Source organism: Micromonospora sp. NPDC005254, from assembly GCF_042872525.1.
Lineage (GTDB): Bacteria > Actinomycetota > Actinomycetes > Mycobacteriales > Micromonosporaceae > Micromonospora.
In genome coordinates, this window is record NZ_JBIAKM010000001.1 from 1 (window position 1) to 56,297 (window position 56,297).

50 protein-coding genes, 2 tRNA genes, 1 rRNA gene and 1 other RNA gene (1 of these 54 running past the window's edge) are annotated in these 56,297 nt (G+C 72.0%); 31 read left to right on the forward strand and 23 right to left on the reverse strand.

Features of this window, described 5'->3' with window-relative positions; translation table 11 throughout:
* Positions 1-128: 128 nt before the first annotated feature.
* Positions 129-245, forward strand: a 5S ribosomal RNA gene (gene rrf / locus ACFYPR_RS00005).
* Positions 246-421: 176 nt separating this feature from the next.
* On the forward strand, positions 422-1,360 hold the full coding sequence (locus ACFYPR_RS00010) for a cyclase family protein (protein WP_387258087.1): 939 nt from the start codon (positions 422-424) through the stop codon (positions 1,358-1,360).
* Positions 1,361-1,387: 27 nt separating this feature from the next.
* On the opposite strand, the gene ACFYPR_RS00015 is transcribed toward ACFYPR_RS00010, so the two are convergent.
* Complete coding sequence (locus ACFYPR_RS00015; RefSeq protein ID WP_387258088.1) at positions 1,388-3,211, reverse strand: VanW family protein; 1,824 nt, start codon at positions 3,209-3,211, stop codon at positions 1,388-1,390.
* Positions 3,212-3,408: 197 nt separating this feature from the next.
* Between ACFYPR_RS00015 and nudC the strand changes: the two genes are divergently transcribed.
* The gene (gene nudC / locus ACFYPR_RS00020) at positions 3,409-4,329 is read left to right on the forward strand and encodes an NAD(+) diphosphatase (RefSeq protein WP_387258090.1); all 921 of its coding nucleotides are present in this window, start codon (positions 3,409-3,411) and stop codon (positions 4,327-4,329) included.
* Positions 4,330-4,348: 19 nt separating this feature from the next.
* Here nudC and ACFYPR_RS00025 read toward each other — a convergent pair whose 3' ends face one another.
* Positions 4,349-5,611 carry a polysaccharide biosynthesis protein gene (locus ACFYPR_RS00025; RefSeq protein WP_387179269.1) on the reverse strand — a complete coding sequence of 421 codons (1,263 nt, stop codon included), beginning with the start codon at positions 5,609-5,611 and terminating at the stop codon, positions 4,349-4,351.
* A gap of 20 nt (positions 5,612-5,631) precedes the next feature.
* The gene (locus ACFYPR_RS00030) at positions 5,632-7,854 is read right to left on the reverse strand and encodes a hypothetical protein (RefSeq protein ID WP_387258092.1); all 2,223 of its coding nucleotides are present in this window, start codon (positions 7,852-7,854) and stop codon (positions 5,632-5,634) included.
* A 137-nt stretch (positions 7,855-7,991) separates the two neighbouring features.
* On the opposite strand from ACFYPR_RS00030, the gene ACFYPR_RS00035 reads away from it, so the two are divergent.
* Complete coding sequence (locus ACFYPR_RS00035; protein ID WP_387258093.1) at positions 7,992-9,710, forward strand: hypothetical protein; 1,719 nt, start codon at positions 7,992-7,994, stop codon at positions 9,708-9,710.
* Entirely contained in the window at positions 9,707-9,874 is a 168-nt protein-coding gene (locus tag ACFYPR_RS00040; protein WP_158609830.1) for a hypothetical protein, read from the forward strand. Before ACFYPR_RS00035 ends, ACFYPR_RS00040 begins: the two co-directional genes overlap by 4 nt.
* 57 nt (positions 9,875-9,931) lie before the next feature.
* Here ACFYPR_RS00040 and ACFYPR_RS00045 read toward each other — a convergent pair whose 3' ends face one another.
* Positions 9,932-11,092, reverse strand: coding sequence for a glycosyltransferase family 4 protein (locus ACFYPR_RS00045; protein WP_354859328.1), 1,161 nt, complete (start codon positions 11,090-11,092; stop codon positions 9,932-9,934).
* A gap of 257 nt (positions 11,093-11,349) precedes the next feature.
* Here ACFYPR_RS00045 and ACFYPR_RS00050 point away from each other — a divergent pair, with 257 nt between their 5' ends.
* The 6 genes from ACFYPR_RS00050 (at position 11,350) to ACFYPR_RS00075 (ending at position 21,944) form a co-directional block, all read left to right on the forward strand.
* Positions 11,350-13,020, forward strand: a complete 1,671-nt coding sequence (locus ACFYPR_RS00050; RefSeq protein ID WP_355064818.1) for a substrate-binding domain-containing protein — start codon at positions 11,350-11,352, stop codon at positions 13,018-13,020.
* Entirely contained in the window at positions 13,017-17,291 is a 4,275-nt protein-coding gene (locus ACFYPR_RS00055) for an alpha-(1->3)-arabinofuranosyltransferase family protein (protein ID WP_387258094.1), read from the forward strand. The genes ACFYPR_RS00050 and ACFYPR_RS00055 overlap by 4 nt, the downstream gene beginning before the upstream one ends.
* Positions 17,288-18,085: a class I SAM-dependent methyltransferase gene (locus ACFYPR_RS00060; protein WP_354859333.1), complete on the forward strand. Its 798-nt coding sequence runs from the start codon at positions 17,288-17,290 to the stop codon at positions 18,083-18,085. Before ACFYPR_RS00055 ends, ACFYPR_RS00060 begins: the two co-directional genes overlap by 4 nt.
* Before the next feature lie 91 nt (positions 18,086-18,176).
* Positions 18,177-19,343 carry a DUF3068 domain-containing protein gene (locus ACFYPR_RS00065; RefSeq protein ID WP_363936527.1) on the forward strand — a complete coding sequence of 389 codons (1,167 nt, stop codon included), beginning with the start codon at positions 18,177-18,179 and terminating at the stop codon, positions 19,341-19,343.
* A gap of 383 nt (positions 19,344-19,726) precedes the next feature.
* The gene (locus ACFYPR_RS00070; protein ID WP_354859338.1) at positions 19,727-20,350 is read left to right on the forward strand and encodes a DUF6230 family protein; all 624 of its coding nucleotides are present in this window, start codon (positions 19,727-19,729) and stop codon (positions 20,348-20,350) included.
* 73 nt (positions 20,351-20,423) lie between these two features.
* A complete protein-coding gene (locus ACFYPR_RS00075; protein WP_387258095.1) occupies positions 20,424-21,944 on the forward strand; it encodes a DUF6114 domain-containing protein in 1,521 nt (506 codons plus the stop codon).
* Between the two features lie 87 nt (positions 21,945-22,031).
* Here ACFYPR_RS00075 and ACFYPR_RS00080 read toward each other — a convergent pair whose 3' ends face one another.
* Positions 22,032-23,702, reverse strand: coding sequence for a DUF885 domain-containing protein (locus ACFYPR_RS00080; RefSeq protein WP_387177770.1), 1,671 nt, complete (start codon positions 23,700-23,702; stop codon positions 22,032-22,034).
* Positions 23,703-23,822: 120 nt separating this feature from the next.
* Here ACFYPR_RS00080 and ACFYPR_RS00085 point away from each other — a divergent pair, with 120 nt between their 5' ends.
* Positions 23,823-24,803: a DMT family transporter gene (locus ACFYPR_RS00085; protein ID WP_387258097.1), complete on the forward strand. Its 981-nt coding sequence runs from the start codon at positions 23,823-23,825 to the stop codon at positions 24,801-24,803.
* An 18-nt stretch (positions 24,804-24,821) separates the two neighbouring features.
* Here ACFYPR_RS00085 and ACFYPR_RS00090 read toward each other — a convergent pair whose 3' ends face one another.
* Together ACFYPR_RS00090 and ACFYPR_RS00095 are read right to left on the reverse strand one after the other, a co-directional pair.
* Positions 24,822-25,892 carry a PHP domain-containing protein gene (locus ACFYPR_RS00090; RefSeq protein WP_387258098.1) on the reverse strand — a complete coding sequence of 357 codons (1,071 nt, stop codon included), beginning with the start codon at positions 25,890-25,892 and terminating at the stop codon, positions 24,822-24,824.
* A 29-nt stretch (positions 25,893-25,921) separates the two neighbouring features.
* On the reverse strand, positions 25,922-26,683 hold the full coding sequence (locus ACFYPR_RS00095) for a M23 family metallopeptidase (RefSeq protein ID WP_387258100.1): 762 nt from the start codon (positions 26,681-26,683) through the stop codon (positions 25,922-25,924).
* Positions 26,684-26,745: 62 nt separating this feature from the next.
* Here ACFYPR_RS00095 and ACFYPR_RS00100 point away from each other — a divergent pair, with 62 nt between their 5' ends.
* The 4 genes from ACFYPR_RS00100 (at position 26,746) to ACFYPR_RS00115 (ending at position 28,703) form a co-directional block, all read left to right on the forward strand.
* Positions 26,746-27,135 carry a hypothetical protein gene (locus tag ACFYPR_RS00100; protein WP_355064828.1) on the forward strand — a complete coding sequence of 130 codons (390 nt, stop codon included), beginning with the start codon at positions 26,746-26,748 and terminating at the stop codon, positions 27,133-27,135.
* A 112-nt stretch (positions 27,136-27,247) separates the two neighbouring features.
* Complete coding sequence (locus tag ACFYPR_RS00105; protein WP_167626078.1) at positions 27,248-27,415, forward strand: hypothetical protein; 168 nt, start codon at positions 27,248-27,250, stop codon at positions 27,413-27,415.
* Positions 27,416-27,532: 117 nt separating this feature from the next.
* The gene (locus ACFYPR_RS00110; RefSeq protein ID WP_354859356.1) at positions 27,533-28,060 is read left to right on the forward strand and encodes a tRNA adenosine deaminase-associated protein; all 528 of its coding nucleotides are present in this window, start codon (positions 27,533-27,535) and stop codon (positions 28,058-28,060) included.
* A gap of 196 nt (positions 28,061-28,256) precedes the next feature.
* Positions 28,257-28,703, forward strand: coding sequence for a nucleoside deaminase (locus tag ACFYPR_RS00115; RefSeq protein WP_355065025.1), 447 nt, complete (start codon positions 28,257-28,259; stop codon positions 28,701-28,703).
* Positions 28,704-28,854: 151 nt separating this feature from the next.
* Here ACFYPR_RS00115 and deoD read toward each other — a convergent pair whose 3' ends face one another.
* Positions 28,855-29,562: a purine-nucleoside phosphorylase gene (deoD, locus tag ACFYPR_RS00120; RefSeq protein WP_030328147.1), complete on the reverse strand. Its 708-nt coding sequence runs from the start codon at positions 29,560-29,562 to the stop codon at positions 28,855-28,857.
* Between the two features lie 75 nt (positions 29,563-29,637).
* On the opposite strand from deoD, the gene ACFYPR_RS00125 reads away from it, so the two are divergent.
* A tRNA-Ser gene (locus ACFYPR_RS00125) sits at positions 29,638-29,724 on the forward strand.
* Between the two features lie 57 nt (positions 29,725-29,781).
* Here the strand turns inward: ACFYPR_RS00125 and ACFYPR_RS00130 are convergent.
* Positions 29,782-30,321, reverse strand: coding sequence for an SDR family oxidoreductase (locus ACFYPR_RS00130; RefSeq protein ID WP_387258102.1), 540 nt, complete (start codon positions 30,319-30,321; stop codon positions 29,782-29,784).
* Between the two features lie 128 nt (positions 30,322-30,449).
* Between ACFYPR_RS00130 and ACFYPR_RS00135 the strand changes: the two genes are divergently transcribed.
* Positions 30,450-30,794 (forward strand): hypothetical protein, encoded by a 345-nt coding sequence (locus ACFYPR_RS00135; protein WP_355064832.1) that lies wholly within the window; start codon positions 30,450-30,452, stop codon positions 30,792-30,794.
* Positions 30,795-30,798: 4 nt separating this feature from the next.
* Here the strand turns inward: ACFYPR_RS00135 and ACFYPR_RS00140 are convergent, their stop codons facing one another.
* The 6 genes from ACFYPR_RS00140 to ACFYPR_RS00165 form a co-directional block, all read right to left on the reverse strand.
* A complete protein-coding gene (locus tag ACFYPR_RS00140) occupies positions 30,799-30,936 on the reverse strand; it encodes a hypothetical protein (RefSeq protein ID WP_355064834.1) in 138 nt (45 codons plus the stop codon).
* Complete coding sequence (locus ACFYPR_RS00145) at positions 30,933-33,362, reverse strand: hypothetical protein (protein ID WP_387258104.1); 2,430 nt, start codon at positions 33,360-33,362, stop codon at positions 30,933-30,935. The genes ACFYPR_RS00140 and ACFYPR_RS00145 overlap by 4 nt, the downstream gene beginning before the upstream one ends.
* A 158-nt stretch (positions 33,363-33,520) precedes the next feature.
* The gene (locus ACFYPR_RS00150) at positions 33,521-34,015 is read right to left on the reverse strand and encodes a hypothetical protein (RefSeq protein WP_387258677.1); all 495 of its coding nucleotides are present in this window, start codon (positions 34,013-34,015) and stop codon (positions 33,521-33,523) included.
* A gap of 92 nt (positions 34,016-34,107) precedes the next feature.
* A complete protein-coding gene (locus ACFYPR_RS00155) occupies positions 34,108-34,662 on the reverse strand; it encodes a hypothetical protein (protein WP_387258106.1) in 555 nt (184 codons plus the stop codon).
* Between the two features lie 214 nt (positions 34,663-34,876).
* The gene (locus tag ACFYPR_RS00160) at positions 34,877-35,068 is read right to left on the reverse strand and encodes a DUF397 domain-containing protein (RefSeq protein ID WP_355135872.1); all 192 of its coding nucleotides are present in this window, start codon (positions 35,066-35,068) and stop codon (positions 34,877-34,879) included.
* Positions 35,059-35,733: a DUF5753 domain-containing protein gene (locus ACFYPR_RS00165; protein ID WP_387258107.1), complete on the reverse strand. Its 675-nt coding sequence runs from the start codon at positions 35,731-35,733 to the stop codon at positions 35,059-35,061. Before ACFYPR_RS00165 ends, ACFYPR_RS00160 begins: the two co-directional genes overlap by 10 nt.
* Between ACFYPR_RS00165 and ACFYPR_RS00170 the strand changes: the two genes are divergently transcribed.
* Positions 35,716-35,958 carry a flavin reductase gene (locus tag ACFYPR_RS00170; protein WP_354856438.1) on the forward strand — a complete coding sequence of 81 codons (243 nt, stop codon included), beginning with the start codon at positions 35,716-35,718 and terminating at the stop codon, positions 35,956-35,958. The genes ACFYPR_RS00165 and ACFYPR_RS00170 overlap by 18 nt on opposite strands.
* A gap of 193 nt (positions 35,959-36,151) precedes the next feature.
* Here the strand turns inward: ACFYPR_RS00170 and ACFYPR_RS00175 are convergent, their stop codons facing one another.
* A complete protein-coding gene (locus ACFYPR_RS00175; RefSeq protein ID WP_387258108.1) occupies positions 36,152-36,991 on the reverse strand; it encodes a class I SAM-dependent methyltransferase in 840 nt (279 codons plus the stop codon).
* Between the two features lie 77 nt (positions 36,992-37,068).
* A tRNA-Ser gene (locus ACFYPR_RS00180) sits at positions 37,069-37,153 on the reverse strand.
* An 82-nt stretch (positions 37,154-37,235) separates the two neighbouring features.
* Between ACFYPR_RS00180 and ffs the strand changes: the two genes are divergently transcribed.
* Positions 37,236-37,325: signal recognition particle sRNA small type (ffs, locus tag ACFYPR_RS00185), an RNA gene on the forward strand.
* Between the two features lie 189 nt (positions 37,326-37,514).
* Positions 37,515-40,451: a DNA polymerase III subunit gamma and tau gene (locus tag ACFYPR_RS00190; RefSeq protein ID WP_387258110.1), complete on the forward strand. Its 2,937-nt coding sequence runs from the start codon at positions 37,515-37,517 to the stop codon at positions 40,449-40,451.
* 16 nt (positions 40,452-40,467) lie between these two features.
* Here the strand turns inward: ACFYPR_RS00190 and ACFYPR_RS00195 are convergent, their stop codons facing one another.
* Positions 40,468-41,160, reverse strand: coding sequence for a DUF998 domain-containing protein (locus ACFYPR_RS00195; protein WP_355064847.1), 693 nt, complete (start codon positions 41,158-41,160; stop codon positions 40,468-40,470).
* 274 nt (positions 41,161-41,434) lie between these two features.
* Here ACFYPR_RS00195 and ACFYPR_RS00200 point away from each other — a divergent pair, with 274 nt between their 5' ends.
* The 8 genes from ACFYPR_RS00200 (at position 41,435) to ACFYPR_RS00235 (ending at position 49,078) form a co-directional block, all read left to right on the forward strand.
* Positions 41,435-41,743 carry a YbaB/EbfC family nucleoid-associated protein gene (locus tag ACFYPR_RS00200; protein ID WP_220090758.1) on the forward strand — a complete coding sequence of 103 codons (309 nt, stop codon included), beginning with the start codon at positions 41,435-41,437 and terminating at the stop codon, positions 41,741-41,743.
* 8 nt (positions 41,744-41,751) lie between these two features.
* The gene (gene recR / locus ACFYPR_RS00205; protein ID WP_355064849.1) at positions 41,752-42,345 is read left to right on the forward strand and encodes a recombination mediator RecR; all 594 of its coding nucleotides are present in this window, start codon (positions 41,752-41,754) and stop codon (positions 42,343-42,345) included.
* A 103-nt stretch (positions 42,346-42,448) separates the two neighbouring features.
* A complete protein-coding gene (locus ACFYPR_RS00210; RefSeq protein WP_355064851.1) occupies positions 42,449-42,907 on the forward strand; it encodes a hypothetical protein in 459 nt (152 codons plus the stop codon).
* Positions 42,908-43,134: 227 nt separating this feature from the next.
* The gene (locus ACFYPR_RS00215) at positions 43,135-44,808 is read left to right on the forward strand and encodes an ABC transporter substrate-binding protein (RefSeq protein ID WP_363937569.1); all 1,674 of its coding nucleotides are present in this window, start codon (positions 43,135-43,137) and stop codon (positions 44,806-44,808) included.
* Positions 44,809-44,906: 98 nt separating this feature from the next.
* Entirely contained in the window at positions 44,907-45,914 is a 1,008-nt protein-coding gene (locus ACFYPR_RS00220) for an ABC transporter permease (RefSeq protein WP_354856450.1), read from the forward strand.
* A 65-nt stretch (positions 45,915-45,979) separates the two neighbouring features.
* Positions 45,980-46,939 (forward strand): ABC transporter permease, encoded by a 960-nt coding sequence (locus ACFYPR_RS00225; protein ID WP_354856549.1) that lies wholly within the window; start codon positions 45,980-45,982, stop codon positions 46,937-46,939.
* A 55-nt stretch (positions 46,940-46,994) separates the two neighbouring features.
* Complete coding sequence (locus tag ACFYPR_RS00230) at positions 46,995-47,981, forward strand: ABC transporter ATP-binding protein (RefSeq protein WP_354856452.1); 987 nt, start codon at positions 46,995-46,997, stop codon at positions 47,979-47,981.
* Positions 47,978-49,078: an oligopeptide/dipeptide ABC transporter ATP-binding protein gene (locus ACFYPR_RS00235; protein WP_354856455.1), complete on the forward strand. Its 1,101-nt coding sequence runs from the start codon at positions 47,978-47,980 to the stop codon at positions 49,076-49,078. The genes ACFYPR_RS00230 and ACFYPR_RS00235 overlap by 4 nt, the downstream gene beginning before the upstream one ends.
* Positions 49,079-49,206: 128 nt before the next feature.
* On the opposite strand, the gene ACFYPR_RS00240 is transcribed toward ACFYPR_RS00235, so the two are convergent.
* Positions 49,207-49,599 (reverse strand): hypothetical protein, encoded by a 393-nt coding sequence (locus ACFYPR_RS00240; RefSeq protein WP_355064857.1) that lies wholly within the window; start codon positions 49,597-49,599, stop codon positions 49,207-49,209.
* The gene (locus ACFYPR_RS00245) at positions 49,599-50,240 is read right to left on the reverse strand and encodes an HNH endonuclease family protein (protein WP_355064859.1); all 642 of its coding nucleotides are present in this window, start codon (positions 50,238-50,240) and stop codon (positions 49,599-49,601) included. The genes ACFYPR_RS00240 and ACFYPR_RS00245 overlap by 1 nt, the downstream gene beginning before the upstream one ends.
* Positions 50,241-50,347: 107 nt before the next feature.
* Here ACFYPR_RS00245 and ACFYPR_RS00250 point away from each other — a divergent pair, with 107 nt between their 5' ends.
* Positions 50,348-51,850, forward strand: a complete 1,503-nt coding sequence (locus tag ACFYPR_RS00250; RefSeq protein ID WP_387258112.1) for an MFS transporter — start codon at positions 50,348-50,350, stop codon at positions 51,848-51,850.
* A gap of 32 nt (positions 51,851-51,882) precedes the next feature.
* Here ACFYPR_RS00250 and leuA read toward each other — a convergent pair whose 3' ends face one another.
* Both leuA and ACFYPR_RS00260 read right to left on the reverse strand, forming a co-directional pair.
* The gene (gene leuA, locus ACFYPR_RS00255; protein ID WP_387177829.1) at positions 51,883-53,634 is read right to left on the reverse strand and encodes a 2-isopropylmalate synthase; all 1,752 of its coding nucleotides are present in this window, start codon (positions 53,632-53,634) and stop codon (positions 51,883-51,885) included.
* Positions 53,635-53,871: 237 nt separating this feature from the next.
* Positions 53,872-55,143 (reverse strand): MFS transporter, encoded by a 1,272-nt coding sequence (locus tag ACFYPR_RS00260; protein ID WP_387258113.1) that lies wholly within the window; start codon positions 55,141-55,143, stop codon positions 53,872-53,874.
* 79 nt (positions 55,144-55,222) lie between these two features.
* On the opposite strand from ACFYPR_RS00260, the gene ACFYPR_RS00265 reads away from it, so the two are divergent.
* On the forward strand, positions 55,223-56,221 hold the full coding sequence (locus tag ACFYPR_RS00265) for an ArsR family transcriptional regulator (protein WP_354856472.1): 999 nt from the start codon (positions 55,223-55,225) through the stop codon (positions 56,219-56,221).
* Here the strand turns inward: ACFYPR_RS00265 and ACFYPR_RS00270 are convergent, their stop codons facing one another.
* Positions 56,222-56,297, reverse strand: partial view of a nitroreductase family protein gene (locus ACFYPR_RS00270; RefSeq protein WP_354856475.1) — the end only. The gene runs 455 nt beyond the window's last position; only the last 76 of its 531 coding nucleotides appear in the window; the start codon falls outside the window, past its right edge; its stop codon occupies positions 56,222-56,224.

Below are 56,297 nucleotides of genomic sequence, written 5' to 3' on the forward strand. Positions count from 1 at the left end.
CGGGTTCAGTTGACCGGTACTAATAGGCCGAGGACTTGACTACTAAGCTGCTACGCGTCCACTGTGCAACTCTGAACAAGCGAACACCCGTGACGTTGTGCCGGGGTTGTTTGATATGTTCATAGAGTTACGGCGGTCATGGCGGAGGGGAAACGCCCGGTCACATTCCGAACCCGGAAGCTAAGCCCTCCAGCGCCGATGGTACTGCACTCGTGAGGGTGTGGGAGAGTAGGACACCGCCGGACAATCTTCCAGAAAAGGCCACCCCCAACGGGGGTGGCCTTTTCTGCGTTTCCGCGCTTGGCACCCGATGCCGGTGACCGATACCTGGGCCTAGGCTCGTTCCTGTGGATGACCTCCTGGCGAAGGATCAGACCGCGTGACCGGAGGAGTCGATGCGGGGATGCCCCCAGAGCGACCGATGCCCACTCAGGACGACGTGCTCGGATACTTCGACACGCTGTCGAACTCGGGACGGTGGGGTGACGACGACGAGCTCGGCACCCTGAACCACATCACCGACGACGTCCGGCTGGCGGCGGCGCGGGCCGTGCGCCACGGCCGGAGCGTGTCCTGCGCGTGGGAGGTCGCCGTACCGGAGGAGATGGAGCGGTCGACGATGTCGTGCCCGTGCGCCGCCGACATGCCGGGCGCGGAGCAAATGCCGGTGGCCGCCTTCCACGCTGATCGGCGATGGGGTTTCTCGTCCGAGCGGCTCGGCATGACCTTCCACGGCAACACCATCACCCACATCGACTCGCCGTGCCACCTCTTCTGGGACGGCACGATGTACAACGGCCGCTCGCACTCGTTGGTCGACGCCGCGACGGGATCGGCGTGGGCGGCCGTCACGGCCGCGGCGAACGGCATCGTCACCCGTGGTGTGCTGCTGGACGTCGCGGGGGCCCGCGGTGTGCCGTGGTTGGAGCCGGGACAGGGTGTCGTTCCCGAGGATCTGGAGAAGGCCGAGCGCCGCCAGGGTGTCCAGGTGCGACCCGGCGATGCGGTGCTTCTGCGCACCGGCTACGGCCGCTTCCGGCACGAATCCGGTGTGGCCAGCGGTTTCACGCAGGCCGGCTGGCACGCGTCCTGCCTGCCGTGGCTGCATGAACGCAAGGTCGCGCTGATCGGCGCCGACACTCCGCAGGACGTTCAGCCGTCGGGGTACGACGACGTGTTGATGCCGGTGCACGCCGTGAGCCTCGTCGCGATGGGTCTGTGGCTGCTCGACAACTGCGACCTGGAGGCGTGCGCGACAACGGCCGCCGAGCTGGGCCAGTGGGACTTCCAGCTCGCCGTCGCGCCGGTCCGCTTCGCCGGCGCGTCCGGCAGCCCGGTCAACCCGATCGCCACATTCTGACCACGGCGTGAGGACAGCCGTGGAGGCTCAGGAGGGCTTGGGGCCGCAGACGTAGCGGGGCTCCGCGTCGTAGCGCCAGGTGAACTTCTCCCGCTTGACGACCACGCCGCCCTTCTTGATGACCCGGAAGGCGTCCTGGGCGAAGCCGTTGATGCCGTTGCTCGGAATGCACGACGGGCCGGGTTCGAGGTGGATGACCTTCGGGGTGGTGATGTCGCGCCGAGGGCCGTACTCCGTCTTCACGCTGTCGTAGATCTTCGTGCTCCAGATCGAGACGGTCACCGAACTCGACGTGTACGAGGTGTCGATGAGCAGGCCGTACTCGGTGTTGTTGCGGAACTTGAAGTCCAGGCTCGGCCAGAAGATGGTCGACTCGATGACGGCCGGGTACCTGTCGAACCAGTACGAGTGCGGCTTGTGCTCGACGTCCTCCAGGCCCGCGTAGTAGGTGGCGTTGAACAGGGTGGTGGTGAACTGCGAGGTGCCACCGCCGACGCCCGGCACCAGCTTGCCGTCCAGGATGACCGGCGCGTCCCGGTAGCCCTGCGCGTAGCCACGTTCGCCGGTGTGCCCGTTCAGGGAGAACGTCTTGCCCGGCAGTACGACCGTGCCGTCCACCTCCTTGGCGATGGTGGCGATGTTCTGGCTGCGCGACGACGCCATGCCACCGGTGAACCGCGTGGTGAAGGTGGACACCCGCTCCTTGATGCCCAGACCGGCCAGCTTCTCCGCGGTCAGCTCCGGCGGTGTCGCCTTCAGCTCGCCGGTCACCTCGCGTCCGTCCGACTTCGGCAGCACGGCCAACAGGTCACGACCCAGGGCTGCGGTGTCGAGCTGCTGGCCGGCGCGACCGTCGGTGACCTTGGGTCGGCCGCCGGAGATGGTCATCGACGCGTCCTTCGGGGGCACCTCGATCGCGAGCAGGTCGTCGCCCAGGGCTGTGCGCAGCCGCTTGACGTCGACCGCCGGGGTGAGCTTGCCGGCCTTGTCGGCGGTGAATCGGAGGCTCTTCGCGATGGCCGCCGGTGGCACCTGCACGGAGCCCTTGTCGGTGCGCAGGGTGACCGGCGCGGCGACCGCCGGCTTGGCCAGCTCGGCGACCAACCGGTCCAGCTCCTCGGCGGTGGTCGCCGGCTGACTCTCCACGAGCGGCACGGTGACCGGGGTGCCGGCCAGCCACCCGGTGCGGACGGCGTCGGCGGAGCGCTGCGGGTCGAATGCCAGGCTCGGCTTGGGGCGTACGACCTTGGGGGTGGTGCCCTGGTAGGTGATGGCCGGCATCGTCATCGGGCGGACCTGGTCGCCGAGCACCTTGCGCAGGGCCGCGTCCAGCCGGTCGGCGTCGATGGTGACCACCGGGTCGACGGTTCGGGAGCCGACCAGCCGACTGACCGGGTGCGCGTCGGCCTCGGCCGCCGCGGCCACGCTGGCCGCCACGTCGACGCTCAGCCCGACCTCGGCGGGGTTGATCTCGGCGGTGCGCTCCCCGACCGTGACCCGCAGTGGCGCGGCGAGGGCCGCCGCCCGCCGGTCCAGCTCAGCCCGCAACTCCCGGTCGGCGGCGCTGCGGCTCCGTCCGCCCAGCTCGGCGCCGAGCACGCTGGTGCCCCGGGGCACGTCCCCGGCGTACGCCCAGGCGCCGGCGCCCGCCACGGCGGCGAGGACGGTGCCGGTGACGCCGGCCGCGAGCAGCATCCGCACCCGGCGGGGACGGCGTCCACCGTTGCCCGGCTCGGCGGTGGCCGTGGGCGGCGTGACCGGATCCGGCCCGTCGTCCGGCCAGGTGACCGCGGTGACCTGCACGGTGGGTCGGTCGTCGGTGGGTGGACGTTCATCGCCGTACAGCGTCACTGCAACCTCGATCGCCAGGTGCCACGGGAGGTCCCCCCTCCCGGAGGACACCACGGTAACCAATGCTCGGCCGTCCGCGCGGGCTGCGCCCGCTCTGCGCTGGCACCGCGTGTCGTTCGGCGTGTCGCGTGGGCCGGGGGCGAGCCAGGGCCGGGGTCGGTGCCGACGCCGGGTCGCCGCCGTGGCACGGTGGCGGGGTGGACGCTGCGGAGCGGGTGTTGGCGTACGGCGGCGGTTGGCTGGAGCGGGCGGGCGCGCTGCGTACCGACGCCGCTCGACTGGACGCGCTGCTGACCGACCCGACGACCGTGGTGCTGCCGCTGTGGCGGGACCGCTGCCTGGTCGACGGGGTCGGGCCGGTCCGGTTGACGGCCGAGCGCGCGTCGCTCGTCCGGTCGGCTGCCGCCGAGACCGTATTCCTGGGGCTCGACGGGGACGTCGCGGTGTTCGCCGTGGACCTCTCCGGGCTCAGCGAGCCCGCCGCCGTCGAGATGGCGGGCGCGACGCGGGCGGTCGACGTACGGGCCCTGGTCGGGCGGCTCGACCCGGCTGACGCGGCGGCCCAGGCGTACGCCCGGGGGTTGCTGCACTGGCACCGGCAGCAGCGGTACTGCGGCACCTGCGGCGCGGCGGCCGTCGCCGGCGGTGGCGGGCATGTGCGGACCTGTTCCGGCGCGGAGTGCGGTCGGCTGCTGTTCCCCCGGATCGAACCGGCGATCATCGTGCTGGTCGAGGCGCCCGGCTCGCCGGAGCGCTGCCTGCTGGCCCGGCACGCGGGCGCGGCGGCGGACGCGTACTCGACGCTGGCCGGCTTCGTCGAGGTGGGCGAGAGCCTGGAGGACGCGGTCCGGCGGGAGATGGCCGAGGAGGCCGGTGTCACCGTGACGGACCTGGCGTACCAGGGGTCGCAGGCGTGGCCGTTCCCCGCCGGGCTGATGGTGGGCTTCCGGGCCCGCGTCGCGTCCGAGGAGGTGCGGGTGGACGGCGTGGAGCTGTTGGAGGCGCGCTGGTTCAGCCGGGCGGAGCTGCGCGAGCGGGTCGCCGCCGGTCGTCCACTCGGCCGGGTCGACTCGATCGATCACCAGTTGCTGAGCACCTGGTTGGCAGCGGGCGACTGACCCGGGCAGCGCCCAGGGGTCAGCCACGCGCGGGGCGGGCCAGCCAGACCAGCACGGCTGCGGTCAGCGCGGCGGTGACCAGCGCGCAGCTCAGTACGCCCTCGACCGTGCGCGGCGCCACCAGCAGGGCCGCACCGACCAGGCCGGCGGTGGCCACCCAGAGCGGCGCGGCCGGCCAGCGGGCACCGGTCGCCACTCTTTCGTTGACCAGCATGAACACCACCGCGTAGAGGGCGCCGGTGGCGGCGAAGAGCGGGGCCTCGCCGGCCAGGTGCAGGTAGTCCGCCCCGCCCACCAGCCGGAAGGCCAGCTCACCGGCGACCGCTGCGGCGGCCACCAGCACCGCACCGCAGGCCACGATCAGCCCCAGCGCGAGCGCCCGGGCCCGCCGGTCGCCCGAGGCCAGCCGCGGCAGCACCAGCAGAGTGACCACCTGCGGCGCCCAGAGCGCGCCCTTGGTGAGGACCGCGCCGACCGCGTAGCCGCCGGAGCCGCTGGCCGGCAGGAGTTGGCGGGCGAGGAGCAGGTCGGCGTACGAGATGACCAGCATCGCGAGGGTGGCACCGCACGCCGTCAGCACCTGCCGGCCGCTCAGGGTGCGGTCGCGGTCGTCGGCGAGGGTTGGTGCCACCCCGGGTCCGGGGACGCCGAGGGCCGGGCCGCTGGGGGCGGCGGGCGCGGCGAGCCGGGCCAGCAGCGGGAGGACGACGAAGCCGGCCAGCGTCCCGAGCAGCAGGGAGCCGACCGGTCCCCAGCCGAGGGCGAGCCCGACGATGAGACCGCCGTAACGCCCGGCGGCGAGCCCGGTCATCGCGCCCGAGAGCCGCAGGAACCGCTGGTCACCCTGGAGCTCGCCGAGCCAGCGACCGGCCAGCACGGTGGCGAAGGTGGTCGGGGCGAGCAGCAGGGTCAGCGCGACCGGGAGCCGGAGCGCCACCGTGAGTACCGGTGCCGCGACGAGGGTCATCCCGGCGGTGAAGGCGGCGGTGCGCAGCGCCAGTCGTGTCGTCCCGCTGGGCCCCGACCGGGCGCGATGGGCCGCCACCGCGATCTGCAGGCCGAACCCGGGCACCGCCGCGATGGCGCCGAGTGCCAGCACCGTGGCCAGCGCACCCAGGTCGGAGGCGGTCAGCTGGCGGGCACCGAGCATCGGAACCAGGTAGGCCAACCCGTTGGTCAGCATGGTGGCGGCGGTGACCGCCGCTCCGGCGACACCGAGCCGCACGACCCCTGTGTCGCGGGCGGGGCGCTTCGCCGCACCGGGCTGGGCCGGGTCCGCCACCAGCCGGGGTTCCTCGGTGGTCACTCGGGCTTCGGTACCACGTCGCCGACGCTGATCTCGTTCGTGCAGAGCGTCAGGTCCGGCCCGCCGGTCACCGTCAGCTCCACCGCGCCGTCACCGCCGGTGATCTCGAAGAAGCGCTGGTTCAGGCCCCTCTTGACCGGGAACGTGTGGCTGCCCTGCCCGAAGCGCAGCACCGCAGTGCCATCGGCCGAGCTGAGGTACCCGATGCGGACGACCCAGTCCCAGTGGTGCCGTGGCTTGTCCAGCGGTATCCGGACGGTCTGACCGGCTTGCACCAGGTAGCCGCAGCCCTCCTGCGGGCCGGGCACGACGTTGCTGCCCTGGATGATGGCCACCTGGACCCGCCCCAGCCCGTCGAGTATCGAGGCGTTCTCCGTGTCCTCCACGAACTCCGGGCGGGAGCCGGCGGCGGCGAAGAACCGGGACTGATAGTTGTACGGCCAGGACAGATTCGACAACACCTCGCTCGGGAGCGGCGTGTCGAAGAAGACGGTGCCGGGCGGGGCGCTGGCCAGCTCGATCCGGGCCGTGTCGAGGTAGGACCGGCCGTACTTCTTCGCCCACTCGTCGCCGTAGCGCGACGTGGTCCAGACCGTGCCGAACATCGCCGCCACCAGCAGGAGCGCCAGACCAGCCGTCACGACCTCGCGGTACCGCTCGGGCACCGGCCCCAGCCAGTCCGGCGGCACTGGTGTCGAAGGCCGCCGCTCCCGTCCGCCGGCCGCGGACGACGCCGGGACGTCCGGCTCGCGCTCCGCGGAGGGCCGCGCCGTCGCCGGGGCCTCGGCTGCCGGCTCCGGATCGAACTCGGGATCCGGCTCGGTCCTCGGCTCGGCGGCCGGCCCGTGGTACGGGTCGTCCGGGGCCTCGGCGTGGATCACACCGGCCCGGGACGAGTAGGCCGCGACGCCGGAGCGCGGTGCGGCCGGCGACGGCTCCGAGCGCGGCACGTCGGGCTCTGCCGCGCTCGGTGCGGCGGCCGGCTCCGCGTCAGCGGACGGTGCGGGAGCCCCGGCGGGCGGGGACGCCTCGCCGCCGGTCGGTTCGCCGTCGGTCGGCGTCGGTCGGGCAACCCCGACGAGAGCGACACCGACACAGATGGCGGCGACCACCACGGCGTCGCTGACGTAGCGGGGCACCCCGCCGGCGACGCCGCTGAACACGGAGCCGAGCCGGGTGGCCGCCAGCAGCGTCGTGGCGATGATCAGGTAGCCGCCGAGCAGGACCCAGGCGCGGGTGGCCCTGCGGTCCCGCTTCACCGTCAGTACGATCAGCGCGGCGAAGACCGCCCAGGAGATCCAGCGGCCGAGGTCGGGCGGCGCGACCACCGGCGACCCGTCCCCCGCGCCGAGCCAGCCCCAGGGCCCGCCCAGCAGACCCGGCACGAGCGTGGAACCGAACAGTTGGGTGAAGAAGGACAGCACCTCACCCACCGACTCCGGCCGGCGCACGGACGACTCGGCGCGCTGCAGGTAGACCGCGGCGAACGCGCCGACCAGCGCGGTCAGCACCAGCCAGGACGGCCACCAGCGACGCAGCGTCGTCAGCACCGAGCGGACCGGCCCGCCGTCGGTGAGGAAGCAGACGGTGAAGAGGAAGACCAGCGGTACGACCAGCAGTGCCTTCTCGAAGAAGAGCAGACCCAGCAGTACGGCGAGAGCCAGCGACAGCAGGTGCCGCTTGCGGCGGGTGCGGACGTACCTGAGCTGGGCGCCGACGGCGAGCACCATGCTCAACTGCATCGGCAGCATGTTCGCCCCGACCGCCCACCACGAAGTCGCCTCCAGCGTCAGCGGGCTGAACAGGAACATCCCGAGCGGGACGAGCAGCAGCCTGCTCGGTCGCAGCAGGTCGCGCAGCAGCCGGTAGAACGCGACGGAGAGCACCGCCTGACCGGCCGCCATCAACAGCACGTACGGCCAGTAGGTGAGCCCGAAGGCGTCGGTCACCAGCCAGGTGAGCAGTCGGCCGCCCGGCATGAAGTGGTTGTTGTAGAGGGTGAGCAGGAAGCCCGGGGTGAGGGCCGATTCGCTGGACTGCGTGACCAGCACGTAGTCGTCGGCCGCCAGGTAACCGCGGGAGGCGATCTGGGCCCGCCACAGCACGCTGACCACGATCATCGTGACGGCGAGGGGCCGGATCGGATCGGTGCGTACCCGTCCACCGGCCCCGCCGGTTTCGCCACGCGCCGCGCCCACCTCGGATCCGGTCAATGCCATGGCGGGAAGACTGCCACACGGATGACGGGCCGCCCCATCAGGTCAACGGATGGTTCGGGGGCCGCCGGGTGGTCCGCGTACAGTGGCCGCCACCAGCGCGACGGGTGGTCGGGCCGGATCGGGGTGGGGTCGTCAGGATGCGCGAACGGATGGTGCCGCACGGCGTCGCCGCCGCCGTCACGGCGGTGGTCCTGACGCCGCTGCTGCTCCCCGGTTACGTGCTCCGCTACGACATGGTCTTCGTGCCCCGGCAGGCGTTGAGCTGGGAGGTGATCGCCCCGGCCTCGGCGCTGCCCCGGGCCGTCCCGCAGGACGCCGTGGTGGCGCTGGCCAACCAGCTCGTGCCGGGCTGGTTGCTGCAACGGTTGGTGCTGGTGGCGATCATCTACCTCGCGGCGCTCGGCGCGGCCCGGCTGGTGCCGACCGACCGGGTCGCGGTCCGGGTGGTGGCCGCCCTCGGGTACGCCTGGACGCCGTACCTGGCCGAGCGGCTGCTCGTCGGCCAGTGGGGACTGCTGGTCGCGTACGCCGCGCTGCCGTGGCTGGTCCGGGCGGCGATCGGGGTACGGACCGGCCGGCCCGGCGCGCTGCCGCGGCTGCTGCTCGCCGCGGCGGCATCGGCGATCACCCCGAGTGGCGGAGTGATCGCGCTGGTGGCGATCGCGGTGCTGCTGCCCGGACGGTATCCGGGGGCGGCCCGGGCGGTTTCGACCGCGCTGGGCGCGACGGTGCTGCTCAACGCGCCGTGGCTGGTGGCCGGTTTCGTGAGTACCGGCAGCGGCAGGTCGGACCCGGCCGGTGTGCTGGCGTTCGCGGCCCGGGCGGAGAACTGGGCGGGGCCGCTGGTGGCGCTCGCCGGCACCGGTGGCATCTGGAACGGGCAGACCACGCCAGCCTCCCGGGGTGCGCTGCTGGTGCCCCTGGTCACCGTGCTGGTGCTGGCCGTCGCCGGGTACGGCGTACCGCTGCTGTTCCGGCGCTGGCCCGCTCCGGTGGCCGGCCGCCTCGGCCTGCTCGCGGCAGGTTCGTGGCTGGTGGCGGCGCTCGGTGCGCTGCCCGGCGGCGCGGATCTGCTCGGCTGGCTGGTCGCGACGCTGCCCGGCGCGGGTCTGATCCGGGACGGTCAGAAGCTGCTCATCCCGTACGCGTTGGCCCTGGCGGTGGCCGGGGCGCTCGGCGCGGAACGCCTCGCCGACCGGCTCGCCGCCCGGTTCGACCCGGCCACCGGTCGGGTGCTGCTGGTCGGTGCCGCGCTGCTGCCGGTGGCGCTCCTGCCCGACCTGGCGTTCGGCGCTGCGGGTCGGCTCCGACCGGTGGCCTGGCCGGCGGACTGGACCGCGGTGGCGCGGCTGGTCGAGCAGCGGCCCGGTGAGGTGATCTCCCTGCCGTTCCAGGAGTACCAGCGCTATGGGTGGAACCGCGGCCAAGTGGTGATCGACCCGGCGCCCCGGTACCTCGGCGTGCCGGTACTGATCGACGACACGCTGCGCGTTGGTGGGCTGGCGGTGGCCGGCGAGGATCCGCGCGCCGCGCGGGTGCGGGAACTCCTCGCCGCCGGGACGCCGGTGTCGGCGGCCGGCCCGCGCTGGGTGCTGGTGCAGCGGGCGGCGGGGCCGGCGCCGCCGCCGACGTCCCTGGTCGGGCTGCGGATCGTCCACGATGGGCCAGAGCTGACCCTGTACGAGAACCCGCGCTGGTCTCCACCGCCCGCGCCAACCCGGCCCGGACCGGTCGGGCTCGCCCATCTGCTGGCCGGAACGGTGGTGCTGGCCATCGGTTTTTCGGGCACTGCGCGCGCACGCTACCGCGTGGTAGCGTCCCGGCACGCGAGTCCCGCGGAAGGAGAAGGTGGATGAGGAACCTGCCCGCATTCGTTGCCGTCGGGGTGCTCGGGGTCGTGCTCGGCCTGCTCGGTAGCGTCGGTCTGGCGAATGTGCTCAGCCCGTCCGCCAAGGAGGCTGCCACCACGAACGTCAATGGTGAGCAGGGCGCAGAGCCTCCGCTGTACGGCACGCGCTAAGTCAGACGACGAAAGGGCGCCCGCTGGTCGCGGGTGCCCTTTTCGTGGTGCTCGGAGTCAGTCGGCCCGGCCGGTCGCTTGGGTCACCAGTTGGGCGAAGCGGGCCCCGGTCGCCGTCCAGGTGAAGCGGGACGCGTGGTGCAGCGCCGCCTCCCCCATCGCCTTGCGCCGCACGTCGTCGGCCAGCAGTTCGCGCACCTGGTCGGTGAACTCGGCTTCGTCGTCGACGAGCAGGCCGGTTTCGGTGTCGACCATCGCCTCGGCGACCCCGCCGGCGTAGCGGAAGGCCACCGTCGGGGTGCTGCGCGCGGCGGCCTCGACGATGGTGAGCCCCCACCCCTCCTTGATCGACGGGGTGAGCGCCACCCAGGCCGAGGAGAGTACGGCGTGCTTCTCCTCCTCGCTGATGAAGCCGGTGAACCGGACGCGGTCGGCGATGCCGAGCGAGTCACACAGCTCCCGCAGCGGCTGCTCCCACCAACCCTGGCCCGCCACCACCAGCTCCAGGTCGGGCAGCTCGCCGATCAGTTCGGCGACGGCGCGCAATGCGATCTCCACCCGCTTGTGCGGGACCAGACGGCCGAGCACCAGCAGCGACGGGTGTGGGGTGCGCGGCAACGGTGGGCCGGTCACCGGGGGCGTGCCGTTGGGCACCACGTCGATCCGCTCGGCGGCCACCCCCAGTGCGGCCAGCTCCGCCCGGCTGGCCTCCGAGACGGTGACGTACCGGCAGCGGCGGTAGAGCCGGACGGCCAACCACGACTCGATCCACCAGCCCAGCCGGGCCATCCACGGGCCGAAGACGACCGGCCACTGCTCCCGGTGCACGTGGTGCACCAGCGCGATCACCGGGCGGCCGGCGTACAGCGGCGCGAAGAACGGCACCCCATTGCAGACGTCGATCACCAGGTCGGGCCGGCCCAGGCCGCGCCGGCCGAGCGGGCCGAAGCCGAACCGGCCGGCGAGACAGGTAAGCGCGGCGCGGGCGTACACGGTGTGCCGGGAACCGCGGCGCAGCACGCGGACGCCCTCGGCGGTGGTCTCCGCCGGACCGGCGTTGCCGTGCGCGGCGCAGAGCAGGGTCACCCGGTGGCCCATGGCGACCAGTTCGGCGGCGATCCGCTCGAGGTAGACCTCGGAGCCACCACCTTCCGGGTTGGTGGTGTCGCGCCAGTTGAGGAACAGGACGTGGCGTGTGGGGGCGACGGAGGGGTCCACGCTGCTCCTACCGATGAGTAAGTGAGCACGATCGCGCCACCCTAGGGCTGCCCGGCCGGTGGGCGCAATGGGTCGCACCGGCAGCGAAACTCGGATAACCGCTCGTCGATCGGGGTTTGCCGGCGACGGAAAACCTTGGCAGGGTGTGCAACGCAACCGCGTGCGGCGGCCGGCGTCCAGGTGGCGCCGCCCGACCGCCGCGATGGATTCCGACCTGCGCACGGACGCGCCGGTACGTGACGAGGAGGTGGCCGGCGGTGCTGCGCGACGGACTCGCGCCGGTGCGCTCCCTCTTCCGTCGCTCCCCGGTGGTGCTGCTCAGCGCAGCCCTGGTGCTGCTGTTGACCGGCTGGGCCGCCGTGGCCTACGTGCGAGCGGACCGGGGCGTGCCGGAGTGCGCCGAGCGGGTTCGGCTGCGGGTGGCCGCCGCGCCGGTGATCGCTCCGGCCCTCGACCGGATCGTGCGGGCAAGCGTCGGTCGGCAGCCGTGCGTGTCGATCGACGTGCAGGCCCGGGAGTCCGCCACCGTGGCCGGGGACCTGGCCAACGCGGTGGACGTCGCCGACGCCTGGCTGCCGGAATCCACGTTCTGGCTGCGCCGGGCCCGGGCTGGCGGGGCCTTCGAGGTGCCTGGCGAGGGCACCTCGGTGGCGAGCACCCCGGTGGTGCTCGCGGTGACCGAGCCGACCGCGCGCCGGCTGGGGTGGCCGGCGAAGCCGGTGACCTGGGCGTCGCTGATCGGACCGAAGGCCCGTCCGACTCCGGTGGGAGTGCCGGACCCGGCCGCCGACCCGTCCGGGGTCGCCGCGCTGCTCGGGGTACGCGCGCTGGTCGCCGGTGAGCGGCAACCGGCTGCCGCGATGGCGGCCGTGCTGCGCCGGCTCGCGGGCGAGACGTTCTCCGCCGGCGAGGGCGGGGGCGTCCTGGCGCCTGGGGGCGGGCTGGCCAACAGGGCCCAGGCGGTCGCGGCCAGCGAGCAGGCCGTGCTCGACCACAACGCGCTGGCCGGCTCGAACAGGTTGGTCGCCGCGTACCCGGAGATCGGCGTGCCGTCGCTGGACCTGCCGTACGTGGTGCTGCCCGCCGCGCGTGGTCACGTCCGGGATGCGGCCGCGGGCTTCCTGACCAACCTGCTCACTGTCGAGTCCCGGGACACGCTGCTCGGGTTCGGCTTCCGGACGGCGTCCGGCTTCCCTCCGGCAATTCCCGACGACGGTCGACTGCGGGCCGAGGAGCGCCGACCGGTGCCGTTGCCCGCCGAGGAGACGGTCACCGAGGTGCTGAACGGCTGGAGCGGCGTGCAGCGCAGCGCGCGAATCCTCACCGTCATCGACGTCTCCGGCTCGATGGCAGCCCCGGTGCCCGGCACCGGCGAGACCCGGCTCGCGGCGACCGTGAAGGCCGCCCGCGAGGGAGCCGGTCTGCTGTTGGACAACAGCGAGCTGGGTATCTGGGTCTTCTCCACGAAGGTGGACGGGGACCGGGACTACCGGGAGATCCTGCCCGTCGCCCCGCTGCGCGCCCAGCGTGCCCGGCTCGCCGACCGGTTGGCCGCCGTCCGGGTCAAGACCGGCGGGGGCACCGGGCTGTACGACGCGACGTTGGCCGCGTATCAGGACGCCCGGCAGCACTGGACGCCCGGCCGGATCAACCTGGTGCTGGTCATGACCGACGGGCGGAACGAGGACGAGGACAGCATCGGCCGGGCGAAGTTCCTGGCCGAGCTGACCCGGTTGCAGGACCCCCGCCGGCCGTTACCGATCATCTTCATCGGGCTGGGTCGGGACGTCGACCCGGACGAGCTGAACGCGATCGTCAAGGTCACCGGCGGCCGGGTGTTCCGTACCGAGCAGCCCAGCGGCATCCGGCAGATCTTCTTCTCCGCGCTCGCCGACCTGAGCTGCCTGCCGCCGGACTGCCGCCGATGAGCCGACCGCACGTCCGCCGGCTGGTACGCGGGGCGCCCTGGACCCCGCTGTCGCTGCTGCTGCTCGTCGCGATCGCCTTCGGGCAGCGGCCCGGCCAGGTCACCTTCGACACCAAGCTCGACCTGGCCGCGAACCCGATCCACTTCCTGAACCGCGCGCTGCACCTGTGGAACCCGGAGGCGACCTCCGGCGAGCTGCAGAACCAGGCGTACGGCTACCTCTTTCCGATGGGGCCGTTCTTCGCCGGCGGGCAGCTGCTGGGTGTGCCAGCGTGGATCACGCAGCGGGCCTGGACCGCGCTCCTGCTGGCGGTGGCGTTCTACGGGCTGCTCCGGCTGGCCCGGGCGTTGAACATCGGCACCGAACCGACCCGGTACGCGGCCGCGCTCGGCTACGCGCTCGCACCCCGGATGCTCACCGAGATCGGCGCCCTGTCCTCGGAGACGCTGGCCGCGGCGCTGCTGCCGTGGGTGCTGCTGCCGCTCGTGCAGGCCCGCCGGATCGGCTCGCCACGTCGGGCCGCGGCGCTCTCCGCGCTGGCCGTGCTCGGCATGGGTGGGATCAACGCGGCAGTGGTCGTGCTGGCCCTGCTGCTGCCCGGGATCTGGCTGCTGACCCGTCGCTGGGACCGGGCCCACCTGCGCCTGGTCGGCTGGTGGTGCCTCGGTGTCGTCGCGGTGTGCCTGTGGTGGATCGTGCCGCTGCTGCTGCTCGGCGAGTACAGCCTGCCGTTCCTGGACTACATCGAGTCGTCCACCACGACCACCGGGGTGGCCTCGCTCTTCCAGGCCGTCCGGGGCACCAACCAGTGGGTGGCGTACATCGTCCAGGGGGATCCGTGGTGGCCGGCGGGCTGGCTGCTGATCGACCACCCCGTGCTGATGGCGCTGACCGCGCTGGTCGCGTTGATCGGGTTGGCCGGGTTGGCCGGCAACCTCCTGCCGGAACGGCGTTTCCTGGTGCTCGGCTTCCTGGCCGGGCTGACCCTGCTCACCATGGGCTACGTCGGCAGCCTGGACAGCCCGCTCTCGGGGCCGGTCCGGGAGTTGCTGGACGGCCCGCTGGCCCCGTTCCGCAACGTGCACAAACTCGACCCGGTGCTGCGCCTGCCGCTGATGCTCGGCTTCGCGCACGGCGTGGACGCGGTGGTCACCCGGCTGCACAACGCCGCCGCCCGGCGCCGGCCCGGCATCCGGCTGCGACCGTTGGCGCTCGTACCGGTGCTGCTGCTGGTCCTGGGCGCCGCCGCGCCGGCCTGGCTGGGGCAGCTGCGACCCGGGCCGGGCTGGTCGGACCTGCCGCCGCACTGGCGGTCCGCGGCCACCTGGCTGGCCGACCGGGACGCGCTGGCCCGGACGTTGATGGTGCCCGGGTCCGGCTTCGGCCAGTACGAGTGGGGGCGCACTGTCGACGAGCCGCTCCAGGCGCTGGCCGGAGCACCCTGGGCGGTGCGGAACCAGATCCCGCTCGGCTCGGCCGGCAACACGCGGGTGATGGACACGGTCGAGACCGTCCTGGCCGGTGGTCGGGGGTCGGCCGGGCTGGCCGACTTCCTGGCCCGTGCCGGCTTCCGGCACGTGCTGCTGCGCAACGACATCGACCGGAGCCAGGTGGACGCTCCGCCGGTCGCGGTGCTGCGCCGTGCGCTGACCGACTCGCCGGGCCTCGCACGGGTGGCGACCTTCGGGAGCACGACCGCTGCCGGTCGCACGCCGGGCAGCCCGGTGGACGACGACGCCGGGCCGGTGCCGGCCATCGAGGTGTACGAGGTGCAGCGCCCGGTACCGGCCGCCTCGGCGGTGCTCACCGACGATGTGCCGACGGTCAGCGGCGGTCCGGAGTCCCTGCTGCCCCTGCTGGAACAGGGGCTGGTGGAACGGGACCGGCCGGTGGTGCTGGCCGGGGACCGCGTCGAGGTGGGGGACGAGCGGTGGATCGTCACCGACGGGCTGCGCCGCCGGGAGCGTGACATCGGCCGGGTGCGGGACAACGTCAGCCAGACGCTGACCGCCACGGAAGCCGGCCGGCAGGGTCGGGTGGCCCTCGACCTGCTGCCGTTCCCCGGCAAGCGGCACCAGACCGTCGCCACCTACCAGGGGGTGCGGGAGGTCAGCGCGAGCACCGCGACCAGCTTCGTGGACAACCTCGCCCCCGCCGACCCGTCGCACCTGCCGTTCGCCGCCGTGGACGGCGAGTACGCCACCGCGTGGCACTCCGCGCCGCTGGCCGGGCCGGTCGGCCAGTGGCTCCAGGTGGACCTGGACACCCCGCGCGCGGTGGACACCGTGTCGTTGGCGTTCGTCGACGACCTCGGGGTGGGCTGGCCGGTGACCCGGTTTCGGATCACCACCGACCGGGGCTCGGTGGACCACGAGGTGGCCGACACGCTGGGTGGGCACTCGTACTACACGCTGCCCGGATCCACCAGCCGCGTACGGGTCACGGTTTTGGGCGTCGCCGGGGAACGACGCGACGGCGGGGTCGGCATCCGGGAACTCACCATTCCCGGCACCACCGCCCGCCGCGCCCTCCAGGCGCCGAACGACCTGCCCAAGGGCTTCCACGGGCCGGTCGCCTGGTCGTTCAGTCGAGGCCCGGCCGACCGGTCCGCCTGTTTCCCGGCAGCCGCTCCCGGCACCGGTTGGGACGCGGCGGGCGCCGGGTCGGCGGGCGACACCGGACTCCGACCGGCCGGCTCGGTGGTGCGGTGCGACCGCTTCCTTGCGCGTGCCGGCGAGGAACCGCTCGGCGTCGACCGGGTGTTCCGCAGCACCACAGCGGGCAACTACCGATTGGCGCTCACCGCCGTGCCCCGACCGGCCGGTCAGCTCACCCTGACCGGCGTACCGGTGGTGGCCACCGTCTCCTCGTACCTGACCGGCGACCCGGCCGTCGCCGGCTACGCGGCCGTCGACGGCGACTCGGGGACGGCCTGGCTGGCCGACACCGGCGACCTCCGCCCCACGCTGCGGTTGCGGTGGCCCGGGCAACGACGCCTCGCCGAGGTGCGGCTACGGCCCGCGGAGCTGCCGGTCGGCTCGCTGCCCACCCAGGTCGAGGTGCGGACCCCGGGCCGCAGCCGGGTGCTGCCGGTCGCCGCGGACGGGACGGTCCGCTTCCCGGCTGTCCGGACGGACCGGATCGAGATCGTGGTCCGGGAAACCGCCGCGCGGGTCGCCGACCGGCGCGGTAACGGCTGGACCGCCACCGCCGGCATCGCCGAGGTGGAGATCCCGGCGCTGGACGACCTGCTCCGCCCGCTGTCCGGCGGCACCCGGATCACCGAGAAATGCGGCACCGGACCGGCCATCGAACTGGACGGCTACCGCTACGAGACCTCGGTGGCCTCCACCCTCGCCGACGTGCTGGCCGGCCGGCCGGCGCCAGTCACGATCTGTGGCACCACGGGAGCGGTGGTGGACCTCCCGGCGGGAGGCCACCAGCTGGCGACCGTGCCGTCGGCCGGTTTCGTGGTGCAGGACGCCACCCTGCGTCCGGAGGCGGCGGTGCCGGCGGCCCGGCACCGCGAGGTGACAGTGCTCGACTGGGACCCGACCGACCGGCGGGTCCGCGTGGCCGCCGGTGGCGCGGCGCTGCTGGTGGTGCCGGAGAACGCCAACGCCGGCTGGACGGCCACCCTCGCTGGTCAGAAGCTGGCCACGACCCGGGTGGACGGCTGGCAACAGGCGTGGGTGCTACCCGCCGGCGACGCCGCCGACGTCCGGCTGGTCTTCGCGCCGGACCGGACGTACCGGGGCGCTCTGGCGGCGGGTGCGTTCTCCGCGCTCGTGGTGTTCCTGCTGGCCGCGTGGCCGGTCCGCCGCCGTGCCGGGGTGGACCGCACGATTCCGGCCGAAGGCCCGGCGTGGGCGATCGGCGTCCTGCTGGTGGTGCTGCTCGCCGCCCTGGGCGGGGTGCTGCCGGTGGCGATCGTGCTGGCCGCGATGCTGCTGCGGCAGCTCGCCATCCGGGCGTTGCCGGTGGTGGTGCTCGGCGGCCTGGCGGTCGCCACGGTGACCGCGGTGGCGGGCCGGTTGCAGGGCCACGGGCAGGAGTGGGCGTACGGCCCGTGGGTGCAGGCGGCGATGCTTGTCGCGATCGGTGCGGTCACCGCGGCGGTGATCCCGGCACCCGGCACACCGGCCGCGCGAACGGCGGCGGGCGGGGACGAGCCGGCGACGGACCCGCCCCCGCAGCGGACGACTGTGGGCCCGGCGCGGCCGGAACCACGGACCAGGGACCAGGACGAGGACGGGACGATGGCGCGATGACCACAGCAGACGGGGTGGCTGACCGGGGGGCGTACCGGCGGTTCGCCACACTGGGCCGCTCGGTGACGCTGTTTCGGGCGTTCCTGGTCGAGCAGACCGACCCGGACCACTTCTACGGTCTGCTGGCCGGGGATTCGGTACGTCAGGTGGCGGGCTACACCGCGCTCGCCGGGCGGACCGTGCTGGACGTCGGAGGCGGGCCGGGGTACTTCGCCTCCGCCTTCCGCGCCGCCGGTGCCCGGTACGTGGGCCTCGACCCGGACGTCGGCGACTTCTCCGCCGCCGGGGACTCGGTCGCCGGCATGCTGCGGGGCAGCGGCACCGCCCTGCCGGTCCGGTCCGCCAGTGTGGACGTGACGTTCTCCTCGAACGTGCTGGAACATGTCTCCGCGCCGAGCCGGATGCTTGACGAGATGGCCCGGGTGACCCGGCCGGGTGGTGTGCTCTTCGTGTCGTTCACCCCGTGGCTGTCGCCGTGGGGCGGGCACGAGACGGCACCCTGGCACTACCTCGGCGGCGACCGGGCCCGCCGGCGTTACCAGCGGAGGATGGGCCGGCCGCCGAAGAACCGCTACCGCGAGACACTCTTTCCGGTCACCATCTCGGACGCCCTGCGCTGGGCGCGCGGCAGCGGTGACGTCGAGGTGCTGGACGCGCTGCCGCGTTACCACCCGTGGTGGGCCCGCTGGGTGGTCCGAGTGCCCGGCGTACGCGAGGTCGTGTCCTGGAACTTCGTGCTCGTCCTGCGGCGAACCGGTCAGGAACCGGGCGGCGCGGCGGAAAAACAGAGCTGACCGGGGGTCGCGTTGCAATGTGACCAGGTAGTAACCTCGCGGCCACATCACTGATCGATAGCGGCGAAATTAGCTCCTCCAGGGAGGAAACATGAAGCACCGCGCCATAGGTGCCGTGCTGTTCGGTGGCGGCGTACTGCTCCTGGCGTTGGCCGCCGGATTGGTGTTCGTCGTCAAGCCCGCGATGACCAAGCTGCCCTACGATCTGGAGGCGTCGACGTCCGTCGCCGAGGCGAAGGGTGCCACTTTCCTTCAGATCGCCAACGGCGCCATCGCGATCCACCAGGGCGATCTCAAGTCCACCGTCCTGGTCACACCGAACCGCGAGCAGACCGCCAAGCTCAGTGGCGACCTCAAGGGCGACACGGTGGTCTGGACGGTCGGTCAGACCGTCGACCGGACGGACACCAAAGAGCTGGTGAACGCGTACGGCGCCACGCTGGCGCTGGACCGGGTCTCCGGCGCGGCGGTGAACTGGGACGGTCAGTACCTCGACGACACCGGCACCCGGGAGAAGGTGACGTTCGCCGGCCAGGTCTACAAGTTCCCGTTCAACACCGAGAAGCGGAGCTACGACGTCTTCGACCGCGATCTGCGGAAGGCGCTGCCGGCCGAGTTCAAGGGCACGGAGGACGTCAACGGGCTCGAGGCGTACCGGTTCGAGCAGGTGATCACCGACCAGCAGCTGAACCTGGCCTCCGACCGGATGGCCCTGCTGCTGGGTGCCCTCGCCCCCGGTGCGACCCAGGGCAGGATGACCTACAGCAACACCCGGACGCTCTGGGTCGACCCGGTCACCGGGTCGTACGTCAAGGTGCGTGAGGTGCAGAGTAAGGCCCTGGTGCCGGATGTCGGCACCCCGATCTCGCTGCTCAAGGCCGACTTCACCTACAACGACGCCACCATCGAGGCGTCGGTGAAGCGGGCCAACGAGAGCCGTGGCCAGCTCACCATCCTCGGCGTCTACGCCCCGATCGGCGTGGCGGTGCTGGGTCTGGTGCTGATCGTCGTCGGTCTGCTGGTGGCCCGCCGGGGCGGGACCGCGCCGGCGACCGATGCGCGTCACCGGGCCGACCCGATGCCCACGGGTGACCCGACGCCGACCCGGGTCGACCAGCCGGCGGTGCGGGACGACGAGCGCGAGCGGGAGGGCGGTCCGCTGACCGACGAGATCCCGCCGGCAACGACGAACTGGAAGTCCGAGGATCCGACGGTCCCGTCCCAGCGCTCGACGCCGGGCGGGGTGGAGCAGCGCTGACGCGCGTACGACCGGACGTATGACGAAGGGGTGGGCCGCACTGCGGTCCACCCCTTCGTCATGTCCCGCGACCTGCGCACTTTACATCTGTTACCAGATTGTAATCGGTCTATGCGGCTGTCACTCTCCGTCGCTCTGCCGGGAATGATCACCTGGTTTATGCCCTTTTGAAACTCCTCTGTGGTCGATGGTCTCCACATTTCGTGACGGCGCGACACCGCGTGGGCGGCAGTGTGTTACCGCCCGGTAATCAGGGGGTTGTGAGCCGCGCCGCAACGGGTGCACGATCAGGCTCGATCGTTACCCGCCGGTAATAGATGACGGGCCCGGCGTGGGCCGCCGCCGCGAACGGCCGCCGCGCACATCCACCCGAGGAGGAACCCGTGCAGGATCGGTTAGACAATCAGGGTCGTACCCGGTGGCGGCGCTTCGCCGCCATGATGGTGCCCGCCACGGCGGCTGCCGGCGCCATCCTCTTCGGCATGTCGACCGGCGCGATCGCGTCCGACATCACGGTCTCCGGGCAGACGTTCAAGATCGGTGCCGACCGCCTGGAGGGCGACGGCTTCAAGCAGTACGGCGGCATCGTCAAGGAGAAGAGCAAGGACGGCAAGGACGGGCAGGTGCATCCCATCGCGCTCTCCGAGATCAGGAGCGCCGACCTGTACAACCTCTGCCAGTCCGTCCGCGCCGACCTGCCCGGTACGGACGTGGTGCTCACCATCAACGCCGGCGAGGGCAAGCAGCCCGCCCACGCCGAGGACCTGCTGATCGCGATGGACTCGCTCGACGGCAACGCGACGTTCACCAAGATCCAGATTGGTCGGGATGCCACCGACCTGAACCCGACGGCGCAGGAGGGTTCGTTCGGCCAGAACGCCGACCACGTCACCATCACCAACCTGCAGCAGGTGTCCCGGTACACGACCGCGGCAACGTTCAACCTGGTCGGCCTGCGGCTCAAGGTCAACGTGGGCGACGACGCCAAGGGCAAGGAGTGCTTCTGAGCTGAGCCTGGCCCGCGGCGACTCACCGCCGCGGGCCCGCCCATCCCCGTCCCCGCTCCGCCAGGAGGAGTACGTGACAACCGCCAACCCGTCCCATGTCCGGCCGAGCAACGCGGCCCAGGCGTGGCGGAGGTTCCGCCGCTGGCGACGGAGCCGGCCGTTCTGGGGCGGCCTTTTCACCATCCTGGCCGGGGTGGAGATGTTCGCCTCCACCCGGATGACCATCAACGGCCTGAGCTTCCACAGCGGAGCCACCGGGCTGCTCTCGCTGCTGATCCCGGTCATCCTGGTGACCTGTGGCCTGCTGCTCTGGTTCACTCCGGCGCAGCGGCTGTTCTACTCGATCGTCGCGGCGGTCACGGCGGTCTACGCGCTCATCGGGCTCAACCTCGGCGGCTTCTTCGTCGGCCTGCTGCTCGGCATCGTCGGCAGCGCGCTCGCCTTCGCCTGGACGCCGACCCGACCGGCGTCCGCCGCCCCTGACCCGGCCGCTACCGAGCCGACCGCCACCGAGCGGTCTGCCAGCGACCCGACCGCCGCTGACCCGGCTGTCGTCGAGCCGGCGGGCACGGGTGAGGCGCCGCAGCACCCGGACGAGCACCGACCCGAGCGGGGCGCCGACTCCGCACCGGCCGGGATCGCCCCGGCCGACGCGACCGACGGCCGGACCGGCTCTGTGGCGGACCCCGACGCGGGCGCGTCCGGCCGTGCCGTTGATCCGCGTACCTTCGGTGTCGCCCTGGTGGTGCTCGGCCTCGCCACCGCCGGCCTGGCCGCCCAGCCACGGCCGGTGCAGGCCGCCCCGACCCTCCCCGCCGCGACCGTCTGCCCCACCCGGCCCGCGACTCCATCGCCCACTCCGAGCGCGCCGACCGCCACACCGGCACCGAGCGCGAGCCCGCACCGGGATGGCAACGTCGTCACCGACATCCTGAACGGGATCGGTGACCTGCTCACCGGCGGCCACCGCCGCGACGCCGCGACACCGTCGACAAGCCCGACCGCCACGCCCTCGGCCAAGCCGACCGCCACACCGACGGCCCGTCCCGGGTCCACGGCCTGCCCGGCCCCAGGCCGGCCGGGCCGACCGGGCGCGACGACGCCGGGTTCGGCGAAACCCGGCAGCGTGGAGCCGGGCAAGCCGCTGCCGCGCATCGCCGACGACCCGACCCTGCCCAGGGTGGCGCAGACACCGTCCAAGCTCACCGGGTCCTCGGTCCGGATGACCGAGCTGCGGTTCGAAGGCGTCACCGAACTGGACACCGAGAAGGGGCACCTCAAGGTCCTGAAGTTCAGCATGCGGGAGGCCGTGACCGAGGACTTCCTGCTGCAGGCCGACGGCCCGCAGGGGCGCAGCCAGCGGTACGCGACCGACCGGCTGACCGTCAGCGGAGACGTGGCCTTCTACGCCACCCGGTTCGTCGGCCGCCTGCTCGGCATCAAGATCACGCTGACTCCGGACCTGCCGCTGCCGAACGGCCTCCCGGTCACCTCACCCATCCCGATCACGTTCACCGACCCCGTCATCGACCTGGCGTACGTCACCAGCAACACCCTGACGGCGAGGCCAGCGCTGGCCCTCACCCTCGCCTGAGTGGTGGGTGGTCGACCGGACCGGACCGGGCGCGGACGCGACGGGTGCCGGCGGTCGGCCCGCCGGCACCCGGAGTCGTCGACGGGCTCAGAGCCGTGCCAGCGCCTTACGCAGCGGGTCGAGACCCAGCGCGCCCAGGTCCAACGCCTGCCGGTGGAACTCCCGCAGGTCGAAGTCGGCGCCCTTGCGGGCCTTGGCGTCCTCGCGGGCCTGCAACCAGATCCGCTCACCCACCTTGTACGACGGCGCCTGCCCCGGCCAGCCCAGGTAGCGGTTCAGCTCGAAGCGCAGGTTCTCGTCCGGCACCCGGCAGTGCGCCCGCATGAACTCCCAGCCCAGCTCGGGCGTCCACCGCTCGCCCGGGTGGAAGCCGAACGGGTTGTCCTTCGGGATTTCCAACTCCAGGTGCATGCCGATGTCGACGATCACCCGGGCGGCGCGCATCGCCTGGCCGTCGAGCATGCCCAGCTTGTCGCCCGGGTCCTCCAGGTAACCCAGCTCGTCCATCAGCCGCTCCGAGTAGAGCGCCCAACCCTCGCCGTGCCCGGAGACCCAGCAGAGCAGCCGCTGCCAGCGGTTGAGCAGGTCGGCCCGGACGGCGGTCTGCGCCACCTGAAGGTGGTGACCGGGCACGCCCTCGTGGTAGACCGTCGTCACCTCCCGCCAGGTGGAGAAGTCGGTGATGCCCTGCGGCACCGCCCACCACATCCGACCCGGCCGGGAGAAGTCCTCGCTCGGGCCGGTGTAGTAGATGGCTCCGTCGCTGGTCGGCGCGAGGCAGCACTCGATCCGGCGGACCTGCTCCGGAATGTCGAAGTGGGTGCCGTGCAGCTCGGCGATGGCCTTGTCGGCGAGCGCCTGCATCCAGTCGCGGAACGCCTCCTTGCCCCGGATGGTCCGGGCCGGGTCGGCGTCCAGCGTGGCCACCGCCTCGTCGACCGTCGCGCCCGAGCCGGCGATGCGCCCGGCCACGACCCGCATCTCCGCCTCCAGGCGGGCCAGCTCCGCGAAGCCCCAGGCGTACGTCTCGTCCAGGTCGATTTTCGCGCCGAGGAAGTACTGCGAGGCGAGTTCGTAGCGCTCCCGGCCGGCGGCCTGCTTGTCCCGACCGTGCGGGGCCAGCTCGGCCCGCAGGAACTGGCCGAACTCGGCGGTCGCCGCGGTGGCCGCCGCCGCGCCCCGGCGCAGTTCGGCGCCGAGCGTGCCGTCCGCGCCCAGTCGTTCGACCAGGCCGTGGAAGAAGTTGTCCCCGGTCGGGTCGGTCCAGGTGTCGCACTGCTTGGCCACCTCGACGAGCTGCACCTTCGAGCTGACCCGCCCGTCGGCGAGCGCCTCGCGCAGCGTGGTCTTGTAACCCTCCAGCGCGCCGGCCAGGCCGTTGAGCCGGGCGGCGATGTTGGCCTGGTCGTCGGCCGTCGCGGTCGGCATCAGGTCGAACACCATGCGGACCTCGTGCAGCCCGCTCTCGATCACGCTGATCTCGCTCGTCGTCTCGCCGGCCTCGTAGCGGGCCAGATCGAGGCCGAGCCGTTCCTGCATGGCCTCCTTGGCGGTGCGTTCCGCCTCGGTGTCCGGCTCGGTCACCTCAAGCTCGGCGAGTGTGCGGCGGGTGAGGTCGGCCTTGGCCTGGTAACCGTCGGGGGAGAGGTCGTCGAGCTGGTCGTCATGGCCGGCGATGCCGACGTAGGTCGCGCCGGTGGGGCTCAACGGCGCCCACTCGGCCACGTAGCGGTTGGCGAGTTCATCAATTCGTCCCACAGTGCGACACTACGTGACCACCCCGCCTGGATGTCGACGACGTTTGTCGTGTTCAGGTGCCAGATCCAGAGGGCGGAAAGCCGCGGGACTTTGTCGTACCCGTCCGGCAGACTGTCAGGAGTGACCACCGACATCGCTCCTGACAAGGCGCCGTTGCGTGCCTGGCTGCCGGGCTTCTTCGCCCTCGCCGCCATCTGGGGTTCCAGCTTCCTGTTCATCAAGGTCGGCGTGGCCGAGCTGCACCCCGTCCAGCTGACCCTCTACCGCGTCGTCGCCGGCGCGCTGACCCTGCTTGTCGTCCTCGCGGTGCTGCGCGACCGACTGCCGCGCGAGCCCCGCGTGTGGGCGCACCTCTTCGTCGTCGCCGCGTTCGGCGTGGCCGTGCCGTTCACCCTCTTCGGTTACGGTGAGCAGCGGGTCGAGTCGATGCTCGCCGGCATCTGGAACGCGACGACGCCGCTGATCGTGCTGCCGCTCGCGGTGCTGGTGTTCCGCACCGAGCGGTTGACCGTGCGCCGCGCGATCGGCCTCGGGCTGGGCTTCCTCGGCGTGCTCGTGGTGCTCGGGGTCTGGGAGGGCATCGGCGGGGCGCACTTCGTCGGGCAGTTGATGTGCTTCGGCGCGGCCGCCTGCTACGGCGTCGCCATCCCGTACCAGAAGCGGTTCGTGGCTGGCAGCGCGCACTCCGGCCTGTCGCTGTCCACGGCGCAGTTGCTGCTCGCCGCCGTCCAGCTCGCCGTCGTCACCCCGTTCGTCGCGGGTGCGCCGCCGCTGCCCACCGAGCTGTCGCCGAAGGTGGTGGCCAGTGTGCTGACCCTCGGTGCGCTCGGCACCGGGCTCGCCTTCGTCATCAACATGCGCAACATCCGGGTGGCCGGTGCGAGCACCGCCTCCACCGTCACGTACCTGATTCCGATCTTCGCGGTGCTGATCGGCGCCGTGGTGCTCGACGAGCGGCTCAACTGGCACCAGCCGGTCGGCGCGCTCATCGTGCTGCTGGGGGTCGCGGTCGCGCAGGGCCTGTTCGGCCGTCGGAAGCCGCGCCCGGTGGTCGGCGTCGGCGCGCCCGCCGCGCCCGCCGCCGAACCCGCCCGCAGGTGACCCCGACCGGGCCGCTGGTCAGGCCCGGTCGTGTGTCCACTCCACCAGTTGCTCGGCCGACCAGGTGTTGACCACCCGGTCGGCCGGGACGCCGCAGCGGGCCGCCCGCTCGCAGCCGAACCGCTGCCAGTCGAGCTGACCGGGCGCGTGCGCGTCCGTGTTGATCGCGAAGCGGCAGCCCGCCTCCAGGGCACGGCGGATCAGCCGCTTCGGCGGGTCCTGCCGCTCCGGCCGAGAGTTGATCTCAACGGCGGTGTCGTGCTCCGCGCAGGCGGCGAAGACCGCGTCCGCGTCGAAGTCGCTCTCGCTCCTGGTCCGCGCCCGGTGCCCCCGATCACCCGGGCCGGTCACCCCCGCCGGCCGGGACGACACCATCCGCCCGGTGACGTGACCGAGAATGTCCAGGTGCGGGTTGGCGACCGCCCTCAGCATCCGCCGGGTCATCTTCGCCCGCTCGTCCTTGAGGCCGCTGTGCACCGAGCCGACCACCACGTCCAGCCGGGCCAACAGCTCGTCGTCCTGATCGAGTGAGCCGTCGGCGAGGATGTCCACCTCGATCCCCGTCAGGATCCGAAAGCCCTCCGGCAGTGCCGCGTTGACCTGCGCCACGTGGTCGAGCTGCCGGCGCAGCCGCTCGGCGGTCAGCCCTCGTGCCACCGTGAGTCGGGGCGAGTGGTCGGTCAGCACCAGGTACTCGTGGCCCAGCTCCACCGCGGCCAGCGCCATCTCCTCAATCGGGGAGCCGCCGTCGGACCAGTCCGAGTGGGTGTGGCAGTCGCCGCGCAGGGCGGCGCGCAGCGCCGTGGCCTCGGCATCGAGGTCGCTGCCCTCGGTCGCCACCAGCCGGCGCAGATAGACCGGTTCCTCGCCGGCCAGGGACTCCGCCACGCAGCGGGCCGTCACGTCCCCCACGCCCGCCAGCTCGGTGAGCGTGCCGTTGCCGGCCCGCTCGGCCACCTCGACCGTCGGGAGGCCGGCCAGCGCCTTCGCCGCCGAACGGAACGCCCGCACCCGGTAGGTGGCCTCGTTCGCACGCTCCAGCAGGAACGCGATCCGGCGCAGGTCGGCAATGGGGTCCCGGGCGCTCATCCCACCGAACCTAGTGCGTACGAGCCGCGTCAGGGAGCCTTCGGGCAGCCGTGTTCGCGCTGCCACGCGGTCACCTCGGCGGCGGGTTCCCGGTTGCCGCCGCGCCGCCACGAGTCCAGATAGCGCGCCGGCCAGAGCACACCGCGCCGGATCCACCACCCGTCCTTGCCGGTGCACGGCGGCGAGATGCCGAAGTGCACGTGACAGACGTTGTTCGCGTTGCCGGTGCGGCCCACCTTGCCGAGCTGCTGCCCGGCACGGACCCGAACCCCCGCCTCGATGCCGGCGCCGACCACGCTCAGGTGCGAGCCGTAGTAGCGCACCCCGTCGTCGCCGAGCAGCGACACCGACAGGCCGCCGTTGTCCGGGCCCTGCGGCCCACTCTTGGAGTACCGGTCGACACGACTCACCTCCAGGACCTTGCCGTCGGTCACCGCCACGAACGGCTCACCGCAATCGGCGAACACGTCCGTCGCCGGGTACGCCCCGTGCGTCGTGTGGTAGTCCACGTTGTCGGCGCGTACCGGAAAGACGTGCCGGAGCCCGGCGCGGGGTGCGGTCGGCGACGGCCTGGCCGACGACGGCGTCGGGCTGGCCGGGCGGGTCGTCGGCGTGGCCGTCGGCGCCGCCGGCTGCTCACCGGTCGCCCAGACCGCCGACGGCGACGCCGCGGCGCCATCCGGCGGCACCCCCGGCCGGGTGGTCGCGCAGCCGGCGGCCAGCACCGGGGCGAGCAGCAGCAGGATCGGGTACGCCGGACGCACGCGGCGACCGATCGACGGCGAGGGCATTCGGTCATCCTGACAGACCGGTACCGTGGGCACGAGCGACGCGCGTGAGGGGAGGGCAGCCGATGACCATCGCCCGACCCGACCCCGTCCCGGATCCCGGGCCCGCCCGCCCGGCGTCGCGTACCCCGTCGGGGCTCTTTCCGGCCGGGCCCCCGACCAGACCCACCTACCGCGAACCCCACCCGGTGACCGGCGGCGGTGTCGCCGCCGGCGGCGGCGCGGCGGCTGCCTGGCTGCTGCTGTTCGGGATGCTGGGCACCGACGTCGCCAGGTACGCGTGGTGGACTGTGGTGGCCGGCCTGCTGGCCTGGCTGACGGCTCTGGTGCTGGTCCGCTACGGCGATCGCGGCGTGGCCACCGGGGTGGCCATCGTCACCGCCGGTGGTTGGAGCATCGCCGCCGCCGTGGTGGCGGTCCGCTGGGCGACCAGCGGTGACTGGCCGCTGTGGTGAGCGTGTTCCGACCGGCCCGGATCCGGGGGCGGACGACTGCGCCGCGTGCCCGGTTGGCTGCGTAGCGAACGCCGTCTTGACGTGGCTGTCGATACTCGGCACCCTCGGCACTATGGCCTGGACCACCCCGCGGCAGGACCCGGATCGCAACCGCCGCCGCCTCCAGTTGCTCGCCGAGTTGGCGGGCGCTCGGGCGGTACGCCAGCGCAGCCGGCCGCAGCGACAGCGCACCGAGCGTCTGCGCCAGCTCATCGCCACCCGCCGTCGGGTAGCCGGCTGATCCGACTTTGTCAGGTTTGGCTGGCGTCTCGGGGCGTTGACCGGTCGCCTGCCGACCCGACCGGCTAACGTGCACCCTTGACGAGTCGGCGCTGTGCCGAGGGCTTTTGGGGGAACCGTGTCGTACTTCGCTGCGGCCGTGGTGCGTGACGACAGTGGCTGGACCGCCGCCGAGGTCAGCCTGCGGGGCGCCACCGACATCGATGAGGTCGCCGACCGGCTGCGCGACGTCGACCAGGAAGCCGACGTGTCGCTGCTGTTCGTCGAGGCCGACGACGCGTACCTGGTGATTCTGCGACTCGACGAGGGCGAGGATCTGCGGGTGTTCGGCTCGGACTCGGCGTTCGCCGAGGAGTCCCGGCTGGGTCAGCTGCTGGTCGGTGACCTGAAGACGTCCGTGACCGGGCTGGACGGCGACGACGAGCCCCGCCTGGCCGTCGGCGGCGACGACGAGAGCGAGCAGCCCGCCGTCGATCCGGAGGCCGACCCGGTGGGCGACGCCGACCTGCTGGCCAACCTGGGCATCTCCGCGCAGAAGCTGCTGACGCTCTGCGGCACCGAGGGGATGCTGCCGGCGGACGTCACCGCCGAGATCTGTGAGGTGCTCGGATGCGCCGACGAGGTCGAGGAGTTGCGTGAGGTCTGACCCCGCCGGGTCGGCAGCACGCGGTGGGATCGTTCCGGCGGGCGGCGCTGAGCCGGCCGACGCCACCGATCCGCTGTTGGAGGCGATCCAGCCGGGGCAGCCGACGCCCGGCGCGGTGGGCCGAGCCGGGCCAGGCGCGCACGAGGAGCTGGCCGACCCGGGCGACCTCGGCCGGCGGCAGCGGCACGAGCTGTGGATGCGCCGGGCCCTGGAGGTCGCCGTCACCGGCCCGACGGTCGACGACGCGGGCCCGGCCGACGTGGACGACGTGCCGGTGGGCGCGGTGCTCTACGGTCCGGACGGCACCGAGCTGACGATCGGGCGCAACGAGCGGGAGTTGACCGGCGACCCCACCGCCCACGCCGAGGTGCTGGCCCTGCGCCGGGGCGCCGAGCGCGTCGGTCGGTGGCGACTGGACGGCTGCACCCTGGTGGTCACCCTGGAGCCGTGCACCATGTGCGCGGGCGCGCTGGTGCTGGCCCGGATCTCCACCGTCGTCTTCGGCGCCTGGGAGCCCAAGACCGGCGCCGCCGGCTCCCTGTGGGACGTCCTGCGCGACCGCCGGCTCAACCACCGCCCCGAGGTCTACGGCGGCGTGTTGGAGACCGAGACCGCCGCCGTCCTGCGCGCCTTCTTCCGCTGAGACTGCCGCGCCCCCGTCCGCTGTTTCGGCCGCCGGCTGGACGTCGCGCGGCCGGGGGAGGCCGCGCGCCAATGAGCCGTATGACTCAGAGGAATATTTATGACTCTGAGTCATACGGCTCTCGGCAGTGACACCGCCCCGCCGGGACGGATCAGGCGATGATCGTGTCGAGCGCGATCTCGACCATCTGGCTGAAGGTCTGCTCGCGCTCCTCCGAGGTGGTCTTCTCTCCGGTCTTGATGTGGTCGCTGACGGTCAGCACGGTCAGCGCGCGGGCCTTGAACCGGGCGGCGATCGTGTAGAGCGCCGCTGACTCCATTTCCACCGCCAGCACGCCGTAGTCGGCGAGCGTGTCGTAGAGGTCCGGCCGGTCGGTGTAGAAGGCGTCCGCCGCCAGGATCGGTCCGACGTGCATGCTGATGCCGCGCCGCTCGGCCACCTCGACCGAGGTACGCAGCAGCCCGAAGTCGGCCACCGGGGCGTAGTCGATCAGCCCGTCGAAGCGCATCCGGTTCATGTTCGAGTCGGTGGACGACCCGATCGCCGCGACCACGTCGCGCAGTTGCAGGTCGGTGCTGAGGGCGCCGCAGGAACCGACTCGGATCAGCGTCTTGACGCCGTACTCGTTGATCAGTTCGTGGGCGTAGATGGAGGCGGACGGCATGCCCATGCCGGAGCCTTGGACCGAGACCTCGACGCCGTTCCAGCGGCCGGTGAAGCCCAGCATGCCGCGAACCGTCGAGTAGCAGGTGGCGCCCTCGAGGTAGGTCTCCGCGATCCACTTGGCCCGCAGGGGGTCACCCGGCATCAGGACCCGCTCGGCGATCTCGCCCGGCTTCGCGCCGATGTGCGTACTCATGGCAAAGATCCTGCCAGGCCGGCCCGAGCGATACCGGTTCGGCGTCCGAACCGGCGGTCCTGTACCCTCGTCGGCGGTGGCGTGTCCGAGCGGCCTAAGGAGCACGCCTCGAAAGCGTGTGAGGGTTAACGCCCTCCGAGGGTTCAAATCCCTCCGCCACCGCTCGTGAAATGCAGAAACGCCCGGTCGATCCGCGAGGATCGACCGGGCGTTTTCGCGTCAGAGCTGCTGCTGGCCGCCGTCGACGAACAGCTCGCCGCCGGTCATGAAGCTGCTCTGGTCGGAGGCGAGGAAGAGCGCGGCGTTGGCGATCTCGTCCGGGTGGGCCATCCTGCCCATGGGCACGCCGGAGGCGATGCCCTTCAGCAGCCCGGGGGCCTCCTCGGGGCTGGCCGCCAGGCCCGCGAGGCCGGGGGTTTCGGTCGAGCCGGGCACCAGGGTGTTGACGCGGATCTTCCGGCCCATCAGCTCGGCGGCCCAGGTGCGGCCGAACGAGCGGATGGCGGCCTTGGAGGCGGCGTAGACGCCGAACGCCGGGATGCCGCTGACAGCCGACGTCGAGCCGGTCAGCACGACCGAGGCGCCCTCGTTGAGCAGGGGCAGGGCCTTCTGCACGGTGAAGATGGTGCCGTAGACGTTGGTGTCGAAGGTGTTGGCGACGTGCTCGACCGTGATCGAGTCGAGCGGGCGGAACTCGCCGCTGCCGGCGTTGGCGAACACCACGTCCAGCCCCGCGCCGCGCTCCTCGATCGCCCGCATCACCCGGTCCAGGTCGTCGAGGTTGCCGACGTCGCTGACGATGCCTGTCGCGTTGGCGGCGGAACGCTTTCGCCCAACCCACCGCGTACGAGGTCGTCGCCACTCTGCTGCGCGAGAACGTGCTCGCCGTGACCCGGCCCGACCGGCCGGCCGGCTGCCTGTCGATCCAGGGCGGCACCGCCTGCTCCGGCGAGAACGCCGCGGTCGCCGGGTTCCTCGCCAGCAGCCGCCTGGCCGGTGAGCTGGCTCTCGCCGACCGGTTCACCCGCGCCGTGGCCGAAGGCGACCTACCCGCCGACGCCGATCCGGCCGCGCTCGCCCGCTTCGTCATGAGCGTCACCGAGGGGCAGGCGATACACGCCGCCGCCGGGGTCGCGCGGGAGGACCTGCGTCAGACGGCGGAGATCGCGCTCGCCGGCTTCGCCGCCGTGTCCGGGGCGCGGCCCCCCGCATCCGCGGACAACCCGGCCTGAACGGTCACGGTCGGACGAGCACCGCCACCCCGTCGAGGAGCCGTTGCAGCCCGAACTCGAAGAGGCTGTCGACGTTGAGGTCGATTGCCGACCGGCGGGCCAGCCCTCCAATGTGGTGGAGGGCCGGCCCGCCGCCCGTCACGCAGTTGGGGCGGTGCCGTCCCGGTGGGTCAAGCGGTACGAGGCATCGACGGCATCCGTCTCCAGGATCACCGTCACCGGACCGGCGGGCAGGGTGCAGGTGATCGTCCGTTCGACGGCCGAGCTGCCGGGGCCGCAGTACCGGATGCCCTGGCTGTCGAAGACCGACATGCGGGCGTCACCGGAGCCGGCGGTACGCGTCCACGTGAAGCTCTCCCGGCTGGCGCGCTGGTCGGCCGGTACTGTGTAACAGACCGCGAAGTGGTCCGCTCCGGTGTTCACCGTTGCGCCGGCCGCGTCCCCCGGCAGGACCGGGCAGGCCGGCGGCCCGTCGGTCCGGGCGAAGCCCACGGCGTACGAGCTGGTGGGGGATCCCTCATCCGCGGTGAGCAGCACGGAGAAGGGTGCCTCGCCGGTCAGCTCACAGCTGTACTGACGCAGCGAGGAGTAGTCGCACACCTGCTCGCCGGCGGCGTTCAGCACGCTGATCTCCGGTGAGGTCGCGGCCGTCACGTCCCCGGCCAGCAGCTCGGCGACGTGGGCCCCCGCCGGACTGGGCAGCTGGAGGCAGTTGTGCTGCCCAGCGGCGTCGAACCCGCCCCGGTGCGGGGCGTCCTGCCAGCCGGTGTCGGACACCGGCGTGCAATCCGACGGCTTCCACGGCAGCAGCGCGACGGCGTAGCGGAAGTCAGTGTCGATCACCGTGCCGGTTACGCCCCCGCTGAGGACCATCGTGTACTTCCCCGCCGCGGGGACCTCGCACCAGGTGTCGGTGCAGACCTTGATTCCGGCGGAGTCGTAGACGGTGGCGTACGACCGGTAGTTCTCCCCGTCCACCGCCGTGACCCGGTACACCCCTGCGCTGGGAAGGTCCAGGGTCCGGCAGCGGATGCCGCCGAGGGCGCCGGCCGGTGCCGAGTTGTACGTGCCCGGGGTGATGGTCGGGCAACCGACCGCGTCGGAGAGTCGACGGACCTGGACCTTGTACGTGAGGTCCACGCTGTCGGCGTCCCAGTTCGCCAGGTAGGAGACGACGCGGTAGGTCCCGGTGGAGGGCAGTACGCACCCGTCCTGCTCCGACCAGTCGGTACACAGCACCGCACCCTGCTCGTCGACGATCGAGGAGGAGACGTCGTTGTACCGGTCCGGGGCCCGGTAGACCATGACCCGCTCACCGGCCTCGCCGTGGAACGGCTGGCAGTTGGTCTGCACCGCCGAGGTCTGGTGCACCGTCAGGGCCGGCTGGTCCCAGTTGAGTCCGGTGGGGGCGGCGCAACCTTCGGTCTGGTCGAGGCGGGCTGCCGCCACCCGATAGGTGACCGGCTCCCAGTTCCAGTTCTGCGCCACCAGCGTGTAGGCGCCGGCTGCCGGTACCGCGCAGGACCGCGAGGAGTCGTACTCCGTGCACACCACCTGTCCGGCGTCGTCGTACAGCCGCCAGTCGAGGTACTGGTTCGCGTACTGGTCCAAGCGGACGATCAGTCGGCCCGGAGTGGTGACCCGCAGCGACTGGCAGCCGATCCCCTGGTTCGGTGGCACGGTGCCGGTCCCGACCGCCGCGCCCGGGTCTCCGAACGCGGTCAGCGGCAGCGCCGGGCAGCCGACCGACTGCGAGATCCGGGGCATCTTGAGGGTGTAGGGGGCCTTGTTGCCGTAGGTCTCCTCCAGGAACAGCCGGTACGGTCCGGCCTCGCGGAGGGTGCACTCGGTGGGGTAGCGCACCGAGCAGACCGGCTGGAACTGGGCGTCCAGGATGTTGCCCTGGATGTCCTCGGCGCCGCCCGGGTCGGCGAGGTGCAGGACCGTGCCGGTGGGCTGCTTGAACGTGAAGCAGCGGGCGGCAAGGCCGGCGGGCAGCGTGCCGCTGCGACCGGCGGAGGCGAAGGAGAAGAAGCTCGCGGGCAGGCTGACGCAGGTGGACGGGGTCCGCATCGACTCGGCCGACAGCGAATAGGCGCCCTTGCCGGTCCCGTAGTCGAGCGTCACCGTGACCGTGTAGGTGCCGGCAGCGCCGAGCTTGCACTCGGTGAGGTACGGACCGACGTAGCAGATGGTGGTGCCATCGCCGCCCTTGACCTGTGCGCCGACACCGTCACCGGAGACCTCGCGGAGCCGGATGAACAGGGTGTCCTGGTCAACCGTCGAGGTGATCGTCCACTTCTGCCGTGCGGCGCCGGCGATCGACGCGCAGTTCTTGACCTGGCCCAGCGGGAGATGGCCGCCGCAGGCGGCCGAGAGGCCAACGACAGTCGTCGGACCCGCGGTGGCCCGGCCGGGGGCGGGAGTCGTGGGTGCTGACTTCGAGGGTGCGGTGACGGCGGGCGGTTGCTCGATCGTCAGTGTCGGTCGCGGCGACGGCTGGGCCGTCGGGGCGGCGGTGGCGGGGTCGGCCAGCAGGCCCGCCCCCGTGAGACTCAGGGCCGCCACGGCGGCCCACCTTGCGAGGTGTCTCCACCGTGGATCGGACGCGTTTGTACGCACGATGTCCCCCCGTGTTGTGTCGCGCGATCTGCGCGAGCGAGGGGATAGTTTCACGATGGTCGATCGCGGACAATCGGCTTGTCGGGTCGGACGGGGCGGGTCGTTCAGCAGGGGGCCGCGCCCTCGTCGAAGAGGCGGCGGGCCCAGTCGGCGTACCCGGCGATGGTTTTTCGGACCGTGCGCCCGTCGTGCAGGAAGAGGTACGCGCGGTCGCCGCTGCGGGCGAGCAGCCCGTCGAGCCGGTGCGTCCCCTGTGGAGCGGGCAGCCGCGTGACGGACGGGTAGCGGGCCCAGACCTCGTCGATCGGCGAGCCGGCGGTGATGCCCTCCGGGGTGCGCATCGGGTCACCGACCCACAGCAGCACCAGCCTGTCCTCGACGAAGACGGGGCTGACCGTGTCGTGGCCGGTGAGCACCGGCCCGCAGGCGTCCTGGTCGGTACGCAGAACGCCCCGGCGGGTCAGCTCGGCCTCGGTGTCGCCGAACTCGATGTTGCGCAGCCCGTTCAGGTCGATGATCTCGACGTTGCCGGCGGGCCGGCTCGGTGGCATCGGGCCGGGCGGTGGCGTGCCGCTGCCCGCGATCGAGGCAGCAGCCAGCAGCATGGCAATAAACGCGAACTGTCGCAATTTCATGGAATCCCCCAGTCCCCAACGGGACGGGGCCGCTCAGGTTGCTGCCCGTCGCCGGATTACTGGTTTTCCCACTGTTCGACCAGCTCGTCCCAGTAGTCGCCGCTGAGTCGCCGCCGCCCGTGCGCCAGCCAGCCGTCGGTGTTGCGCTCCAGATGCAACCCCACCTCGGCGAACGGGTCGATCCACGCGCCCCGCTCGACGCCGAGCTGAACCAGCGCCGCGTTGATCGGCCACTCCGCGCGCGGCGCGTCGAGGACGTCGTCGAAGCTTGGACCCCAGGACAGGGTGCCGCCCAGCCACACCGCCGCCGACTGGTGGCCGACGCCACCGCCGAACTCGGCCTCCACGTACGCCACCGGCCCCGACCGCGACCAGCGGGCCAGCAGGTCGGCCAGCGCCGGCGACAGCACCAGCTCGAACGGGTGCGCGGTGCTGCGGTCGTCGGTCGCGTAATCCGGCAGCGAACCGGTCAACTCCACCACCAACTGCGGCGTGATCGGCAGCAGCGCGAAATCCTGCCGCAGCTCGCCGAGGACCGCGTGATCCAGCTCGGCGGTCTGCTCGCGGAGCAGGTCCACGTCCGCGACCACCGCGCTGAGCTGGTAACCCATCGAACCCTCCGCCGTCCACAGCCTGTGGATAGAACATGTGTACGACGGTTCTCCGGGTGCCGCCGGTCCCTGGAACGGTACCGGTGTTGCCGGTGATCCGAAGCGCTCAGACCCGTCCCGGCGGCACCGCGACGGCCGCGCAGATCTTGGACAGTTTCCGTTCGCGCGGAACGGAAACTGTCCAAGATCTGCGGCGGTGAGCCCTCTGCGGGCGTCAGGCGCGGCGGGCGACCTGGGTGACGAACGCGCGCCAGGCCGTCGGCGCGAAGGCGAGCGCCGGGCCGCTCGGGTCCTTGGAATCGCGTACGCCGATCACGCCGGGCAGGTTGTCGGCGACCTCGACACACGCGCCGCCGTTGCCGCTGCTGCGGCTGCTCTTGCGCCACCGGGCGCCGTTCAGCTCCATGTCTCCGCCACTTCCGTCATCAGATCGACCGACTGCCAGTGCGACAGCGCCTCGCCGCGCACGTTCTCCCATGCCGCCATCATGGCCGCGATGTCGTCGGGGTCGCTAGCCACTTGTCCCTGAAGCTGGTTGTCCAGGTAGCCGGCGACCCGATGGTCGTGGCTGTGCGCGATCACGAACGGCCCGTTGAGGCCGGCGTACGCGCCGACCGCGCTGGGCACCACGTGCACCCGGATGTGCGGCTCCGCGCAGGCGGCGACCACGGCCAGCAGTTGCTCGCGCATGGTCGCCCGGCCGCCCACTGGCCGGCGGAGGATCGCCTCGTCGATGACGGCCGTGAACTGCGGCGGGTCGTCCCGCTTCAGCACGCCCTGCCGGTTGAGCCGCACGGTGAGGTGCCGCTCGATTTCGCTCGGCGGGATCAGACCCGCGCCGCCGAGGACCGCGCGGGCGTACGCCTCGGTCTGGAGCAGCCCCGGCAGGACCGTCGATTCTACGCCCTGTATCTGCCCGGTGACGCGCCCGAGGGTGGTTGCAGAAGACGGCGTGGCCGGTGGAGGCGCAGCAACCCGGCGGTCGGCGTCAGTCCGGGGTCGCCCCGACGCGGAGGCGGGGTGACTCCCTCCACCAGCGAAGGAGGCTGACTCTTGCCCCGCCGTCGCCACCGGAACCACCTGCCGATCCGACCCACCTGGCGATGTCAGGCGTGCGGCATCGCCTGGCCCTGCTCGCCAGCGAAACTGCGACTGCTCGGGGAGTACCGGCAGGACCGGCTGGCGTTGACCATCTACCTGGCGACGCTCCAGGCCGAGGCCGGTGAACACCTCCGGGACGTCGACCCGGCCCGGCTCACCGAGCGCTTCTTCTCCTGGACTCGCGCCCGGGGGTGAGAGTCTGGGCACGGTACGCGCCGCCGTGGACCTCTGCCGGCCCGCCGACGGGAGGTCCGGCGGGCGGTCTGGCTCCAGATCTTGGACAATTTCCGTTAGCTCCGAACGGAAACTGTCCAAGATCTCGTCGTTTCGGCGCGCGGGCCAGCCGCGCCAGCCCTCGAAGACGCGGCCGCAAAGCTCGCTCCGCCGGTCAGGGTCGCCAGATCACGATGTCGATGTCGCGTCGTCGCTCGGCGAAGCGGCCGTCCCGCGCCGTCGCCGTCAACAGCTCGCGCAGGTCGGCCTCGAACGCGGGCCGCCGATCGCCGAACAGGTGCGGTGCCGAACTGGACAGCGAGAACACCGCCGAGACGATCTCGTCCACCGGGCGTTCCACGACCATCCCCTGTTCGACAGTGACCCGGGTGGGGCCGGTGAAGCCCGCCGCGAGCATGATCTCGCCCTCGCCGCTGGGGGTGCCGGCGGGCAGCGACCCCTGACCGGCCCGGCGCACCGGCCCCAGGTAGCGCGCGACCAGGTCGTTGATCTGCGACCAGGGCGGGCGGGGGTACGGCAGCGGGTCGTCCCCGGTCACGCCCTGGTGCGTGGTGGCGCTGACGTGGACCCAGGCCCCGTCGGGCGCGAGCATGTCGCGGACCCGCCGGGCCACCAACGGCCGGTCCATCCAGTGGAACGACTGGGCGAACGTGGCCACCCGGAACGTACCCAGGTCGGCCGGCAGAGCCTCGGCCCGCAGGTGCCGCCACTCGACGGGGGTTGTGGTCCCCGACTCGGCGGCTCTGCGCTGCGCCTCGGCGAGCATGTCCCGGTCGGGGTCGACCCCCACCGCCGCCTCGAACAGCGGCGCCAGCAGCAGCGTCAACGACCCGGGGCCACACCCGACGTCCAGGAGGCGACCGGTGCCATCCAGGTCGAGCGCCGTACGGATGGCGTCGACGAGTTCGGGCGGATAGGGCAGCCGGCCCACGCTGTAGTGGTGCGCGCTGCCCGCGTACAACGTCTCGTCCCACTCCCACGCGGTCTCGGCCATGGCGTCGATGACACCACAGCAAGAACGCCCAGCCGACCTGTTATCGGTCTGCTGGGCGTTTCTGCTGCTCAGGCGAGCGGAGGATACGAGATTCGAACTCGTGAGGGTGTAAACCCAACACGCTTTCCAAGCGTGCGCCCTAGGCCTCTAGGCGAATCCTCCGCGAGCCAGGATACAGGCCCTTGCCGGCCGGGCCACCCCACCACCCCCTGAAGATCGACGAGCCGTCGGGTAGGGTTGGCGTCACCTCCCGTGCGGCGGTATCTCGTGAACCTCCCCAGGGCCGGAAGGCAGCAAGGATAAGCGAGCTCTGCCGGGTGCACGGGAGGCCTTTTTGTCTCCGGGGCCTTGATCCACTCCAGGTCGCCGATGTGGGGCTGTTCTGGGCCGTGGATACCGCCACGTCGCCGAGATGGAGTCGATCAAGCGCGGCAACCCGGGGTAACCCAAGCTGCCCGGCGGGGTGGGTGGTCACCCGCGCCCGACCGGCGCAGAATGGCTCGGTCGAGAGGAGGCGGGACGAGTGACGCTGGCGCTCTACCGCAAGTACCGGCCACGTACCTTCGCCGAGGTCATCGGGCAGGAGCACGTCACCGAGCCGTTGTCGCAGGCGTTGCGCAGCGGCCGGCTCAACCACGCCTACCTCTTCTCCGGCCCCCGTGGCTGCGGCAAGACGTCCAGCGCCCGGATCCTGGCCCGCTCGCTCAACTGCGAGCAGGGCCCCACCCCCGAGCCGTGCGGCAAGTGTGAGTCGTGCCGCTCGCTCGCCATCGACGGCGCCGGCTCCATCGACGTGATCGAGATCGACGCGGCCAGCCACGGTGGTGTCGACGACGCCCGTGAGCTGCGCGAGCGCGCGTTCTTCGCGCCAGCCAGCAGCCGCTTCAAGATCTACGTGATCGACGAGGCGCACATGGTCTCGACCCAGGGCTTCAACGCCCTGCTCAAGCTCGTCGAGGAGCCCCCGGAGTACGTCAAGTTCATCTTCGCCACCACCGAGCCGGAGAAGGTCCTCGGCACGATCCGGTCGCGGACCCACCACTACCCGTTCCGGCTGATCCCGCCGAAGATCCTCCGCCCGTACCTGGAGCAGCTCACTCAGGCCGAGGGCGTCGCCGTCGAGCCGGCGGTCTTCCCGCTGGTGGTTCGCGCCGGTGGCGGCAGCGCCCGGGACAGCCTCTCCGTGCTCGACCAACTCATCGCCGGCGCCGGCCCGGAGGGCGTCAGCTACGCCCGCGCCGCCGCGCTGCTCGGGGTCACCGACGCCGCGTTGATCGACGAGATGTGCGACGCGCTGGCCGCCGGTGACGGCGCCGCCGCGTACGCCACCGTCGACCGGGTCGCCGAGGCCGGGCACGACCCGCGCCGGTTCGCCTCCGACCTGCTGGAACGGCTGCGCGACCTGATCGTGATCCAGCAGGTGCCGGACGCCGCCGCGAAGGGCCTCATCGACGGCCCCGCCGACCAGATCGAGCGGATGGCCGCCCAGGCGTCCCAGCTCGGCCCGGCCACGCTCTCCCGCTGCGCCGACATCGTGCACGACGGCCTGGTGGAGATGCGCGGCACCACCGCGCCCCGCCTGCTGCTGGAGCTGATCTGCGCCCGGATGCTGCTGCCCGGCGTGGACGACTCCGCTGGCGGCCTCCTCCAGCGCCTCGAACGGATGGAACGCCGGCTCACCCTGGGCGGCACCGACGCGCCGTCGGCCGCCGCCGGTTCCGCGTCAGCAGCCCAGCAAGGGGTACGCCCACAGCACGCCCCTCCGGTCCCGGCTGCCGCCACCCCGGCACCCGCCAATGCCCCGACCTCAGCACCGCCGTGGGACGTCGACCCGACCGCGTCCCCGACCCCGGGCGCGCGGGCCGCAGACACTGCGGGCTCGGGCGTTGTGGGTTCGGGCGTTGTGGGTTCGGGTGCTGCGGGCTCGGGCGCTCGCGTTCCCGGCGTACCGGCCGCGCACGCGCCCTCGGGGGCCGACTCACCGATTCCGGCCTCGCCCGGTGCGTCGGCCGTCGCCGCGTCGACCTCCACTGATCCGGCCGCTGCACCCGTCTCGCCGGCCCCGCGTCGCGTGGTGCCGCCGTCGGCCGTGCTGCCCGACCCGGCGACACCCGTGCCGTCTCGCCCCGGTGCGCCGGCCGCCGCGCTGGACGCGGTGGCCGTTCGCCGGGCCTGGCCCGACGTGGTCGGCAAGGTCAACCGGACCAACAAGCGGATCGCCGCCCTCATGCGCGACGCGGTGGTGCGGGAACTCGACGGCGACATGCTGGTGCTGACGGTGAAGTCCACCGTGCTGGCCAAGATGATGGCCGACCACTCGGCGGTGCTCACCGACGCGCTCTACGAGGAGCTGGGCGGACGCTGGCAGATCCGCTGCGAGGTGGCCGGCGAGCGGGGTGGCGTGTCGCTGTCCGGCCCACCGCGCTCCCAGCCGGCCGCGCCGCCCCGCCCGACCGCTGCCGCGCCGGCACCGACCGCGCCGACCTCGGCCGCTCCGACCGCTGCCGCGCAGCCGTCCGCGCCGGCCGCTGCCGTGCCGGCCGCTGCCGCCCAGCCGTTCGCGCCGACCCCGACCGCTCCGACCTCTGCCGCGCAGCCGACCGCGCCGACCCAGGCCGCGCCGACCGCGGTTGCGCCGACGTCGGCCTCGGTTGCCGCGCCGGCCGCTGCCGCCGCGTCGCCTGCTTCGGCGGATGTCCGACCTGCCCCCACGAACACATCGCCCAACGTGTCTCCGGCCTCGACGAACACGGCCGCCGCGGCTGGCTCGACGAACACCCCGGCGGCTGCGACACCTGACGACGAGGACGACTGGCCGGAGGCTGCGCGCCCCGGTGGCAATGCTCCCGCCGCCCAGGCGACGGATGACGACGACTGGCCGGAGGCCGCCCGGCCGGGCGGTACCGCCGTGGACGACCGCGACTCCGCCTCGGGCGGCTCCTCCGCACCCGTGTCGACAGGCGTGAACGGCGCCGACGCGGCCCACACCAGATCGAACGGCGCGGCGAACGGTGCCGGCCCGGGGGCGAACGGTGGCGGCTCCGGCGGCTCCGGCGCCGTGACCGGTCAGCCGGACGCACGGGCGGCCAACCCGACGCCGGCGGCCCGGCAGCCGGCGGCAGCCGGTGGCGCACCGGTGAGCAGCGCCATCGCCGCCGCACGAGCGGCGGCGGCGGGGCGCGGCGCGCGTACCGCATCGGCGGCCCGGCCCGTCGCGGACGCCGAATGGGCGGGCGAACCGCCTTACGACCCGGACTTCGACGGCCCGCAGCGCGGTAGGCGCCCGGGTGGCGCGGCACCGGCGGCGGTACCGACCTACGAGGGGTTCGACCCGGGCGACGAACCGTTGGACGAGGTCATCGACGAGAAGACCGCCCGGGAGTCGAGCGAGGAGCAGGCGGTACGGCTGCTCCGGGAGACCTTCGGCGCCGAGAAGATCGACGAGGTGGACGCCCGCTGACGCCCTGCCCCGTCGATCATGAAGTGGTGTGGCTCTCGGCCGACACCGCGGCCTCCTGAGCGACGGGGCCGGGCGGGGTTTCGGCGAGCAGGGCGCCCAGGCAGCAGGCCCACACGGGGAAGGGCAGCACTGCTACGCGTTCCATACCGCCCACTCCGATCCCGAAACCCTGCTGGGCGAAGAACAGCACGGTCCCCGCAAGCGCGGTCAACCCGGCGGCAAGGGTGAGCGCTCGCCACCGGCCGAGCACCGTGGTGTGCGGCGCGAAGCCGGCGAGGAGCAGCCCGACGTTGCCCAGTCCCATGATCAGGAATGCGCCGAGGACGTGCAGGTTCTCGTCGACGTCGGCCGGGTAGCGGGCCGCCAGGGCGTACCCGCCGGCTGCCAGCAACAGCAGCGTCTGCGCGGAGCGCACCACCGCGCCGCGACCGAGCAACCGCCAGGTCAGCAGGAGCCCGGCGGCGAGCAGCACGGCCGTGGCCAGTGTCGCGGCGTTCATCAACGGGTGCCAGGGGGAGCAGACGTACCGGGGTCGGGTGGTGTCCCAGATGCCGCAGTGGACGTTGCCGAGGTCGCTGATGTTGTGGCTGGCCCAGCTGTAGGCCGGCCCGCGCCAGCGCAGGCCGGCGACCAGGCTGGCGACGAGGAAGACCGGTGCGGCGATCACCCAGCACAGTGCGCCGACCCGGCCCGCGGGGTTGAGGTTCATGCTGTCGAGCAGACCAGCGCGGTGGGTGCCGACGCACTACCCCCAGATGGCCGGTTCGGGGTGGTGCCAGCCATACCTCGCAGGTCGTTCGGGCGGGCGGCTCGTCGACGGCTGTGAACCGGGTCATCCCCGGTCCGCGTGGAGGAGCCGGCATGGCCCGGCGTGGGCGGACGCACCGGGCGGGGCGGGGTCGGTCCCAGCGGTTAGGCTGGTCGGCGGCCGAGCAGACGAGTGCGAGAAGGAGCCATCCGTGCGCCCAGGTGGACAGCCGAACATGCAGCAGATGCTGAAGCAGGCGCAGAAGATGCAGCAGCAGATCGCCGCCGCCCAGGCCGAGCTGGCCGAGGCCGAGCTGACCGGCACGGCCGGCGGAGGGCTGGTCACCGCGACCGTCTCCGGCTCCGGTGACCTGAAGGCCATCAAGATCGACCCGAAGGCCGTCGACCCGGACGACGTGGAAACCCTCGAAGACCTGGTGGTCGCGGCCGTGCACAACGCCGCCGAGGCCGCGCGCGAGTTGACCGAGCGCAAGATGGGTCCGGTCGCCGGCGGCATGGGCGGCCTCGGCCTGCCCGGTTTCTGAGCCGGCAGATGTACGAAGGCGCCATCCAGGATCTGATCGACGAGCTGGGACGACTGCCGGGCGTGGGCCCGAAGAGCGCCCAGCGGATCGCGTTCCACGTCCTGTCGGCCGACCCGGCCGACGTCAACCGGCTGGCCGGCGCGCTGCGCAAGGTCAAGGAGCTGGTGCGCTTCTGCACGACCTGTTACAACGTGGCCGAGTCCGAGCAGTGCCGGATCTGCCGCGATCAGCGCCGCACCGACGAGGTGCTGTGCGTGGTGGAGGAACCCAAGGACGTGGTGGCCATCGAGCGGACCGGTGAGTTCCGCGGTCGCTACCACGTGCTCGGCGGCGCGATCAATCCGCTGGAGGGGATCGGCCCGGACAATCTGCGCATCCGGGAGCTGCTGATCCGGCTCGGTGGTGGTGCGGTGCGGGAGTTGATCCTGGCCACCGATCCGAACACGGAGGGCGAGGCGACCGCCACCTATCTGGCGCTGATGGTGAAGCCGATGGGGATCGCGGTGACCCGGCTGGCCAGTGGGCTGCCCGTCGGCGGCGATCTGGAGTACGCCGACGAGATCACCCTGGGCCGGGCCTTCGAGGGCCGCCGAGCCGTCTGATCCCGTACGCCGTCAGGGCTGTCGGCGGCCGATACAACTGAGGTGATCCGGTGGGTCCGTGCGACGAGCGCGGGCCCACCGGCGTACCTCGGGGAGGTGGCGTGTGGCGACGCGGCGGCCGGCCCAGCGGTCCTGGGCTCCGGCGGTGCTGGTGGTCGTGCTGGCCCTGGTGATCGCGGGCGTCATCGTGGCGATCGAGGTGGGGAGCCGGCGACTGGCCGCGGACACCCGCGCGGAGGAGGCCGGGGCCGAAGCCGCCGTGACCCGTGACGCCCAGGCGTACGCCGCCGCGGTGGTCGCCACCGGCGACCCGGCGCCGACCGACGAACGGTTGGCGGTGGTCGCGGAGGGTGCCCGGGTCGAGGTTCGGGAGGTTCGCCGGACTTCCGGCCTGGTGGTGGCCGTGTACGGTTCCGCCCCTGTCGGCACGTTGTTCGGAGCGAGCAACGTGACCGCCTGCCACCGCGTGACCTTCCACGACCTGGGTACCGCTGCGGCGGGTTCGGCCGTCGAGCGGCTGGCCGACTGCCCACCACCCGTGGCCTGGCCGTCGCCCTCCTGACGCGCCCCGAGTCGTCGACACCCGGCGTCGACGGCCGGCTTCGTGGCGTCGGGTTATGTGTCGCTCTATGTATTCGCCGTGCCGTCGACTGTCAGACGTCCGCGCAAGGTGTCGGCTTGGTAGCGATTGCCTGACGGCCGTTCCGCTTCCGGTGTTACATGTCATAGCCTCCCGCACACGGACCGAGCCACAGCTCGGCGTGGTCATGCGCATGACAGAGGTGAGAGATGCAGGCGAGAAGGCTTAAATCGGCTGTGGCCATCGCGGCCGTTGCCGCTCTGGCGGTCGGCGCGGCCGGCTGCGCGAAGAGCGAGCGCGACGGTGGCAGTGGCGAGGCCAAGACTGGCGGCACCTTCATCTTCGCGGGTGCCGGTGACCCGAAGAACTTCGATCCGATCTTCAACGATGACGGTGAGTCGTTCCGGCCGGTCCGGCAGATGTTCGACACCCTGGTGAGCCACAAGCCGGGTACCGCGGAGCTGCAGGGCGGCCTGGCCGAGAGTTGGGAGCACGACCCCGAGGGCAAGGTCTGGACGTTCAAGCTCCGCCAGGGTGTGAAGTTCCACGACGGCACCCCGTTCGACGCCGCGGCGGTCTGCTTCAACTTCGACCGTTGGTACAACATGAAGGGCGCTGCCGCCCAGTCCCAGATGATCTACTACATGGACGTCTTCGGGGGCTTCGCCAACAACGAGAGCCCGGACGCCGGCAAGGCGATCTACAACAAGTGTGAGGCGAAGGACGGCGGCACCGCCGTCGTCACCCTCAACCAGTACAAGGGGGCGTTCCCCGGCGCGTTCGCGCTGACCTCGCTCTCGATCGCCAGCCCTGAGGCGCTGAAGAAGTACGACGCCAACACGGTGAAGCAGAACGGCGACTCGTTCGAGTACAGCGCGTTCGCCACCACCAACCCGGTCGGCACCGGCCCGTTCACCTTCGGTGGCTGGGACAAGGCCAAGAACGAGATCACCCTGAACCGCAACGCGGACTACTGGGGTGACAAGGCCAAGGTCGACAAAGTGATCATCAAGGTCATCAAGGACGAGAGCACCCGCAAGCAGGAGCTCCGCGCCGGCACCGTCCAGGGCATCGACTTCCCGGCCCCGGCCGACCGCAAGGCGCTGGAGGGTGAGGGCTTCCAGGTCATCAACCGCCCGGCGTTCAACGTCCTCTACCTGGGCCTCAACCAGAAGAACCCGAAGCTCAAGGACCTGCGGGTGCGCCAGGCGATCGCCTACGCGCTCAACCGCCAGCAGCTGGTGCAGACCAAGGGCCCGGGTGGCGCCAAGGTCGCCGACGAGTTCATGCCGGACACCGTGCTCGGCTACGCCCCGGACGTGCAGAAGTACGAGTACAACCCGGACAAGGCCAAGCAGCTCCTCAAGGAGGCCGGCGCCGAGGGTCTGACGCTGAACTTCTACTACCCGCCGGACGTCTCCCGGCCGTACATGCCGAACCCGCAGGAGATCTTCACCGTCCTCGCCAACGACCTCCAGGCCGTGGGCATCAAGGTCAACGGTGTGCCTCGCCCGTGGAACGGTGGCTTCAAGGACGACGTGCAGCAGTTCGGCAAGCAGGACCTGCACATCCTCGGCTGGACCGGTGACTACAACGACCCGGGCAACTTCGTCGGCACGTTCTTCGGCCGGGCCAAGGTCGAGTTCGGCGACCAGTCGATGACCGAGATGTTCGACGCGATCACCAAGGCCGACGGCACTGTCGACGACGCCGGCAAGAAGGCGGCCTGGGAGCAGGTCAACCGGGACATCGCCGCCAAGTGGCTGCCGGCCGTGCCGCTCTGGCACGCCCCGCCGGCCATCGTCGTCACCAAGGACGTCAAGGGCATGGTGGCCAGCCCGTTGACCGACGAGCGATTCAACACGGTCAGCGTCAGCAAGTGACGTCCCTCGGCTGAGGCCGTAGGCGTGATCGGCCCGGGTCCGGGGTTCCTCCCGGCCCGGGCCGATCCGCGATTCATCGAGAGTCTGGTGTGTGAGAGATGTTGCGAGTCATAGTCCGCCGCCTGTTGCAGCTGGTGGTGACCCTCATAGCGCTGTCGGCGCTGATCTTCATCTGGCTGCGGAACCTGCCCGGTGGCCCGGTCGAGGCGCTGCTCGGCGAGCGGGCCACGCCCGAGCGCCGCGTGCTGCTGACCAAGGCGCTCGGCTACGACCAGCCGATCCTGGTGCAGTACGGCAAGTTTATGCAGCGAGTCGTCACCGGCGACTTCGGCAACTCGATCCGGACCGGTGACCCGGTCACCGAGGTCATCAGCCGCGCCTTCCCGGCCACCATCGAACTGGCCCTCGCCGCGATGATCATCGCGGTCGGACTCGGGGTGCCGCTCGGCTACCTCGCCGCTCGCTGGCGCGGACGATCGCTGGACAACCTCACCATCGCCGGCACCCTGCTCGGCATCTCCATCCCGATCTTCTTCCTGGGCTATCTGCTCAAGGACGTCTTCACCCAGAACATCCACTGGTTCCCGCCGTCCGGACGGCTCACCACGGGTCTGGACAACACCCACGTCACCGGCTTCTTCGTGCTCGACGGCCTGCTCACCCGGGAGTTCGACGCCAGCGCGGACGCGCTGTGGCACCTGATCCTGCCGGCGATCACGCTCGCCACCATCCCGCTGGCGGTGATCGTGCGGATCACCCGGGCCAGCGTGCTCGACGTCCTCAACGAGGACTACGTGCGGACCGCCGAGGCCAAGGGTCTGCGGCACCGCACCATCCGCGGCCGGCACATCCTGCGCAACGCGCTGCTCCCGGTGGTCACCACCATCGGCCTGCAGACCGGCGCGCTCCTCTCCGGCGCGGTGCTCACCGAGAAGGTCTACAACTGGGGTGGCATCGGCACGCTGATCACTGACTCGATCAGCGGCGGCCGGGACTACCCGGTGCTCCAGGCGATCATCCTGCTCGCGGCGCTGGTCTTCGTGGTGGTCAACCTGCTGGTCGACCTCTCCTACGCCTTCATCGACCCCAGGGTGCGTGTGCGATGAGTGACCCCATCACCCAGGCCGGAGCGCCGACGCCCCGCAGCGGGGACGACAAGCCCCGCCCCGGCATGAGCGAACGCAGCATCGGCGTGCTCGGCGACCGCAAGAAGGCACGACTGGACGAGTTGGCCCGCGCCAGCGCGTCCGACCGGGGCGGCATCAGCCTCGTCCGCGACGCCGTGCGCCGGCTGCGGCGCAACCCGGTCGCCATCGTCGGCGCCAGCATCGTCGGACTGTTCGTCCTGGTAGCGATCTTCGCCCCGCTCATCGCGCCGCACGACCCGGTGCAGCGCTTCGAGGAGCTCACGAAGAACCTCACCGTGGACAGCATCCCGGGTGCCAGCGGTGACTTCCCGCTCGGCTCCGACCCGCTCGGCCGGGACTTCCTGACCCGGATGATCTACGGGGCGCGGCAGACGCTGTTCGTGGGCGTGCTCGCCACCCTCATCGGTCTGGCTCTCGGTGTGCTGATCGGCGCGGTCGCCGGCGCCTTCGGCGGTTGGGTCGACGTCGTCCTGATGCGACTCACCGACGTGATGCTGGCCCTGCCGAGCCTGCTGCTCGCGATCACCCTGGTCGCGATGGCCAGCCGATCGAGCCAGTGGACGGTCATCTTCGCGGTGGCCATCGTCAACGTGCCGATCTTCGCCCGACTGCTGCGCGGCTCGATGCTTGCCCAGCGGGAGAGCGACCACGTGCTCGCCGCCCGCGCGCTCGGCGTCAAGGAGCGCAACATCGTGCTGCGGCACATGCTGCCCAACTCACTGACCGCCGTGATCGTGCAGGCCACCCTGACCTTCGCGGTGGCCATCCTGGACGCCGCGGCGCTCTCGTTCCTGGGCCTCGGCGACCCGGACATCAACCGGGCCGAGTGGGGCCTGATGCTCGGCGTGGACGGTCAGCGCTACTTCGAGGTCCGTCCGGAGCTGGCGTACTACCCGGCGCTCGCGATCATCGTGGTCGCGCTCGGCTTCACCCTGCTGGGTGAGGCGATGCGCGAGGCGATCGACCCGAAGAACCGGCGGTGACCGCGGTGCGCGCAATCAGCACGGCCGGCGTGAGCCGGCGAGAGGAAGTGACCCGATGAGCCTGCTCGACGTCCGTGACCTGAGCGTCGTGTTCCAGCGGCGGGGCGAGCGGCCCTTCACCGCCGTCGACAAGGTCAGCTTCACCGTGGAGCCGGGGCAGACCGTCGGCCTGGTCGGTGAGTCCGGCTGCGGCAAGAGCGTGACCAGCCTGGCCATCATGGGCCTGCTGCCCAAGCGGGGCAACAAGGTCACCGGGGAGGTGCTCTTCGAGGGCGCCGACCTGCTGAAGCTGCGACCGGACGACATGCGGGACCGGCGCGGCCGGGAGATCAGCATGATCTTCCAGGACCCGTTGTCGTCGCTGAACCCGGTCATCCCGATCGGCGTCCAGGTGGCCGAGGTGCTGGAACGCCACCAGGGCCGGGACCGCAAGCAGGCGCTGCGGGAAGCACGCGACCTGCTCGACGCCGTCGGGATTCCCGACCCGCAACGGCGACTCAGCGAGTACCCGCACCAGATCTCCGGCGGAATGCGCCAGCGCGCGCTGATCGCCATCGCCCTGGCCTGCAAGCCTCGACTGCTGATCGCCGACGAGCCGACCACCGCGCTCGACGTGACCATCCAGGCGCAGATCCTCACCCTGCTCAAGCAGTTGGTCGACGACACCGGCACCGCGCTCGTGATGATCACGCACGACCTGGGCGTGGTGGCCGGGCTCTGTGACACAGTCAACGTGCTCTACGGCGGCAAAGTCGTGGAGCGGGCCCGACGGCACGAGCTGTTCGCGCACGCCCGGCACCCGTACACCCACGGGTTGCTCAACTCGGTGCCGCGGCTGGACTCACCGCGCGGTGAGCGGCTGCACGCCATCCGCGGGTCGGTCTCCGACAACATCCCGTGGACCGAGGGGTGCGCGTTCGCCCCCCGGTGCGACAACGTCGTGGACGCGTGCCTGGAGGGGCCTCCGCCGCTCGAACCCACCGCCACCGGCGGCGACCTGCGCTGCAACAACCCCGTCTCCGAGGAGGTGGCGGCCCGATGACCGAAGAGACCACCCCGCTGATCGAGCTGCGCGACGTCAAGGTCCACTTTCCGATCAAGAGCGGTCTGCTCTTCGACCGGACCATCGGCTACGTCTACGCCGTCGACGGCGTGTCGCTGAGCATCCGCAAGGGCGAGACGTACGGCCTGGTCGGCGAGTCGGGCTGCGGCAAGTCGACGCTGGGCCGTGGCCTGCTCCGGCTCGTCGAGCCCACCGACGGCGAGATCGTCTTCGACGGCACTGACGTCCGCTCCCTCAAGGGCGAGGCGATGCGGCACGCCCGCCGCCGCATGCAGATGATCTTCCAGGATCCGCTCTCCAGCCTCGACCCTCGACAGTCGGTGGAGTCGCTGCTCGTGGAGGGCCTGAAGGCGCACGGGCTGGCCGGCGACAAGGCCGAGACGAACCGGCGGTTGCGCGAGACGCTGGAGGCGGTGGGCCTGCCCGCGTCGGCTCTCAGCAAGTACCCGCACGAGTTCTCCGGTGGCCAGCGCCAGCGAATCGGCATCGCCCGGGCCCTGGTGCTCAACCCGGACCTGATCGTCGCCGACGAGCCGGTCTCCGCACTGGACGTGTCGATCCAGGCGCAGGTGCTCAACCTGCTCGAGGACCTGCAGAACGAGCGCGGCCTGACGTACCTGATCATCGCGCACGACCTGGCGGTGGTCCGGCACATCGCCGACACGGTGGGCGTCATGTACCTGGGTGGTCTGGTGGAGGAGGCGTCCAGCGACGACCTCTACCGCGAGCCGATGCACCCGTACACCCGGGCGCTGATGTCCGCGGTGCCGGTGCCCGACCCGGTCGTCGAGGACCGTCGGGAGCGCATCCTGCTCGCCGGCGACCTACCCTCGCCCACCAACCCGCCGTCGGGCTGCCGGTTCCACACCCGGTGCCCGTGGGCGCAGCCGACCCGCTGCGCCAGCGAGCGGCCGGCGCTGCGCGACGTGGTCGGCGGGCACCGGGTGGCCTGCCACTTCGCCGAGGACATCGCCGCCGGCCGGATCCGGCCACACGAGGTCGAGGTGGAGCTGGTGCGCCCGGCCGAGGGCACCGGCCCGCTCGACCCGCCGGGTGAGTTGATCCCGACGCCGTGACGACACAGTGCGGTGATCCGGCGCCGTGATGCCGCAGTGAGGTGATCCCGACGCCGTGACGAGACCGGGGGCCGTCCTGCCACAGGACGGCCCCCGGTCTCACGGGTCGACGGTGCCCGGGTGTGGCGTCAGCCCTCCGGGCGGTGCAGCAGGGCCACCGCCACGGCGTGCACCGCGTCCAGCCCCGCCGGGTCGGCGAGCGGCACCGAGCCGCCGGTCACCGCGTACCACTCGTCCGCGTCCTTGTACTGCACCCGCAGCGTGACCTTGCCGTCGGCGTACTCGGTGCGCAGGGTCAGCTCGCCGGTGACCACCCCGACCTCGTCGGTCATCACCCCGCCCGGACCGGGCACGATGTCGGCCGTGCGGCTCTGCGGGCCACCGGCGCCGTCGGAATCGGCGACCATGCCGGCCCCCGGCACGGCGGCCGAGGGTTCGGCGCTGCCATCCGCCGTCATGCCCGCCGCGGCCGGGCCTGTGTCACCCTTCGCCTCGCCGCCTGTCACGGCTCCCTCGCTCATCAGCAGCCCTCCAGCATGTCGGTCAGGGCGGCCTTCTCGGCACTGGTCACCGTCAGCCGCCAGTGGTGCTTGACCGCCACCCAGTCTTTGGCGTATTGGCACCAGTACGACCGGTTCGCCGGTTTCCACTGGGACGGGTCCTGGTCACCCTTTGCCCGATTGGAGGACGCGGAAACCGCGAGGAGCTGCGGCCGGGTCGTGTCGTTGGCGAAGTCGCCGCGCTTCGCGTCGTCCCACTCGTCGGCGCCCGAGCGCCACGCGTTGGCCAACGGCACCATGTGGTCGATGTCCACGTCGGAGGGATCGGTGGCGCTGCGACCGTCGTACGCGCTCTCCCAGCGACCGCCGACGACGTTGCAGCCGGACAGCTTCACGTCCTTGCCGTCGCGTTGCAGGATGCTGTCCCGCACGTCGCAGTTCTTACCCGTGTTCCGCCAGTGCGGAAAGCGGTCGCGGCTGTAGCCCTTCATCGAGCCGGCGTTGGCGACGGTCAGCTGGCCCAGCTGCTGCGCCGCGTTGCCGCCGTCCGTCGGTGGTGGCGGCGTTCCGGTCTCGTCCGGAGGGACGCAACCGGCTACGCCGAGCGCCAGCGCCGCGACGAGCGCGGTCACCGCCGCGCGCGGTCCTGATCTGGTACGCACAGACGACACCTCTCCAGCTTGCGGGCTCCCGGCGATTGCGCACAGTACCCGGGCATGGTTTCGGCGTTTCGTGGCGTCTCCCACATCGTGCAAGGCAGATTGGTGAGATGACCACAGCCGTACCGTCGCCCGCTCTGCGGATGGGCACCGCCGCCGGCCGGGGGACGCTGCTCGCCGCGGTGCTCGCCTCCGGCATGGTCTTCCTCGACAGCACCGTCGTCAACGTGGCGCTGCCGAAACTCGGCCAGGATCTCGGGGCCAACGTGGCCGATCTCCAGTGGACCGTGAACGGGTACCTGCTGATGCTGGCGGCGTTCGTGCTGCTCGGTGGGGCGCTCGGGGACCGCTTCGGCCGACGACGGGTCTTCCTGATCGGCGTGGCGTGGTTCACCCTGGCCTCGGTGCTGTGCGGGCTGTCCCAGGGCACCGGTTGGCTGATCGGGGCCCGGTTCCTCCAGGGCGCTGGCGGGGCGCTGCTCACCCCCGGCTCCCTGTCGGTGCTCCAGGCCAGCTTCCACCCGGACGACCGGGGGAAGGCGATCGGCGCCTGGGCCGGGTTGTCCGGTGTGTCCACCGCGCTGGGCCCGTTCCTCGGTGGCTGGCTGATCGACGCGCTATCGTGGCGGTGGATCTTCTTCCTGAACCTGCCGATCGCCGTGCTGGTGGTGCTGGCCACCGCCCGCTGGGTGCCGGAGAGTCGCGACGAGAACGCCTCCCGGACGCAGGGGCCGGGCCGGACCCGACGCCGGTTCGACGTGGCCGGGGCGCTGCTCGGCGCGCTGGCGCTCGCCGGCGTCACGTACGCCCTGATCGACGCGCCCGCCCGGGGCTTCACCTCGGCGTCGGTGCTGATCTCCGCGCTGGTCGGGGTGGTGGCCGCGGTGGCCTTCGTCCTGCTGGAACGGCGGCGCGGCGACACGGCGATGCTGCCCACCGGGCTGTTCGGCAGCCGGCTCTTCTCCGTCCTGAACATCTTCACCGTGGTGGTCTACGCGGCGCTCAACGGCTTCACCTTCTTCTTCGCCGTCTACCTGCAGAACGTGGTCGAGTGGTCGGCCTTCCGCACCGGGATCTCGCTGCTGCCGATGACGGTGCTGCTGCTCATCGGGTCGGCCCGGGCGGGCGCGCTGTCGGCGCGGATCGGCCCCCGGCTGCTGCTGACCGTCGGGCCGGTGGTGGCCGCCGCCGGTCTGCTGCTGCTGCGCGGCGTCGGCCCGGGCGCGTCGTACTGGACCGACGTGCTGCCCGGGGTGCTGCTCTTCGGCCTCGGGCTGACCCTGGTGGTGGCGCCGCTGACCGCGTCGGTGCTCGCGGCGGTGCAGGACCGGTTCTCCGGGGTGGCCAGCGGCTTCAACAACGCCGCGTCCCGAGCGGGCGGTCTGCTCGCGGTGGCCGCGCTGCCGCTGCTGGTCGGCCTCTCCGGCGGCGGGTACGAGCAGAAGACCGAGCTGACCGACGCGTTCCGGGGAGCGCTGGCCTGGTGTGCGGGGCTGCTGCTGGCCGGAGCGGTGCTGGCTCTTGTGCTGGTGCACCGACCGCCCCGGGCGGCCCCGCCGTCGCAGCCCTGCCACTCGATGCCCGCCGCCACGCCACCGGCCCGCCGGGGCTGAGGGAGGGCACCGGATGCCCTCCCTCAGCCAGGTCAACCGCGCGCGCGGTTGACGGCGCTGGTGACCGCCTTGATCGACGCGGTGACGATGTTGGCGTCGGTGCCGACACCCCAGACCGTCCGACCGTCCACCTCGCACTCCACATAGGCGGCGGCCTGCGCGTCCCCACCGGAGGACAGCGCGTGCTCGTGGTAGTCGAGCACCCGGACGCCCACCCCGACCGAACCGAGCGCGTTGACGTACGCGTCGATCGGGCCGTTGCCGACCGCGGTGAGCGACCGTTGCTCGCCGCCCACGCCGACCTGTGCCTCGATCTCGACCTTGCCGTCGGTGGTGCCGATCGTGTAGCCGCCGAACCGGATCGCCGGGTCGGGCTGGTGGTCGAGCAGGTAGTGCGTCGCGAAGATCTCCCACATGGCGCGCGGGTCGACCTCGCCGCCGTCGTGGTCGGTGACCTGCTGCACGACCCCGGAGAACTCGATCTGGAGTCGGCGGGGCAGGTCCAGTTGGTGCTCGCTCTTCATGATGTACGCGACGCCGCCCTTGCCGGACTGCGAGTTGACCCGGATGACTGCCTCGTAGGTGCGGCCCAGGTCCTTCGGGTCGATCGGCAGGTACGGGACCGCCCAGGTGTGCTCGTCCATCGGCACGCCGGCCGCCTTCGCGTCGGCGGCGAGGGCGTCGAAGCCCTTCTTGATGGCGTCCTGGTGGGAGCCGGAGAAGGCGGTGTAGACCAGGTCGCCCGCGTACGGGTGGCGCTCGTGCACCGGGAGCTGGTTGCAGTACTCGACGGCCCGCCGGATCTCGTCGATGTTCGAGAAGTCGATCATCGGGTCGATGCCCTGGGAGAAGAGGTTGAGCCCCAGCGTCACCAGGTCGACGTTGCCGGTGCGCTCGCCGTTGCCGAACAGGCAGCCCTCGATCCGGTCCGCGCCGGCCAGCAGGCCCAGCTCGGCGGCGGCCACCCCGGTGCCCCGGTCGTTGTGCGGGTGCAGGCTCAGCACGACGCTGTCGCGGCGCGGCAGGCGCCGGTGCATCCACTCGATCGAGTCGGCGTACACGTTCGGGGTGGCCATCTCGACGGTGGCCGGCAGGTTGATGATCAGCGGCCGGTCCGGCGTCGGGTCGATCACGTCGATCACCCGGGAGCAGACCTCCAGCGCGTACTCCAGTTCGGTGCCCGTGTACGACTCCGGCGAGTACTCGTAGAAGATCTCCGTGTCCGGGGTGTGGATCTCCGCGTACTTCTGGCAGAGCCGCGCACCGGTGGTGGCGATGTCGGCGATGCCGTCCTTGTCCAGACCGAAGACCACCCGCCGCTGGAGGGTGGAGGTCGAGTTGTAGAAGTGCACGATGGCCCGCTTCGCGCCGCGCAGCGACTCGAACGTCCGGTCGATCAGGTGCTCCCGGCACTGGGTGAGCACCTGGATGGTGACGTCGTCCGGGATCATGTCCTGCTCGATGAGCTGCCGGACGAAGTCGAAGTCGGTCTGGCTGGCCGACGGGAAGCCGACCTCGATCTCCTTGTAGCCCATCTGGACCAGCAGCTGGAACATCCGCCGCTTGCGCTCGGGCGACATCGGGTCGATCAGCGCCTGGTTGCCGTCCCGGAGATCCACCGCGCACCAGCGCGGGGCGGCCTCGACGGTGCGGGTGGGCCAGGTGCGATCCGGCAGGTCGATCCGGAACTGCTCCCGGTAGGGCTGGTAGCGGTGGTACGGCATCCGGCTGGGGCGCTGCCGGGCGATCGGATCGGTCTCGGCGTCGGTGACAGGTTGAGCCATCTCAGAGTGCTCCCTGGAACATGTGGCGTCAGCAGATCGGAAGGTGTCGGCGAGGTGCCGGGCGACGGTGCGCGGCGGTGCCGAGAGGAAACTCAGATGTGCTGGACGGCGCGATGCGACTCCGCGACGAGGTGCCGGCCGGTCAGGCCCCGTCGCGGCGGCTAAGGAGAAGAAGCGCCCGCCACATGACCAAGTCACCCTACGTGATGGAACCGGGGGTGGAAAGGCCGGTCCGGACTATGGGACCGGCGTCATGGTCTGCTCCTGGACCTCGGCACCCAGCCTCGGCGTCCGTTCGGCCCAGGCCACGGCGGGCACGATCGCCGCTCCGACCAGCACGAAGATCGCTGCCGTCGGTAACCAACCCCAGCCGCCGGTGGTCACGCCGAGCGCGGTCAGCCCCGCGGGGGCGATCAGGTACTGCACCTGCTCGCCGAGCCGCAGCGCCCCCACGTACGCGCCGCGCTGGTCGTCCGGCGGAAGGGTGGCGGTGAGCCCCCAGGCGCCCGCCGACTGGATCAGCTCGGCCAGGATCAGCAGCGTCGCGGCGGCCACCAGCACCACGACGGTGAGCGGGCCCCGGGTGACCCCGGAGATCGGCAGGACCAGGCAGGCCAGGGCGATGAGCAGGGCACCCCGTCGAGAGGCCCGGGCCGCGCCGGCGGCGGTGTCGGCGCCCCGGCTGACGCGTACCTGGAGCAGCACGATCAGGACCGTGTTGAGCAGCACCAGAGCGGCGATCACCGTCTTCGGGGCGTCGGTGTGGGTGAGGATCCAGAGCGGCAGCACCGTCAGGTAGAGCGTCTGGTGCGCGGTGAGCAGCCCGGACAGCAGGGACACCGTAATGAACGGGCGGTCCCGCAGCACGGCGAGCCGACCCATCGGCTCCACCGGCCGGGCCACCTGCGGCAGGCGGGGCAGTCGTCGTACGAACAGGGCCGTCACCAGGATCACCGCCGCGATGAACCAGACCATCGCGCGGTACGCCTCGATCGTGTCCACCGCCAGCACCAGGCCGCTGATCACCGCGCCCAGCCCGAATCCGACGTTCAGCGACGAGCGCTGGTACGCCATCGCGGTGACCCGTTCGGCCGACGGGAGCGCGTTGATCGAGTAGACCTGCCGGGCCACGCCTGTCGACGCGTCCACCGCCGCCAGCGCCACCACCACGGCGAGGAAACCGGCGAAGCCACCCACGAACGGGTACGACGCGAAGAGCGCCGCGTCCAGCACCAGCCCGACCACCCAGACCCGCTGCGGTCCGTACCGGTCGGTGAGCCCGCCCAGCGGCACCGTGCCCAGCAGTGACACCCCCGCCGAGATGGACAGGCCCAGCCCGACCTGGGCGGCGCTGAGCCCCAGCGCCCGGGTGAAGAAGACGGCGCTGCCAGCGTGGAACAGGCCGCTGCCGACGGCGTAGACCATGGCCTGCACGGCCAGCGCGCGGGTCAGCCCGGCCGGCGGTACGACGTTGTGGACAGCGGTGCGGATGGTTTCTCTGGCCCCCATGGCCGAGAAGTGAACCGGGACCGAATAGATCGGTCGAGCCTTTTAGGCTGGACCGAATCCTGCTCCCGGGGGAGGGCGCGTGTCCGAGTTGCGGTTCAGCCTGGCCGACGTCGCGAGAGTGCGGCTCGCCGTGTCGCCGGTCAACGAGACGGTCATGAGCATGTGGGCGCTGGCCAGCCCGATCCGCTACCCGGTGCACCTGCCCTGGATCGACCGGGCCCGGGTGACCCTGCGCCGTCCCGAGGTCGCCGCCCGGGTCCGACCGCTGAAGGAGCTGACCTGGCGGGGTTGCCCGTTGCCCGACTTCCTCACCCCGGCGGCCCGCCCGAACGTGGAGGTGACCGAGCAGCTCGACCAGATCGCGGCGACGCCGTCGGCCGTGGTGGTCCAGGATCTGCTGTCGACGACCGGGCGCCGGCCGCTCAGTCCGTTCGGGCGGGCGCTGCTCGCCGACCCCCGTGGGCTGTTGCCACAGCTCGTCGACGCGGTGCGGGTCTGGTACGACGAGGCGATCGCCCCGGACTGGTCGCGGATGCGGGCGCTGCTCGACGCCGACGTGGCGTACCGGGCCGCACAGCTCGCCGAGAACGGCGCCGGACGGTTCTTCGAGCAGCTCCACCCGAGCCTGCGCTGGCTCGGCGACCGGGTGGTCAGCGACGACCCGTTCGCGCGGGACTTCGACCTGCGGGACCGTGGGTTGGCGCTGAACCCGACGGTGTTCAGCGAACGTCGGGTGCTGTGGAACCTGCTGGAGGACTCGTTGCCGGCCGCCGCGTACCCGGTCCGGGCGGTCGGGACGCTCTGGGAGGCGACCGCGCCACCGCCTGGCGACCCGCTGGCACGGGTGATCGGCCCCGGCCGCGCCGCGCTGCTGCACCTGCTCGACACGGCCACCACCACCACCGACCTGGCCCGGCTCACCGGGATGTCGGCCGGAAACGTCTCGCAGCACCTGGCCGCGTTGCACGCCGCCGGCCTGGTCGGCCGGTCCCGACAGGGTCGGCATGTGCTCTACCGCAACACCGACGCCGCGGGGGTTCTGCTGCGGGCCAGCGGTGCGGCTGACCCGATCAGGTGATCAGGCGAGCAGCAGGTCGGCGACCGGCCGGCGGTGCCGCAGGCCGGTCTCCCGGGCGCGCAGCTCGGCCGGGAGG

What these genes read in the sequence shown, in the direction of transcription:
- ACFYPR_RS00035 (WP_387258093.1), top strand. Translation starts at nt 7,992, where the DNA reads ATGCGCGAACGGATGGTGCCGCACGGCGTCGCCGCCGCCGTCACGGCG.
- ACFYPR_RS00095 (WP_387258100.1), bottom strand. Translation starts at nt 26,683, where the DNA reads ATGCCCTCGCCGTCGATCGGTCGCCGCGTGCGTCCGGCGTACCCGATC.
- deoD (WP_030328147.1), bottom strand. Translation starts at nt 29,562, where the DNA reads ATGAGTACGCACATCGGCGCGAAGCCGGGCGAGATCGCCGAGCGGGTC.
- ACFYPR_RS00040 (WP_158609830.1), top strand. Translation starts at nt 9,707, where the DNA reads ATGAGGAACCTGCCCGCATTCGTTGCCGTCGGGGTGCTCGGGGTCGTG.
- ACFYPR_RS00200 (WP_220090758.1), top strand. Translation starts at nt 41,435, where the DNA reads ATGCAGCAGATGCTGAAGCAGGCGCAGAAGATGCAGCAGCAGATCGCC.
- ACFYPR_RS00010 (WP_387258087.1), top strand. Translation starts at nt 422, where the DNA reads ATGCCCACTCAGGACGACGTGCTCGGATACTTCGACACGCTGTCGAAC.
- ACFYPR_RS00250 (WP_387258112.1), top strand. Translation starts at nt 50,348, where the DNA reads ATGACCACAGCCGTACCGTCGCCCGCTCTGCGGATGGGCACCGCCGCC.
- ACFYPR_RS00260 (WP_387258113.1), bottom strand. Translation starts at nt 55,143, where the DNA reads ATGGGGGCCAGAGAAACCATCCGCACCGCTGTCCACAACGTCGTACCG.
- ACFYPR_RS00105 (WP_167626078.1), top strand. Translation starts at nt 27,248, where the DNA reads ATGGCCTGGACCACCCCGCGGCAGGACCCGGATCGCAACCGCCGCCGC.
- ACFYPR_RS00130 (WP_387258102.1), bottom strand. Translation starts at nt 30,321, where the DNA reads ATGCGGGCGATCGAGGAGCGCGGCGCGGGGCTGGACGTGGTGTTCGCC.
- ACFYPR_RS00235 (WP_354856455.1), top strand. Translation starts at nt 47,978, where the DNA reads ATGACCGAAGAGACCACCCCGCTGATCGAGCTGCGCGACGTCAAGGTC.
- ACFYPR_RS00240 (WP_355064857.1), bottom strand. Translation starts at nt 49,599, where the DNA reads ATGAGCGAGGGAGCCGTGACAGGCGGCGAGGCGAAGGGTGACACAGGC.
- ACFYPR_RS00195 (WP_355064847.1), bottom strand. Translation starts at nt 41,160, where the DNA reads ATGAACCTCAACCCCGCGGGCCGGGTCGGCGCACTGTGCTGGGTGATC.
- ACFYPR_RS00160 (WP_355135872.1), bottom strand. Translation starts at nt 35,068, where the DNA reads ATGGAGCTGAACGGCGCCCGGTGGCGCAAGAGCAGCCGCAGCAGCGGC.
- leuA (WP_387177829.1), bottom strand. Translation starts at nt 53,634, where the DNA reads ATGGCTCAACCTGTCACCGACGCCGAGACCGATCCGATCGCCCGGCAG.
- ACFYPR_RS00225 (WP_354856549.1), top strand. Translation starts at nt 45,980, where the DNA reads ATGAGCGAACGCAGCATCGGCGTGCTCGGCGACCGCAAGAAGGCACGA.
- ACFYPR_RS00220 (WP_354856450.1), top strand. Translation starts at nt 44,907, where the DNA reads ATGTTGCGAGTCATAGTCCGCCGCCTGTTGCAGCTGGTGGTGACCCTC.
- ACFYPR_RS00030 (WP_387258092.1), bottom strand. Translation starts at nt 7,854, where the DNA reads ATGGCATTGACCGGATCCGAGGTGGGCGCGGCGCGTGGCGAAACCGGC.
- ACFYPR_RS00155 (WP_387258106.1), bottom strand. Translation starts at nt 34,662, where the DNA reads ATGGGTTACCAGCTCAGCGCGGTGGTCGCGGACGTGGACCTGCTCCGC.
- recR (WP_355064849.1), top strand. Translation starts at nt 41,752, where the DNA reads ATGTACGAAGGCGCCATCCAGGATCTGATCGACGAGCTGGGACGACTG.
- ACFYPR_RS00090 (WP_387258098.1), bottom strand. Translation starts at nt 25,892, where the DNA reads ATGAGCGCCCGGGACCCCATTGCCGACCTGCGCCGGATCGCGTTCCTG.
- ACFYPR_RS00215 (WP_363937569.1), top strand. Translation starts at nt 43,135, where the DNA reads ATGCAGGCGAGAAGGCTTAAATCGGCTGTGGCCATCGCGGCCGTTGCC.
- ACFYPR_RS00230 (WP_354856452.1), top strand. Translation starts at nt 46,995, where the DNA reads ATGAGCCTGCTCGACGTCCGTGACCTGAGCGTCGTGTTCCAGCGGCGG.
- ACFYPR_RS00065 (WP_363936527.1), top strand. Translation starts at nt 18,177, where the DNA reads ATGAAGCACCGCGCCATAGGTGCCGTGCTGTTCGGTGGCGGCGTACTG.
- ACFYPR_RS00175 (WP_387258108.1), bottom strand. Translation starts at nt 36,991, where the DNA reads ATGGCCGAGACCGCGTGGGAGTGGGACGAGACGTTGTACGCGGGCAGC.
- ACFYPR_RS00060 (WP_354859333.1), top strand. Translation starts at nt 17,288, where the DNA reads ATGACCACAGCAGACGGGGTGGCTGACCGGGGGGCGTACCGGCGGTTC.
- ACFYPR_RS00055 (WP_387258094.1), top strand. Translation starts at nt 13,017, where the DNA reads ATGAGCCGACCGCACGTCCGCCGGCTGGTACGCGGGGCGCCCTGGACC.
- ACFYPR_RS00100 (WP_355064828.1), top strand. Translation starts at nt 26,746, where the DNA reads ATGACCATCGCCCGACCCGACCCCGTCCCGGATCCCGGGCCCGCCCGC.
- ACFYPR_RS00115 (WP_355065025.1), top strand. Translation starts at nt 28,257, where the DNA reads ATGCGCCGGGCCCTGGAGGTCGCCGTCACCGGCCCGACGGTCGACGAC.